Below are 57,671 nucleotides of genomic sequence, written 5' to 3'. Positions count from 1 at the left end.
GGATTTATAAAAATATACATAAATGATTTTAGTTAGGAGAAAAAATGAAATCAAAAGGAAAATTACTATTGTTTTCTTTAGGGTCGCTATCAATGATGGCATTACCTTTAGTTTCAATAGCTTGTGAAACAAACAAGCCTAAAGAAGACTATATGGGTGATGCTTGAGATTATACCCCAGTATATAGAAAACAAAAAGGTACACCTGCTAATCCGGCAGGTACTGACAGAAAACCTTATCAAGACAAGAAATTTGTTTACACTTACAACTCTGTAAACAGGTTACAAGCATTTAATTATGATGCTTCAGTAGGATACGGAAACTTTGTTGCTGCTGGTACAAGTCATTTAATTTCACCTCAATTAATAAGAGTTGAAGCTTTAAATGCACCTTTAATCATGAATAGAAAAACAAATGAACACAGTAAATCTAAGAAACAATATGTTGTTAAACCAACATTTACAAGAATTAAATTGGAATTAGCTAAAGAAATTGTTTTAACACTTAAAGATGGAACAGTCAAAGTTTATAATAGTGATGATTACGATGGAAAAGACAATCGAGATCAACTACCACAAGGTGATTTAGAAGTTCCATATGGATTAACAAGAAAAGCATATAGTCAAATGACTGTTTCTACAGTGTCATCAAATTCTAAATCAGTTAATAGTGCTCAATTTTATGAAGATTTAAAGCAAACCAAAGACATGCAAGTTACCTTAAAGGATAATGTTTATTGATCTGATTTTAAAGGAAATAAAACAGAATATAAAGTTCAATTAAAAGACTTCTATTATTCATGATTAAGAACAGTAACTTTAGGAAAAGAAGAACGTCACAATCATGGTGGTAATGCTGAATTGGACAAATTGGTTAGAGATACATTATTAGAAAAATCATCTTTATACTTTGGAGATGATATTCATTACGGTAATGAGTATTTATATCAATTATTTGGAATTGACTCTTCACAATTCTACAATGAAAACACTTTAATTAAAGATGTTAGTGCTAATACTGAAAATGTTACTGGAAAGGCTTTAACTTTTTCATCAGTAGCCTCAGGTGAATCAAACTTTGTAAACTTCTTTAACAAATTAGTTTTAGGAAACACTGATATGTTGCCAGCCCCTTCTGCATATATTGATGCTATGAATGCCGCTGGTACCTACAAATTAAGAAATTATTTAGGTGAAACTTCTGCTAAAGCAAATGAAATTACAGAAAAAATTAATACATTAGAAAAAACTAGTGATGTTTATAAAGCAGGAGTTTATTGATATGGTATTTCAGCTGAAGAAAATTTATATGCTGGAGCTTATGTTCCTAAAACTGTTAGCGGTACAACTACAGAATTTGTGGCTAATAAAAATTACTTTGATACAGAGTGATTATCAAAAACCAATAAATTAGAATCAGTTGTATTTAAATACCAACAATCACCAAAAGATAATAATTCTTTCCAATCAGAAGAATGAAATAATTTTAAACTAGGTGTTTCATCAACAGTTCCATTTTCAAAATTAGAACAATCTCAAAAAGATGAAATTTTTAGAAAATACTTAGAAGATGAATTCGGAATTAATTATGTAAAAAGTAGAAACATTTCAGACCCTTCATACTTACCAGTTGCTACCCCATATGTAAGCCCTGATCCAACTGATACTGAAGGTTCTCAATACTTCTTTTCAGATGCATATTCCAAATTAATGTATGGTGCAACTAAAAAAGATTTAGCTGCCGGAAAAGGCTCAAGCGATTCATACATTAGTGGGTTAGGATTATCATTTAGAACAATTATCAATACTGCAATTAACTGAGATGAATATACTGATATTGCTTCATCAAGAACAAATAGAGCATGACTAAATGGTTTAGCAAGTGGTGGATCTATTGGAGGAAGTGATCAAAATACTAACCACAAAACAGTTGTGGATTACTATGATTTAGTAAACTCATTATCTGCAATTAATGTTGATGGAAACAAAATTGATTTCGGAGAAACTTTAGGAACAGAATTAAGTCCTTCTGAAAATAATGCAGCTCATAAATTCGATTCAAACATCCAATTAAGAATGAAATCAGCAGGATTTGATATTCTAAAAACTGAATTAGCAAAAGTCATTGCTAAATTCGATCAAGAAAACCCTGAATTAGCTGGACAAAAATTCGAATTGACTCACATATTCCCATATGTAAACTCAGATAAAAAACTTGAAGATGCAGCAGCTGCAGTTACTGAAACTGTTAAAGAATTAAGTAATGGAAGAGTTGTGTTTAATTTTGTAACCATTCAAAATGGTGAAGACCCAAGATTTAGTTTAGTAAGAAATAAAACTAAAGCAGGATGAGAGTTTGTTGGTTGAAGTTATGACTTTGACTCAATTGCATCAGGATATGATGGATTAAGTTGAGGTGGAATGTTAATACCACAACTATCAAATATTGCAACCAAAAAGCCAGCTTCAATTACTCAAAACTTCCCTAAAATAGCAGAAGTTGCAAATGCTCTTGCAAAATATGCTGAAACTAAATGAGAAGCAACAATTCCATTTGCTGATTTAGAAAAATTAGACAAAAAATATCTAAATGGTAGCTTATTGATAAGAGTAATGAACTATCAAATGGAAGAGATTGATGGTGTTTATAAACTAAAAAGAAGCTCTGAAGGTGCTGTTATGCCTAGAACAGATGAAAAATCATTTGATCCTTATGTATTTAGCGCCCAATTCTGATCAAAATTTGTTTCTGAACACACCAATGAGTATTTAACTCAATTAATTCAAGAATTTACTTCATATTTCAATGTTCAATATGAATGATTGCCTGGAATTTCAAAAACTGGAATTTCACCAACATTATTAAACCCTCATTACAATAGACCTCTTGATACAAACAATTCAATTTTATACTACTACCAAGACTTTACAATTAATGAAAATTTGAAATTTGAAAAATAAGATCTTAACTACTTAAGAAATGTTTAAATATATATTGCAAAGAATAGCATTTGCTATTCTTACATTATTTATTATCTCGATTTTGACATTTTGCTTAATAGCAGCTTTTGCTCCTGATCCAATTAATAAAATGGCTCAAGAGAGTTGATCTAAAATACATGACAAATCAATATATGATGGATTTGAACATTATTTAAAAATTAAGCAAGTCGAATATGGATTTAGATATGGTACAGAGAAAGAACCAGGAGAATTAATTCCAATTATTGTAAGATATTTTGATTATATTGGGAATTTCTTTAAAGGTAATTTCGGTCACATTATTAATGAACAATTTAATCCAAACCCAGTTGTTTATAAAACCATTCCTAAATTATTCTTTTATCCACTAAAATATTCAATTATGGTTACTGCTCCTTCATTTATAATAAGCAGTATTTGTGGAATATCTTTAGGGGTATTTGCGGGATATAATCGTGGAAAAGTGATGGACTCAGCAATTAACTTATTTGTTGTCTTCTTCATTGCTTTACCAAGTTTCATTATTGCTCCAATTGTTATTACTATCTTTGTTAAATTTGGGTTGCCTCCTAAAGTATTTACAACTGATGAACAGTCAATAAAAGAAGTTTTTAAATCTTTAATCCCACCTATTCTAGTTATTACTTTAGGATCCTTAGCCGGTTTTACAACTTATTCACGTAACCAAGTTGTAACCGTTTTAACTTCAAATTATGTTTTAATAGCAAAAACAAAAGGATTAAGCAGTATTCAAATTTTCTTTAAATATGTTTTTAGGAATATTTCAATTCCTATTTTCACAATGATTGTTTATTCATTTTTAGGTTTATTAACTGGAAGTATCATTGTTGAAAAATTCTGAAATATTCAAGGTACAAGTATAGTTATTGTATATGCCTTCCCTAATGGGGAAATTTACATTGAAATGTTCTCAATCTTGTTCTTCACTGCCTTATCTTTATTCCTTGAAATTTTTGTTGATATTTGCTATGCAATATTAGACCCAAAAATTTCATATGGTGATACAAGCAAGAAAAACTACCTATTATTCTTTAAGGCTTGACTGATTAGAAGAAAATTAGAAAAAGATTTATTTAAAAAACAACAAGAAACTCTTCATAAGGAAGAACCAACTGCAGTGGAAAGGAGTTAATTGATAATGCCATTAACTGACAATATTAAAGAATTTAATGAAAAATATAAAATCAGTTCAGAATTACAAGACAAATTCAATTTAATTCCTGAAACTGAAAAGAAAAATATCACAACCATTGCTGGAAAACCCAAAAACATTTACATAGAAATGACAAAAAGATTTTTTAAAAATCCTATTGTCACAATTGCATTTATAGTTTTTATTGTAATGATTTTATGTTCATTAATTATTCCGGCTCCAGGAATTAGAACTTATGATCCAAATACACCAATTTCAGGTTCAAATAAAATTTTCTTTTTGCCACCTTCTTATAGCCCAATATTTAAATCGACAGTAGATACAGTTAACGCTGATTATGTTTTTATAAAAGATTTAGAAACGCACAAAATTTTCAGCGATTATTTAAGGCCGTTTCTAAATAATGTTGTCATTGAAGAAAACGGGAATAACGTTTATTTAGAATATAATTCATATGACTTTTTATTCTATTCTGATGTTATTCAACGCTACAATGAATACATTAATTCTCATACAAGTGAAGTAAAAAACTGAACTCATCAACAACATATTGATCTATTAAGATCTCTAGAATCTCAAACCCCATATTTAAAAACCATTTTAGGAACAGATGCTAGAGGCGCAGACATTTGAATCACTACTTGATATGCAACTTGAAGAGCATTTAAAGTCGCTTTAATTGTTGCTGTCATTGAAACCATTATTGGTGTAGCCATTGGTGCTTATATTGGATTCCATGCTGGAAAATTAATGGATACTGTAATTATGCGTATTATTGAAATATTTACTTCTGTACCTGAACTTATTTGATTGTTAATTTTCGTTTCATTTTTAGGTTCGACAGATAAAACATTAATAATTGCTTTAATTTTAACTGGTTGAGCTGGGCCTGTTGCTGGAACAAGAATGTTCATTATTACTGTTAAAGATCAAGAATATATTTCAGCGGCTAAGGCAGTTGGTGCCTCAACTGGTAGACAAGTATTTGTTCATGCTTTACCTGCAATTATTGGTAAAATTGCTAACTCATTTGTTAAAAGAATTCCTGCAACCATTTTAAGTATTTCATCATTAGCATTCTTAGGATTTTTCAAAGAAAAAAATGATATTAACTTAGGTCAATTATTAATTGATGCCGTACCACAAGCTTCAAATAACGTTTGATTATTATTGCTACCCGCTTTAATCTTATTGTTATTATCAGTGTCATTACACTTTATTGCCGTGGGTATTCATGACTGTTTAGACCCTAAAGTTATGTCAAAAAGAAAGTAGGTTTTGATGTCTAATAAAGAATTAAAAAACAAAGAAGTCAAAAAACCTTCTAAAGAAATTATAAAAGAACCTAAACCTAAAAAAAGCACAAGAGCAATCTTAAGAGAAAAACTATTTAAATCAATTGAAGTAACACCTTTAAAAGGTGACAAAATTTTAGAAGTTAGAGATTTACATGTAAGTTTCCCAATTGGAAGAAAAAAACAAATTCACATTGTTAGAGGAATTGATTTAGACGTTCATAGAGGTCAAATCATTGGTCTAGTAGGTGAATCTGGTTCAGGCAAATCAGTTACTTCAAAATCATTAATTAATGTAAATGAAGGCGGAATTATTACTGCTAAACAAATGCAGATAAATAATTTAGAATTGACAAAAATTAAAAGAAATGGACATTGACAATATATTAGAGGAATGAAGGTTGGATATATTCCGCAAGATCCTCTAACAAGTCTTAACCCAACAAGAACTATTGGTAAACAATTACTTGATGCTATTAATAATAATGAGGAATGAAACAATAGAACTTTTACAGAGAAAAAAGAATATTTAATTTCCTTGTTAAAACGTTTTGGAATTAGACATGCTGAGAAAGTATTCAACACTTATCCTCACACATTATCTGGCGGAATGAAACAAAGGGTTGTTATTACCATGGTTGTGGCTTTAAGACCAGAAATTATTGTTGCTGATGAACCAACAACAGCATTAGATCCAACAGTTCAAGCATCAGTTTTAGCATTGTTTGAAGACATTAGACAAAAAATGGGAATTTCAATTATTCTAATTAGCCATAACATTTCTGTTATCGCTAAATTCTGTGATTACATTTACGTAATGTATGCTGGAAGAATTGTTGAAAAAGGATTAAAAGAAGAAATTTTTACAGAACCTGCCCATCCATATACTTGAGCTTTAATTAATGCTATTCCCGAAAACAAAGACGAGAAATTATACAACATTAAAGGAACACCACCAGATATGGCTAACTTGCCATTAGGTGATCCATTTGCTCCAAGAAATGAATATGCTTTGGAAATTGATTTTCAAAAAGAACCTCCTTTAATTCCAATTACCACAACCCATGCTGCAGCAACTTGATTATTACATCCAAGTGCTCCAAAAATTGAATTATCAAAAGATTTAATAAAACGTTTAGAAGCGTTTAAGAAAGCGTTTAATAATGAGTAAGAACAAATTTGATGACAAAAACGTAATTCTTTCAATTGAAAATTTAAAGAAATACTTCGTTAATCAAGGCTACATCAATAAAGCGGTTGATGGAGTGTCTTTTGATGTTCATCAAGGTGAAATTGTTGGATTAATTGGTGAATCTGGTTCAGGGAAAACTACTGTTGGTAGAACCATTTTAAGACTTTATGACGACTTTAATGGTTTTGTGAGATTAGATGGAAAAATTATTTCTGGAAAGAAAATAACAAATAAAAGAAGAAAATTTTTGAGAAAAAATGTTCAAATGATTTTTCAAGATCCACATGCTTCATTAAATGGTCAACAAAACATTTATTCAATTTTAAAAGAGCCATTACAAATTAATGGAATTATGGCTGACAAAATTCGTGATATTTTTAAAGATTGAAAAGAAGTTAAGAAGAACTTTAAATATACCTTCCAAATTAAAGCAATGAAATTGCAATTAGAAAATTTAGAAGAAATTAACACTTTAGCAAAACCCTTTTTCTATAAGTGAAATAAAATTTTTAACAATTTAGAATTTAATACGAACTTAAGTAATGAAGATAACTTTAATTCTTTCTTTGGTTATTTAGAAGAAAAACAACAAATGGAATCAATTATTATTGATAATATGTATTCAAATACTAATGAATTAATTCAATTCTATTATGATTTACAAAAAAGATATCGTGAAAAGAATATCTCACCATTTGAAGATGCCTATTATAAAAATAAACAACACTTGGAAAGAATGATTTCATATTTAAAATATTCAAAAGAACATGTTATTGCAGAAGAAAAAATTAAAGAACTAAAAGCTAAAAAGAAACAATTAATTGAAGAATTTAAAGAAGTTAAAAGATCAACTAAAAATGCTTTTATTAACTTCCATATTGAGTTTAATAATGAAGCACAATTAGCTAATATTGCTAAATTAGCTTCCACTGATTTAGATTATTATTTATATTCATTAAAAAATGAATATATGAATAAGAAATTAAAACAAACCTTAGATCAAGTTAAAAAAGATTGTCAATACTTGGAATTTGATGATTTTAAAGAAATGATTTTATCTTTAAAAACTGCAATTCATGAATTCTACATCAATAAGTTAGAAAAAATTGAATATCAAAAAAATTTAAAGACCCTTTTATCAGTTAAAATCAAAGAGTTTAGTTTTGATTTTAGTAAATACATTGAAAAATCTAAGGCAAATTTAATTAAACATGAAGAAAAACTTAAAGCATTAAATGCTGAAATCCAAGCAAACATTCAAATCACTAAAACGACAAGCATTAATCTAAATAATGAAGAAGACAAAAAGAATTTAGAAGAGGCTCAAAAACAATTAAAAGAAGCTGAAATTTCATACGAAGAAGCAAGAATTAATTTCCTCGCTACTTATAAAGAGGAAATTAAAGACTTGTATGAAAAAATCCAATCACAGCAAACACTTTATAAACAATTAGTAGATTTGCAAACTGAATGCAATAAAAAATTAGAAGAAACAAAAGAAAAATATTGATTATTCTTAAGAAGTCAAATTAAAGATAAGAAAACTGAAAAAGAAATTAATTCATTAATTTCAATTTACAAATCAGATTTATCAATTAAAGAAGATACTCTAAAATCATTTATAATCGAAAAAAGATACCTAAACCAAGACATAAAAAGAATTTATTTATTATTAGGTGTTGATAATAATTGAGTTGAAAGCAACTTAAAAAATGCTGAAAAATCTGGCGAAGATTCTAATAAACAAAAATGGGGAAAAAGATTCCACTTATTGGATTATAAAATTTTTGAACCATTTGCTAGATTTTTGATTTCTCAATTGCTTTATAAAACTACAATTTATAAAGCTTTAGAAGAAGTTGGGCTTCTAAAACAATTTGCTTACCGTTACCCTCATGAATTTAGTGGCGGACAATTACAAAGAATTGTTATTGCAAGAGCTTTGATTACTGAACCACAAGTAATTGTGGCTGATGAACCTATTGCTTCATTGGATATTTCCATTCAAGCTCAAGTAGTTAACTTAATCAAAGAATTATGTCGTACCAAAAACATCGGATTGATTTTCATTGCCCATGACTTAAGTATGATTGAATATATTGCTGATAATGTTCAAATAATGCACTTAGGTAAAATTGTTGAACACGGAAAAACTGAAGCAATTTATGATAAACCACTTCATCCATATACAATCAACTTATTTAAAGCAATTCCAAAAATTTCAAATGCTAATGTTAAATTCCAAGATGTTTCATTTGATTTAGACTATTTAGATGAACAACAATTCCCTAACATTCCAACAATGCAAAAAGTTGAAGAAGATCACTATATTTATGGAACTGATAAGCAAATTAAAGAATGAACTAAAAAATAATAATATTGAATATATATGCCATTATGGTATATAGCTTAATTCAAATTAAAGCGTAATATAAAAAACTGAGATTAGAATTAATCTTGGTTTTTTATTTACATCAACAAGACATTGTTCATTATTATTGAATATTGTGATTCTAAATAAAAACTGAACAAATTAATATGATGTCAATAAAATAAAAAAAGAGAATAACTCTTTTTTAAATATTTTAAATTTTTATTTCAGAATCTTTATAAGGATGTTTTTAAAAAACAATTGGTAAAAAAATCATTAAGTCTTTTGTTTTCTTATTAACATTTTCTTTACGTAATGAAAGATATTTAATCAGTCATTTAAACATAATTGCTAATGGAATTAAACATGCCACAACACATATTGCAATTACAACGTATGCAGGAAAAATGCTAATGTCATTACTATGTGATAGTTCGCCGATTCTAATTATTAATGCTCCTAGCAAAAAGTATAATCAAAATGTAAAAAATTCAATTCTATTATTTCTAATTTGAATATCGATATCAGTTTTATATGGTATTTTTTTATAGAATCTAACAAGATTAAAGGAATTAGTAATTATTGTTTTTAACACACACATTATTATTAAATATGGGAAATAAAACATTTCTAATTCATTAATGTGAGGATTTTGTTGAAATAAGAAAATTTGATGCAATGCACTAATTGAAATAAATAAAACTATTGCAATTCAAATTAATAAATGGGTTTTGAAGAAATATACATTTTTCTTATTTAATAAGATATCCAATTTTAAATAATTTTTATTATTTGTATCAATTGATAAAAAATAATTTTTGATAATGGGTTTAAAAATTGTATATGCAAATAACAAATAAATTGGATAAATTATAAAGCATAGTGATACTCCAATAAAGCGAATTAATGGTTTATTGTCCTCTTCTTTTATTCATGTTGTATAGTAATAATCAAAGTATATCAAGCAAAATAATATGGATGAATACATAATTATTTGTAAAAAAATATGAAAAATAAAACTTATTTTAGCTTTTTTGTTTTCTTTGCTAATTAATTTTAATACTGATGCAGTAGTTGTCGGGTTTAATAAAAAATTAAAATTCAAAATAACTCCTTAGTATTCAATTTAATCAGAAAATCAAATATCTACATCATTTCTTTTAATTAAATTGTGTTGCAACAGATATTCAACTAGTGAAATATATTCACCATTATATTTTCACAATCCGTCTTTTTTCTTATTAATTTTTGTTTTATTTTTACTAAATTATCTTTTGTATTTTTAATATATAAATTTGTTAAGAGCCGACCAACTATGATTTGTTCATCAATTATTTTATCAACAATGAAATCTCTACTTCAATATACAGTATTCATATTTTTAATAAATGAAATAAAATTCAAATTTGTTTTTGATAATTCAACATATTCTTTAATTGTAAAGTTATTGAAAATATTTAACCTATTTAAGTTTTCATCAATAAAGAAAAAAGTGTTGTATAAATTTTCTTTATTTGCTAGCAAATCAAATTCAAAGTTTGACATTATATTTCTTTGAAAATTTCAAAAGAAAAAATCGTTATCTTGGTGAATATTTACATAATTTCTTATTCGTGTAATGTCTTCAACTATAATATGTATTTTTGTTAGAAGTTCTTCTTTATTATATTTGTTATATGCATATAATCTACTGCACAATTGAGCAAATTTTGAAATTATAAAAAATTCATCTTTTAAAACGTTTATACCATTGTATGTTGCAATTTGATCATTTGCTATATTTTTGCCAAATAAGCATTCAATAATATAAGTTTTTGATTCAAAAGTTATTATATATTTCTTTTGTAATTGATTATTGATTATTTTATCTAACACAATAAAATTGGAAATAAATTTCATTCAACAATTATTTTTTTCTTGATAAGACATGTTTTCAATAAAACCTAAATCAATATCTATAGGTTCTCTCTCAATAATTCCCTTTTGTTTTAATAAAAAACTACCATGTAAAATTAATTTACATTTAATTTTTTGTATCTCCATTTTAATCTTATTTCAAATTCCCATTTTATTGAAGTATATTACTAATATTTTTTTCTTTAATTAAACAATAATTATTAAATAATTAAAAGCAAAAAAAATAAACCTTCTCTTCTTTTATAAATAGGAATCTAAAAAATTGAATTTATAAGTACAAATTGGGGGCGCAATATATTATTTATAGTTTAATTATTAACTTCTATTTAGATTAAATTATTATGAATGCAGATAAAATCACAAGAACACAAAAAATTGCTTCTACTGATGAATATAATTCTATTTCAGTAGATAAAAAGCAAGAATGATAACTTATTATTACCCCATAAAAATCAAAAACCAATAGAATTTCAAAATCTTGAAAAAGATGAATTAAATTGTTTATTTCGAATTTTAAAAAAATAATGATTAAATTAAACTTGTTTAAATATAACTAATAATTTTAAAAAAGAATAAGAAAGCACTAATAAAGGTATTTGAACCAATTAAATTATTGGTGTTATCTTTTGTATTCTCTTTTATTAGCAAATAAAAAGAAAAACCATATAAAATTAATGTATTAAAGAAAAAGAGGAATTAATGAAGGAAAAATTAACTTTTAAAGAATATTGAAACAATAGTTGGAACTTATTTAGCATTATTTATTTATGTGTTTCTATTGTTGGATATTTGGCTATATTATTTGGTGTCAAATATGGAGTTAACAAAAATTGAGTGGACACATTATCAGTGGTAGCGATTATTATGGTATCTGTTAATTTATTAGCATTGCTATTTAGATGAGGATTGGGAAAAGGAATTATTAAAGTCGCTAAATCTGGTAGTATGGGCCATAAATTAACTAAGATGGTTAATAAAGAATTTAAAAAACCTGATAATCGCAAAACAAAAGAACAACTATATATTGATATGCGAAGAAAATTAGATGATGAAGAGAAGCAAAAAGAAAAAACCAAATTATTAAAACCTAAAATGACTAATTTAGTATTCTATTTATTCTTGATATTGTCAGGAATTATTTTGATTTGTATTTTACCTTCGTTACTAAGCAAAAAATAAAGGGAGTAATTATGAAATTCTTAATTGGTAATTTAAAAATGAATTTGAGTTATTTTGAAACACAAAACTATTTAAATGAGACAGAAAATTTAATTAAAAAAGAAAATTTAAAAAACACAAAAATTGGGCAAGCAGTTAGCCATGATAGTATGTCTTTGATTTTAAATCATCAAAATCGTAATTTTTTATTTGGTGCTCAAAATATTTTTCATTTAGAAAGAGGAGCATATACTGGTGAAGTTTCAATTAGAACGGCTAAGGAATTAAATTTAGATTTTGTTTTAATAGGGCATTCTGAAAGAAGAATGATGTTTAATGAAACTGATGAACTAATTAATCAAAAGATTATTACTTTAGAAGGAACTAATGTAAGACCAGTTTTGTGTGTTGGCGAAGATTTAGCAACTTTTGAAGCTAAAAAAACCTATGAATTTATTGAAAATCAATTAAAAAAATGTTTAAAAAATATTACCGATTTTGGGAATTTAATTATTTCTTATGAGCCAATTTATTGTATTGGAAATGGAATTATTCCGGAAATTTGTCATATTGAACATGTGATCCAAAAAATTAAAGAAATGACTCATTTTAGTGTTCCTGTTTTATATGGAGGCTCTGTTTCTTTAAAAAATATTAAAGAATTAATTAAAATTGGAAATTGTGATGGTTTTCTTGTTGGAGGAGCTGCATTAAATCCAACAAATTTTATAGAAATGGCAAAAATTCTTGATACAAAATAGGGAATTCCCTATTTTTATTTATAAATAAGGCAGAAAAACCTTAAAAACATATATTTTTAACTTATAAGTTAAATTTCTAAATTAATATTCTTTTCATATATAATCTAAATCATGAATGGCACAAAAACAAGAGCTAAATCAGCAGCAATTTTATTATTAATTATTATTCCTTTTTTCTTTGTGATTTATTTCGCACAAACAAGTGGCAAAGTAATTGGAACAACTTTTTTTATGTTTTTTTCAACATATGCATGTTTCGAAATTATTAGACATAATCGATTACACATTGCAAGCAATATTATTATTGCGTTAAGTAGTATATTGATTTGACTTTTTCCCTTAGATATGTTTTTATCTAATACCAACATATATAATGATGCTACTGGTTGAGACAATCAATTATTAACAACATATATTTTTAATTATGTCTTTGGAATTGATAGTTTTAAACCAATTCAATTTTTAGGATATTCATTAGTCTTTATTACGATAACTGCCATTATGTTGGTTGAGTTTAGGAATTTTAAAAATGCAAAAGAATTTTTAAAATATTATTTTATAACCTTCTTTGTAGTTTTGTATATGCCAATAATTTCAAAACTCTTATTATTTAATAATATTGCCAATCTATTTTATTTATTTGCTATCTTTTTAATTCCAATGGTAATTGACACTACTGGTTATTTTATAGGCAAAAAATATGGCCATGTTTGATTTAAAAGAAAATTTGCACCTCATATAAGCCCTAAAAAAACTTGAGAAGGGGCAATTGCTTCTTATTTATTTGGTGTCTTATTTACCTTTTTATTATTCTGTTTAGCTGGGCTTATTAATTCAGAATCTAATTTTAGTTATTTTTCAAAACCGATCCAAATGGCAATTGCAACAATATTATTACCAGCTCTTTCCATTTTTGGAGATTTATTGTTCTCATTACTAAAACGTTTAATGCTAATTAAAGATTTTTCTGATTTAATTCCTGGTCATGGTGGTATTATGGATCGTTTTGATTCAATCTCATTAGTAGCTTTATTCGCTTCAGTATTTTTATTAATTCAAGTATAAGGTGGTCTGTATGTCTTTAAAATTTAATGAATCTCTTGTGAAGTTAGCTAATGAAATAAATTATGAATTAAATGATCAATGAATAGGCGTTTCTTTAGATCATGCTACTTTGGATCGTGCTAGCAAGTCTTGAAGTTTTGAATTTACTTTTGATTCATTATTGGATTTTAAAGAATTTATTACTTTTCGTAATGCTGTTGAAAAAAGATTTAAAAAAATCGAATTTAATGTTAATGTCGTTCATCACATTAGAAATAAGCAAATAATAATTGATTATTTGAATTTTCATTTTAAATTAAATAATCAATTACTATACAAAATGCGTAGTTTTATTAGTATGGATAATGTAGAATTAACTGAAAATGAGTTTATTTTACATGTTGATAATTATTCAGTTAGTCAACAGTTACATGAATTAAAAGATCAAATCAAAGCAAGTTTAGTGGCTATTGGGTTTGATTTTTATGAAGTTGTTATTAAATACCATGAAAAAAACACTCAATTAGAAAAATCAAAAAAGATTGATAATTGAACTAGCAATTTTGACTCTTTAAAAGAAGAATACAATAAACTTAAAAAACAAGAAAGCCCAGAAAGACCCAAATATTCCAAGAAGAATAATAAAGCAATTGCTTTGGATATTAAAGAAGTATTAAATTCATTTGAGCCTTATGTATCAACTAAAGGCGAAATTTATAAATTAGAATCAAAGACATTAAATGAAAAAACACTATTTACCCTTGCTATTTCTGATTATGTAGAAGCAATTACAATTAAGTGTTTTTCAGAAGATGAAAAAGCTTTACAAAACTTGAAAATCGGACAAACAATTATTGCTAATGGAAAATTGGTTGATGATACTTATGTTGGTTCAAAAGTTATTATTGCTAAACCAGAAGATATTATTATTACTGAAGATTTACAAAAATTAGAGAAAGATTATGCCGAAACTCCAAGAGTGGAATTAGCAGTTAGAACTAGAATCTCAACACAAGATGGTATTTGTGAACCAATTTCATATTTACAAGCAGCTGAACATTATGGATTTGAAGCAATTGCAATTACTGATTATGAAGGGGTACAATCATTTCCTGATTTTTATAACGTTACTAAAAAAAGTAAGAAAGTTAAACCAATTTATGGGGTAACTTTAAATGCAATTAATACTCATAACAACTTTTTCTTAGATTTCAATAACCAAGATTTCTTATTAAAGGAACAAACATATGTTGTATTCGATATTGAAACAACCGGTTTATCAGCAAGATTTAATGAAATCATTGAATTTGGAGCCGTTATTGTTCAAAATGGAATAATGATTAAAAAAGAACAATTCTTTTTAATCCCTAAACATCCTATTCCTGCTTCTATTACTAGATTGACTAAAATTGATGACGATTTAGTAAGACAAAACGGAATGGAATATGAAAAAGGGATTTTGAGAATTTATGAAATTTTAAAAGACAAAATCGCCGTTGCTCACAATGCCTCATTCGATATTACTGTCTGTCGAGAAAACTTTGTTAGATTAGGATTGGATATTTCTAGAATTATTGGTCTAGATACTTTAGCATTATCTCATTATTTATTCTCAGAATTTTCAAAATTTAAATTAGGAACAATTGCAAAGAAATTTAATGTTTATTATGACTCTGAAGTAGCCCATCGTGCTGATTATGATGCTGAAATTTTATCAAGCATTTGAATTCAAATGATAGCCAAATTGAAAAAAGAAAAAAACATTGAAACAGCCATGCAATTGCATAATGTTATTGCACCAGAAACGTATGATAAAAAAATGGCTTATGAAGTAAGACTACTTGCTAAAAATCAATTAGGTTTAAAGAAATTATTTAAGATTGTTTCAAAGGCGTTAACTAGTCAATATCATGGTCAAGCCAATATTTATATTAATGAATGAAAACATGATGATGATTTATTTTTTGGTTCTGGAACACATCGTTCATATTTATGAGATCGAGTTTTATTAGGTGATGAAAAATCAATCATTGAAGCTTTGGAACCATTTGATTATGTTGAATTGCCGCCCATAAGCACTTTCTCTTATTTATACAATGACGATTGAATTACAAGAGATCAAATTGAATGAGCTTATAAAGATTTAATTTCAAAAGCAAAGAAAATGAATAAAATTTGTGTTGCTGTTTCTGATGCTAGATATATTTATGAATATCAAAATTTAATTCATCGAATTTATATTAATGCTCGTCAATTAGGAAACACTTCACATTGATTAAAAAAATATTCTAACATTGCTTTACCAGCATTTAAATTGTTAACAACAACTGAAATGCTTCAAGAGTTCAATTTCTTAAATGATGGTGAACTTGTAAATGAGATAGTAATCAATAACCCTAAAAAAATGGCTAATAGTATTGCTTCTGATATTCAGGTTATTAAGGATAAATTATATGTACCTAATTTTGATGATTCAGCCAATAAATTAAAAGAAACCGTTTATGCTAATGCTAAAGCCAAATATGGTGAAAACATTGATCCTTTGATTTTGCAAAGAATTGAAAGAGAATTAAATCCAATTATTAAATATGGTTATTCAGTTATTTATTGAATTAGTAAAAAATTAGTTGAACGTTCAAATAAAGATGGTTATATGGTTGGAAGTAGGGGGTCAGTTGGTTCATCAATTGTTGCTAATTTATCAGGAATTTCTGAAGTGAATCCCTTGCCACCTCATTATTTATGTTTACAATGTAAAAAACTTGAATGAAACAAAAATCCAAATATTAGATCAGGATGAGATTTGCCAGATAAAAATTGTCCTAATTGCAATGTTAAAATGGAAAAAGACGGTCACAGCATACCATTTGAAACATTTTTAGGTTTTGAAGCTGATAAAGTTCCTGATATTGATTTAAATTTTAGTGGTGATTATCAACCTATTATTCATAATTATGTCCGAGAATTGTTTGGCGATTCCCACACTTTAAGAGCTGGAACTGTATCTACTGTTGCTGATAAAACTGCTTATGGTTTCTGTAAGAAATATGATGAAGAAATTCATTCAATTGATAGTGGAAAATCATGAAGTTCACAATTTATTGAATTTATTGCTTCTAAGACAGCAGGAATTAAAAGAACAACTGGACAACACCCTGGTGGAATTATTATCATTCCGAAAGAATTTGACGTTGAAGATTTTACTTCAATTAGTTATCCGGCAAATGATATTAATTCAGATTGAAAAACCACCCATTTTGATTTCCATTCAATTCATGACAATGTTTTGAAATTGGATTTATTAGGTCATGATGATCCAACCGTTGTAAAAATGTTAGAAGAAGTTACTAACACAAGTGTTCGTAATATTCCTAAAAGTGATGAAAAGGTTATTTCTTTATTTAGCTCCACTGAAGCTTTAGGAATTAAACCAGAGGATATTAACGGCGAAACCACAGGAGCTTATGGATTACCTGAATTCGGAACTTCTTTTGTTAGAAGGATGTTAAAAACAGCTAAGCCAAAAAGTTTTAATGATTTAATCTTAATGTCCGGTTTAAGCCATGGAACTGATGTTTGAAATGGTAATGCTGAAGAACTAATAAAAGAAGGTAAACAATTAACTGATTGTGTTTGTTGTCGTGATGATATTATGTTAAATTTATTGGAATGAAATTTAGAACCATTGCAAGCCTTTAGTATTATGGAAAAAGTAAGAAAAGGTAAGGGTTTAACTGAGGAAGAGGAAAAATTATTAAAAGAGCATAACATTCCTAATTGATACATTAATTCTTTAAAGAAAATTAAATACATGTTCCCTAAAGCACATGCTACTGCTTATGTTATGATGGCTTGAAGAATTGCTTGATATAAACTTTATTATCCTTTAGCATTTTATGCTTCTTATTATTCAAATCGTCCTGATGCAATTGATATTAGAGTAATGAGTTTAGGAAAACACATGGTGAGTTCAAAACTATATGAATTAAAATCAAGAGATGCTGGCAAAAAAGCCCCTTTAACTAAAAAAGAACAAGATTTGATTCCAATATTAGAAATTACTCAAGAATTATATGCTAGAGGTTTTAAAATTCAAAATGTTGATTTAAAAAGATCACACCAAAAATTATGGTTAGTAGACCAAAAAAATCAATCATTAATTCCACCATTTAATTGCGTTGATGGACTGGGAGAAACCGTTGCTAATACAATTGTTTCAGCAAGAAATGAATCGCCCTTCTTATCAATTGAAGATTTAATAGAAAGAACCAAATTAAATTCTAGAATTTTAGAAACTTTAAGAAATTTAGGAGTGCTAGATGAATTGTCTGAAACCAACCAAAATGAACTATTTTAAAGAAACTAAAAAACCAAAGATTGCCAAACTTCCTAAGCATTCTAAAAAGATTTTATATGCTGGTTTAGCAATTTTGTCAGTTGGTGTTCTTACTGCCGCAACAATTGTTTATATTAGTGATAAAAAATAACAAAAACACTATAAATTATTGAGTAATTATTTTTTAATCTTTTTATATTATTTTTATATTAAAATCTAAAAAGAAGATTTATATTAAATGAGAAAAGAAATTAAGAGAATTGCATTAGTTTCACTAATTTTTAGTATTATTTACTTTATTGTTCTTTGTATTTCTTTATTTGCGTTATTAGTTGTATTAATGTTAAAATCTAAAGATTCTACTAAAGAAGAAGTATTGATAATTGCAGGAATAAAAAAATTTTTAATATCAATTATTGTTTTATTTCCAATTGTAATTGCTGTTTTAAACATTTTATTAACAATTAAAATGCACAGAATAAGCGCACAAGCTTTATTAATTTTAGGAATATTTTTTATAATTCCTTCATTCTTTATCCTACCAAGAATCCTAAATAATCAAGAATTGATTAAGTTTTCCGCTTTAAAAGCTGAAGAGGATTTAAAAATTGCTTTATCTTCAGAAAAATAAAAGGAAGTGATTAATAAGTTGCTAAAACGAATGTTCAATTAATAAATAGATCACTAATCAATAAAAAAGAAAACCCTAACATGAATAATAGGTATATAAAAAACAATTATTTTTGAAAAACAAGTATTTTTACCAAATTAAAAAATGAAGAAAACACAATAATTAAAATTGCATTATTGTGAAGTGGCTTCATTTTTTTATTTAAATATTGTGTTGCAATTGCCACTTGATTTTAAGAATGAAAATAAATCATTTTCATTTTTCTTATTTACTTATTTAACAAATAAAAATAGATTTTTATTGAAAAATGCCTTTGGTTTCTTTTTAAAAGGGGCAAAAACAATTTTTTTTGTTAAAATTTATATGCTTTAATAAGGAGATATTATGTCAAACAACAAAAAATGAAAAAAAAGAAAAATCAATATTGAACGTTATGTAGCAAGTGATAAACCAGCTAGAAAAATTTTATCAGACAATTGAAAAATTGCTTTAACAGGATTATTTTTAATTGCAATTCCTTCATTATTAGTTTTCTTATTAGCTGGTAAAGATGGAATAGTATTTCATGCTACTAAACAATTAGATCGTTGAGCAGTAATGTTGCCAATTGCCTTGGGTGTTGGAATTGTGCAATTTGCAATTATTGCAGCTTTAATTTGGGGATTTAAAGTTTTAAAAATAGAATCTTTAAATTTCCTAATTGCGATTATTTTAGCAATGAATTCCTTTATTGTGTCTAGTGATGCTAGTGTTTGATTTTATAGAGTTTTACCAGCAGTCTTTTTAGCATTTGTTGCGATCCCTATTATTGCTATTAATAAAGCTGTAGCTAAAAGAAAAGTGAAAAAAGTTGAAACTCAAATTCAAGAAGAAGAACGTAGAACTAAATCCCTTTTAGATTAATTTCAAACAACTAAATCAACACTCTGGTTTAGTTGTTTATTTATGGAGGTTATTATGTATAAAAAAATCCAATTACAAGACAAAGATATTGAAGCACTTATAAATTTAGAAAACGAAAGACAAGATGAACATATTGAATTGATTGCTTCTGAAAACTATGTATCAGAACAAGTATTAAAAGCAGCTGGCTCATGTTTAACTAATAAATATGGTGAAGGTTATCCTAATAAAAGATATTATGGCGGCTGTGAATATGTCGATCAAATTGAAATATTAGCCCAAGAAAGAATTGCCAAATTATTTAATATGAAATATGCAAATGTTCAATCATATTCAGGCAGTGTTGCTAACGCTGCTGTTTATATGAGCCTATTAGAACCAGGTGATAAGGTTTTGGGCTTAGATTTAAATTCAGGAGGTCATTTATCTCATGGATTTAAAATTTCATTTAGTGGTAAATTCTATACCTCATATACATATTCAGTTAATGAACAAGGTCTTTTAGATTATGATGAAATTTTAAATATTGCTAAAGTTGTTAAACCAAAAATGATAATTTGTGGTTACTCAGCTTATTCACAAATTGTTGACTTTAAGAAATTTAAAGAAATCGCTGATGAAGTAGGGGCATTTTTATTTGCTGATGTTTCTCATATTTCAGGTTTAATTATTGCTGGTCTACATCCTTCACCAGCAGAATATGCTGATGTGGTAATGACAACCACACATAAAACCTTAAGAGGAACGAGAGGGGCAGTTATTCTTACTAATGATGAAGAATTATTTAAAAAGATTAATCGTTCTGTTTTTCCTGGTTATCAAGGAGGCCCTTTATTTCATCAAATTGCAGCTAAAGCAGTTAGTTTTTATGAGGCACTACAGCCCCAATTTATTGAATATCAAAAACAAATTGTAATTAATGCTAAAACATTTTGTCAAACCTTCATTAATAAAGGAGTTAAAGTTATTTCAGGTTTAACCCAAAATCATCTATTTTTAATTGATGTTAAAACCTCATATGGTATAACTGGAAAACAAGCTGAACAAACTTTAAATAAATTAAATATTACAGTTAATAAAAATATGATTCCTTTTGATACTGAATCAGCAATGGTAACAAGTGGAATTAGATTAGGTACTCCAGCAATGACCTCTAGAGGTTTTAAAGAAGATGAATTTATTATTTTAGCCAATTTAATTGATAAAGCTTTAAGAGATCCTGAAAATGAAGCGTTATTACAAGTTATTAAAAAAGAAATTGCTAAATTAACTCACGAATTTCCTATTAAAAAATCTTATCTATAAGAGGTGCTATGAATTTAGAAAATATTAAAGAAATTATAATTTCAAATATTGAAATGATTGCTGGGATTGCAGGTTTTAGATCAATTACAAATGATGATGACACTAAATTAGACTCTAGAAATATTGTTATTGAGGAATCATTAGAATTTCCCAAAATTTTAAATGTAAGTATTGGTCTAGTTTTAATAACAAATGTTTCAGCTAAACATATTGTTGAAGAAATCCATCAAATTATTACTTATGAATTATCAAAAAGTGAGTATGTTTTAGGCAAATTAGAAATCTATATTAAAGGAACAAAATAAAATGAACAAGATTAGTGGACAAGAATGAAAAATGGCTGTTATCTCGGCAGCCAATAATATCGAAAACAAAAAGAATGCTATTAATGCTTTAAATGTGTTTCCCGTTCCTGATGGAGATACTGGAACTAATATGGCTTCAACAATTATGAATGCACAAAAAGAGATTCAAAATGTAACTGAAACTAATTTAGATAAAGTGGCAAAATCAATTTCCCAACATATGTTATTAGGGGCAAGAGGAAATTCAGGGGTTATTTTAAGTCAAATTTTTAGAGGCTTTGCAAATGGTTTTAATGCAAAAACATCTGCAACTCCTATTGATATGGTTTTTGCTTTTGAAGAAGCCACTAAATCAGCATACAGCGCTGTTTTAAAACCAATTGAAGGAACAATATTAACAGTTATAAGAGAAGTTTCAGAAGGGTTAAAAAAATCAGTTAATGCCAATACTACTTTTGAACAATTATTTAAAAATGCTTTAGTTTTAGCTAGAACAAGTTGTGACAACACTCCTAAATTATTAAAAGTATTGCGTGAAGTAGGGGTAACTGATTCAGGTGGTGAAGGATTATTTGCAGTTATTGAAGGAATTTATCAATATTTTATTGGTGAACCAGTAACTATTTCTGAACAAGAACATTCAATAGATAAATTTATTTCGGATCAAGAAGTTTTTAATGGTGAATTTGGTTATTGTACTGAGTTTTTATTAGAATTAAATAAACCAGGAAAATTTGATAAGGAAAATTTAACAAGAAGATTAGAAAGAATTGGTAATTCGATGGTCGTTATTGTTGATGAAAGCATTTTAAAAGTGCATATTCATACAAAAAAACCTGGAGATGTTTTAAATACCGTTAATAGTCAAGGTCAATTTTTAAAAGTAAAGATTGATAATATGACTTTACAAGCTAATGATTCTAAGCAAAATTCAAACAATATTAGCAATAAGAAGAAGGAAAATGATTCTAACAATAAGCAAGCTAAACCTTTAAAAGGATGTGCTTTAATTTCATGTAACACTGGACAAGGAATGATCGGTTTAGTTAAAGCTAATAATGTAGATTATGTTATTGAAGGTGGCCAAACAAATAACCCTTCAATTAAAGAAATTGTAGAAGCAATTAAATCAATTGATGCAAGAACTATTTTTATATTACCAAATAACTCAAATATTACTCTTTCAGCTCAACAAGCCTCAACTATTGTTTCAAATAAGAAAGTAATTATATTGCCAACTAAATCTCAAGCACAATGTCTTCCAGTGTCATCCATGTTTAGTCCTGAAAATAGTGAAAAAGATAATCATATTCTAATGAAAGAAATTATTAAAACGCTTAAATATGGCGAAATTGCTCCTTCAATTAAAGATACTAAATTAAATGGAATCAAAATTAAAAATGGTGATTACATGGTAATTGCTAATAACAAATTAATTAGTACTGCTTCAAATGCTAATCAAGCAGCAATTAAATTATTAAGAGCATTGATTGACGAAGAATCGCAACAAGTTACCATTATTTATGGTCAAGATGCTTCAGAAGCTGATGCAAAAGAAATTCAAGCCTTCGTTGAAATGAACTACGATGTTGATGTTAAGATTTATGAAGGAAATCAAACTATTTATCCATTTTATATATCAGTTGAATAACAATGCAAAAAAATATTATTTTTGACCTTTTAAATAATGATGATGGTCAAATTCCAGCAATTAAAGCTTCCAAAGAATTTATTCAATTAAATCCGGATTATAGTTTGATTCTTGTGGGTGACGAGACAATAATAAAAAAAGAATTTGAAAATCACGTCCCTAAACAAATAAGAATTGTTCATCAACCTAATTTAGTTCAAAAAAGTGCTTCTTTAAGAGATGTTTTGCGTCAAGATAGTTCAATGTTAACTGCTTTTAATCTATTAAAAGAAGATAAAGCTAGTGCAATTTTGTCTAGTGGTGACAGCGGATCTTATGTTAGTTTAGCAACTTTAAAATTGCCAAGATTAAACAATGTAGCTAGACCAGCTTTTATGCCAATAGTTCCTACCATTACTAACAATAATATTTTATTATTAGATTGTGGGGCTAATATTGATGCTAAACCTGAATATTTTGTTGATTGAGCAAGAATTGCTTTATCTTATTTTCCTTTATTAACTAAAAATTCTTCAAAAAAAATTAAAATTGGTCTTTTAAATATCGGGACAGAAGATTATAAAGGAACAATTTTTTTAAAAGAAGCAAATAAATTATTAAAAGAATCATTTCCCTTTGAATATGTAGGTTTTATTGAACCAAATGATGCTATTAATAATAAAGTTGATATTGTTTTATCTGATGGGTTTCATGGCAACATCTTTTTAAAAACATTGGAAAGTTCATTTTTAGGGATTTCTGGTTTATTAAAAAAAATGATTTATAAAAATATTAAGACAAAAATTGGCGGTCTTTTATTGAAAAATGAATTAAAGAAATTTAAATGTAGATATGATTATCGTAATATTGGTGGTGCTTTTATAATTGGACTTAACAAAATTGTTGTTAAAGCACATGGAATAAGTGACACTAAAGCCTTTTTAGGTGCTTTAAATCAAATTAAAAATGCAATTGAACAAAATATTATTGATAATTTAAATAAAGAAGAGTAATATGGAAGAAAAAATTCAAAAAATTCAAAATTTATTAAGCAAATTAAATATTACAGTTACCTCTGAAAAAGAATTTAAATATTTCATTGAAGCATTTGTGCATAATTCTTTTGCAAACGAACACAAAGAATATCGTAATTATCAATATTTGGAGTTTTTAGGTGATGCTTTATTGCAATATTTAAGTACTAAAAAAATCTTTTTTGAACACCAAAACTTAAAAGAAGGGTCAGCTACTAAATTAAGAAGTGCTTTAGTAAATCGTGAGACTTTAGCAAATTTAGCCAATAAATTAGGATTAGTTGATTGCATGATTTTCACCAAAAAATCATTTATTAACGGGAAAAACGACAAGATTGATTCAGATTTATTTGAAAGTTTTTGTGCTGCTTTGTATATAACCAAAGGAATTGACTTTTTAATGGAATTTCTTAGCACATATTTATTCCCTTTAATTCCTTATTTTTTAAAAAATGAATTGCGTGATCCAAAAAGTGAATTTCAAGAATATGTGCAATCATATAAGATTTCCCAAATTCATTATTTAAATAAGGAAGTTAAAAACGGTTTTGAATCAATCTTGATGGTTGATGGCCAAATTTATGGCAAAGGATTTGGAGCAAGTAAAAAACAAGCTGAAAAAGAAGCGGCATCCAATGCTTTATCCAAACTAAAAAAGTAATACAAATTGTATAAATAGCTGTAGCAATGGCTATTTATTTTTATTCTAATCTTTATGTTTTATAATTAAGGTATATAAAGGAAAAATAAGGAGAGAAAATGAATTATATAAATAATAATGGAATTGTTTATGAAGAAACACAAATTAAGGCATTTGAACAATTTGATAAAATTAAGCAAGCATTTATTAAAAATGATATTAGTTATATAGAAAAAGCAGCTAAGGAATTTAATATTCCTTTAAGAGAAAAAATTGAATATAAAGATTTAATAGAAGCAAAAAATCTAATAATTAAGTATCAAGAGGACATAAATTTTATTAATAGAGTAAGTTTAAATATTAATTTTAGATCTAAAAGTAGTGATATTGAATATGAAAAATTATATACACCAATAACTTTTTCAGAAATTCGTGAATATGAAATTTTATTGTTTTGGACCCCTGGCAAAGAAGTTCCACATTGACGAGCCGAAGAAAATTATATTAACAGTTCAGAGTGAAAAAATCTTGAAGAATTTGTTAAATATAATTATGAATATTATTTAGATTTTGTTAAGAAAGAATTACCTGATATAAGTGATGTTGTGGATAATGTTATGAAAATTGGAGAAGGTTTTGATGACCCAACCGGAACTCCTCTTGACCTTGTTTTAGCAGGTATAAAAGTAGTACAATCCTTGGTGTGACTTGCTGATTTCATTGATACCTTTGTTAAAGATAAGGTAAAAGATATTACAAAAGTATTACCATATATCGTTCAGAATTTATATGCAATCAAACATAAAAAAAATTTTAGATTTTTAAGATCATTAGCACATGGAGGCTGATTGTTTGTTCAAAATAATACAAAAAATTTTGGCTATTATACATTAAATAAATTCTTTAACAATTATATTTGAGAAATAAAAAAATTAATGAGCACTGCTCATTACAGAGCTGAAATAGAAAGATTTAAAAGAGACAATCTATATGCTTAGACCTAATAATAAAATATATTTAAGTGCAATGCAAATATATAATTATGAATTTTCTTATAAAGAAAGAAAAAAAGAATCTAAATTTGCTTTTTCAATTTTGGGAATAAATTATTGATTCATGATTGCGATTTCAACAATTTTAATAAATTCACAAAAATGAGACAAAATATTGGTTAAAACACCTTATTTGCTTTGAGGAATTTATATACCTTCCTCCATTTTGTTATTAATCATTGGATTACTTTTAATATTAAGATTAATTTTCAGCAATCAAACAATGAGATGGAAGAATGTAAATTTTTTCAAATTCATTAAATTTTTTAGACTTTATTTAATTATTACAATGCATTATTGAGTTTTATCGGATTTGAATTTAGTCTTATGACCTGACAAAAAAAACACAAAAAATAAAAAATTTATATTGTTTTTTAAACATTTTTCTTTTATTTATATTGATGGAATTTATGAACTTTTTTCAGAGTATGAAAAAGAGAATCCAAATGGGAAGCTCAAATTTATTAATTTATTGGCATTTTTAAATAGGCAATATTTATTAAATAAAAATAAAACTTGGATTGAAATAATTTTGTTAAATCAATATTTTTTTTAAAAGAATGATTATTTTTAAAGAAACAACAAAAAAAGAATTTTCATTTACTTTTCTTAAGACATGAAAAAAAGAATTAGTTGAATTAAAAAAACAACAAATGTGTTTGAAAACATATTTGATTTATTCAATTGTAAGAGAATTTTTCTTACCAATCTTCTTAGTTATACTATTACTTTATTTTGATAATATACCTACTGAAAATAACTGATTTTTAATTGTAATTTTAGGCATTACTTATATAATAATTCATCTTATTCAAGTGTCACTAATAATAATTTTTCTTCTAAAAATTAAGGATAAGAAAGAGAGAGTAAAGAAATTAGTGTTTTTTTTTAATATCATTATTATATGAAATAGTTGTTTCAGCAATTTTATTTGGTTTATTTGTTTGAAATTGAACATCTGATGCAAAAAGTAATTCTTTAATTTTTATAATAATGGGAATTTCAATTTCAATTGTTTGAGGGTTATTCCTTACTATTTTATTTAATGCAAAAGTTATATCATATAATAATAAAATTTATAATGATTTAATTAAAAAACAATTTATAAGCTATGAATTTATTGATAAAAAGAATTTTCATAAAGAAGAATGCAATAATGAATAAGAAAGAAATAAAAGATATTGCTTATAAATTGAATTTATTGATCACAAAAAAGAAGCACCAACTATTTTGAGCATTGTTATTTTTAATGTTACTAAATCTAATAATGATTTTAGGATTTATTTTCTATAAACTTAATGTTTATTTATATATAAATTTGACTATTTCATTAATTGGTGCTTATTTATGTTCGTTGTTTTTAATATTAGCTAATATTGAATGCAATATATTTAATAATTATTTTAGGTCAATAAAAATGCTATATAAATTAAATTATTTTATTCTTAGCCTTCAAATTAAAAGGTTAATTAGAGCATCATTCTATTTTAAAACAAAGAATACATTCATAAATAAACATATATTGCAAGGCAGTTATGCAATTTTATATAATGATGGAATTTTTTGAAGAAAAAACAATGATTTTGATTTATTATTGAATTCACACAAAGAAAGATTAGAAATAAAGGACTTAAGAACTTCAAAGAATTTGGCTTGTATTCAGAATTGACATGATTCATATGTAAAATTTTGAATAGATGGATATTGATATGAAATACTTCCTCAAAAAATAGCTTCATCAAATTTTGTCATCAAAAAAGGAAAACAATTTTTAGTTAATGAATATTGACAAATAGCAATGAAAATGTTTCAGATTATGGAATATATAGTGATGCATAAAGATGTAAATAAATTAAGAAATTCTATCTGAGATTTGGCATGGCTTTATTATTGAAATAAGTCCAAACTAAAAAATAAGACAAAAATAAAGGAAGCCCTCTCAACACTATTATTGAGTAATTTTATTGTCTATTATCATTTTCCATATAGAAAAAGATTTATAACAAATATGAATATTTTGTTTAATGAATTGGGCAAACTATTAAATTTGGATTTTGAAAAAGAAACATTTAAGGAATTTAACCAAGAATTTTTTAATAAAAAAGAATTTAGTAAATTATTTGATGAAGAAACTATTAATCTTATGAATTCAATTGATATATTCTTAACCAATAGAGAAGAATATTTTTTGAAATTAGCTGAATTTAATGAAAGTATTTCATTTTTTAATATTGAGATAAACACAAATTTGAAACAAGATTTTTGACATAAATTTCCCAAGAATTTTATTAATATAGAAAGTCATTTAGATTTTAAAACAAATGATTTAAGATCATATTTATTAAATGAATTACATTCGATTTTAGAACAACAAATCTTAAATAAAATCTTCTCTAAATGTTAACCTAATTTATTTTTAAAATACAAAGAAATTTTATGTATTTATAAAAAGCAAAAATCATTAAGTTACTTTATTTTAAAAAAATTTGATGGTGTCAAATTTAAAGTGCTTAATAGTTATTTAGTACATAAAAAATTGGTTGTGAAAACACAAATTGTTTGAATAAACTTACTAAATTTAGGCTGTTTTTTTATAACTATTACTCAAATATCATTTTATCACGCTTATTAATTTTTTTTATAATTTTTAAATTTTTAAATCTACTGCTAAATCCTAAAATTTTTAGTTTTTTATTTTAAGAGGTTTTTTTATTAAAAAACCATAGTTATCGGGCGCGTGCGCACACTCACACATTACTATAAAGTACCGGAGAACAACGCACACAAAACCTTAAACAGGGTGCTATCTCCTTTTTCTTCATTACATTGTAATGAAAATATTAAAATTTAAAATAATTTTAAGCACAAAAAACTAAAATTTAAAGCATTAAAAAATAATTTAACTATTTAAAACTTATTAAAATAAAATATTATATTTATATAATAAATATAAAAAATTAATATTTTAATGGTATAAAAAATGGAATAATAAAATTTTAAACATTAAAAATTCACTTTTATATAAAGTGGATAATTGGTAATTGCATAGTCATTTAATATTAAATTTACTACATTATTTATGCTATAAATGCTTCAAGAATGCTTTGTTTTTCTTTTTATCAAGTGCGAAATAAATGGTTCAGCATTATTTCCATTATAGATTTCATTATCATCTTTTATTTCCAAAATACCCAATCTATTTCTATTTAAATATATTGAAAAATTATGTAATAATTTTGCCTTATTTTCACCTAAGTAATGAAAGATCAAATTATAATTTTGAGATATCAATTTGACAATTTCTTTGATTTTATAATCATGTAAATACTGATAAATTGTTTGTCTTAAATGTATTCCAGTGTCATTATAAAGTGAGATTAAATCCTTTTTAGTTTCAGTACTATTGTTAAATATAACTCTTAATTTAGCATATAAATGAAATCTGCATAAAATATTTTTAGCACCCAAGAGATTGGCCAATTTTTTTATTCATTTTGCACCATCGCCAAGAATTATAATTTTTAGGTTTTGCTTATAAAAATGATAAATAACATTATTAATTTCAGAAGCATAAATGCTTGTCTTAATTAAATACTTGCTATGATAAAAGAGGATTAAATGGTTTGTATTAATCATTTGTCCTTTTTTATTTCTCATTCAAAAATTAGCAACGCGACATTTTGTTTTTCTTACAGTATTTCTACCTTGTTTATATTTTAAATAAGTATCATCAACACTTATATATAACACATCACCATTCTTTAAATTATTATATTTTTTTAGATTTGAATAAGGAGCAGAAACTTTGTTTATGTTATTCTTAATGTAATTTAAAATAGTAGTTCTGCTAACTTTATATTTATTTTCTAATTGGCGATAACTAGCACCATTTAAATATTCAGAAGTAATTTGATTTATGTAATTAGCATCTATTTGTTTATTAAAATTATTATGTAATAAATAAAAATCATTAAATATATATGTTTTATATCTACCATTAATGAATTTCTTATATTTAGTAAGTTTTACATTTAAAACGCCTTGTCTTATCTTAATTTTTCTAATAACATAAGAATGAATTTTTCAACCATTATTTTTTCTTTTGTCTGAATTTCTATATTCTTCATCTAATTTTTCTATTTCTTTAATATAAGATTTAATTTCAAATTCATTATATTCATTAGAATAATTGTCTTCCATATTAAAATTTTAAGAAAAATTAAAGCAACATAATTTTTATAATAGATTAATTGTGTATAAAATAGCACACAACTATAAATATGATCCATTATCAAAAAGTTTATCTTAACAAAAAAATTGGAAAGTGCAAACGAATGCGGAAGAAATTTTGTTTTTTTGTTTTTTACAAATTTTTTATGATAAAATAATTACATATAAGAAGAGAGGCGCAACTCCGACTGTGATCACGGGTCAAGAGTTTATCTTGGCGACGTGACGGGAATGAAAAAGGGCGCAAGCAGGGTAATCCTGTTTTTTTATTTTATCTGGATTATAATTTATATATGATAAACGGAACTATATGAAAACAAAGAAACATTAATAAATCATATGCAACTATTGGAAGAAATAAATCTCACGAAATTTTTAAAACAAACATATTCAAAATAAATAGGCCATATATTATTTTTGTATCAAATGATAAGGTGTATTATTTAGCTGCAAAAAGTGTTAAGGAAGGAAATTACAAGGAAACCAAGAAAGATAAAACCAACATTCTTGTTCCTCAGGGAATATATGGTGATGGACATTTTTCAGCAATTAATACAAGAGCGATTAATGTTATGGAAAAAGAATTGTTTTTTAGTCTATTTGAAATTGATAAAACCAACAATGGTATCTTACTTAATCAAGGGGTTTATAATGCCATAATGAAACAAGTTTTAGAAAATATTAAGAATAAAGATTTTAATATTTTTGAAATTGAATCTATTTCATATTCTAAGGCAACTTGGTATAGTAAAACTGAGGCATTTCAAAGAAATTATCATTTTTTAGAACATAGTTTAGAAATCTTTAATTCATTGGATGAAAACCAAAAGATTTCTGCATATAACCAAGATAACTACTTTGATGTAGAATATCGTAAATGAATAAATAAGCAAACCAAACAAGAAAAAGAGATCGAAAAAACTCCTGAAAAGCAAAATGAGATGCCGAAGGAAAAAGACTTAGAATTAGAATTATAAAAAGCCACTTAAACTTTTTAAGTTTAAATTGTGGCTTCTTTTTTTATTTTATTTTCTTTTTACCATATCTTACATATAAGGCTCAACCACCAAAGGATATAGCACCAAGCCCTAATACAGATAGTGGGATTATTCAAATAAGAGATTTTTTACTTAGTTTAAATGTTTTTTTATCATTGACTTCAATTTCTTTTTCCTTATCAAAAGAAATTAACTTAGATTTAACATTAAATTCTGTTTTAGAACCATTTAATAAGTTTGAATCAGGTTTAGCAATAAGGGCAATTTTAATTCTTTCAATTTGTTTAAAAACTTTCTCATTATAAATAATTTCATTCTTAGTATTATAAAAGTATTTAAAAATCAGTTCAGAAGTATCGTCATTAAAAGAAGTATAAACACCATTATCAAAGATTGTTTCAAAAAAGACAACATTAATATCAAAATCAATATTTCTGTTTAAATTAAGGGCATTTAAGACCTCATTATCATTAATGTGTTGATTTACTTTATTTTCAAAAAGCAATCATAATTCTTCTTTGCTTTGATTTTTATTAATTTCTATTTCAAGTTCTGGTAGGTTAATAATTTTTAAATCAAGGGGTTTATTAGCACTTGGATGAGAATTTTTTATTTTAATTTCAAATTCTCCATCCAAATCAAATGAATAAGCAATAACTTTGATTGTTAATGGTCGATTAAAGAATAAGATTTCTAAAATTTCCGAATTTTCTAAATTAGGAATAATTTTGAAATCTAAGGAAAGATCATATATCTCAGTTTGAAAATTAGTATTAATTTGGTTTTGCAACTGCTTTTGAATTTCTTTCTTCATTGTTTCTAAAATTAATAGTTTTTGACCATATGAATGATAATTTACATCAATGTTTAAATTAATGTTATTTCATTCATAATCCAAAAGATTAAATTTAATTTCTTTTTTAGCCATAAAACTTAATTTTCCTGAAACATTTGAAGAAATACCTTTAATTGTTATTGCTAAACTTTTAGAACTATCTTTCTTTTTAAATGACTCATAAATGGTGTTTTGATTTAGATTTTCAAATTCATAGTCTTTAAATTCCTTTAAATCCATAAATCTAAACTTTTCTGCAACATAACTTTTAATTTCTTCTTCAACGTCCTTTACATTAGTGCTTCTTAATTTAAGATCTTCAATATGAAATTCGTTTAAATCAAAGGGTTCCCTCTTACCATAATAAGTATTAATAACTTTAACATGAGCAATACCTGAACCGCGATCTAACATATATGATTTAGGGGTTATTTCTAAGTTTAACTCTTTTTGAGTTAATAATCATTGTAAGTATTGATCATCTAATCCAACAATATCGACATTGCTATTTTCATTGTTTTCATAATAGAAAATGTTGTTTGTTAATGCTTTTAATTGGCGATTAATTTGTTTTTCAATTTCTTTTCTTAAAGATGAAACTAAATCATTTTCATCTTCTAAATTTTCAATTGATTGATTAAAAATAATATCTTTGAAATGTAGATCTTCAAAATGATAAAAATCTAAATTGATTATTGGAAATAAGATTTTATTTTTAGCATAATATGGAGATTTAGGAAGTATTACAAGTCAAAATGGATTTTGTGTATTAACATCATGAGTTTTATAATTAAGAATTTGATTGATTAGTTCATCAGTTAAATTAATTTTATAATGCTTATTTAAAACTAAATCAGGGTTATATGTTGTAATTTGTTCAACAATTTTGTTTTGAATAGTATTGATTAATTCATCTTTTTCATTAATATTATTTAAAACAATTTTTTTTGGTTCAAAATCATTAAAAATTTCATTCTCAGGATTTAAATAATTTAGTCTAAAAGTGAAAAAAGGATTAATTAAATTAGTATTAGCCTTATAAGTTTCCTTTAATTTTAATTCAATGTTAAATTCTTGATCATTTGCTAAATATAAAAGTGAATTTTCGACATCAATCTTATCTAAATCACTAACATTATTATTGATAAAGTTTGAAAAGCCATTTTGGCTTAATTCATCATGAATAAGTTTCATAAATGATTTATTAGTATTTGCTTGACTATAAATTCTTAGAAAACTTAATTCATTTCAATAGATAAAAATATTACTATGTTGAGTGGTTTCATCAATGAAATTAATTTTAAATTGATAATCAATATTATTAAGTTTAAAGCGTAGATCAGGGTTGGCTACATATAATTTAAATGATAATAAACCTTCATCACTAACATTCATTTCTCTGATACCTAATTCATTTATAAATTTACCATTTCCAAAGTCTCTAATAAAATCATTAGGGTTGGCATATGTTTGACTTAGAAATTCTCTTAATTCATTTGCATTATTAAATTTATTTTGTAATGATGAGATATTAAAAGAAGGCTCGATAATAATATTTTCTTCACCACTATATGCTAAGAAACTAATATATGCTTTTCAATATTCCATTAGTTCTTCATAGTTTAGTTTTTCAATTGTAGAATCATCTAAATTAATTCTTTTAATTAAGAAATTCTTAAAGAAGAAACCCTGTGTGGTTGTTCATAAATTATTAATATAATTCAAATCATTTTTAATTTCAGTAAATAATTTATTATTAACATTATGATCATTTCTTTCATCAATTAAAATTAATTTGTATGAAGAAATTCCATTTTCAGGAGCACTTACAAATAAATATAGCCCCGTTGTAGAAAAATATGAATAATCACTTACTTTATTGTCTAATAGTTCCAAATTTCATTTATTATCTTTTACTTGGTCTAATTTAAATAATAAATATTGTTGAGTCTTTCCAACAAGTTGTTTTATTGCTCCTTTACCTAAAACTGATGCCTCAGCAATAACTCCTTTATCATTAGCAGTTAATCGATTGTTTGAAAAATGTAATAAATTATAAGTAAAAGGAGGTAAAGAAGTTTCTTTGTGATAATTTCACATCTTTTCTTTTGGGTAAGCAATTCGATTTATTTTATATTTTTCAATAAATTTTTCGTAGTATTCATCAAAATCACTTTGATCTCATTTTAAGTTTAGTTGTGAAAAATCTAATCAAACTAATTCTTTCTTTGTTCCAGTGTTTTCATCAATTAGAGGGTCATATTTTGGATTGGGAATTAAGTTCCCCTTTTCATCGAAAATAGGATTATCATTTTCATCAGTTAAATACTTTGTAATTCTATCTTTCTGAGTTTTAATTTTTTCAGGATTTCAAGCATATCATTTATAATCTTGAGCATTTGCTTTACTATCAATAATGATTTTATAAGTGTATTTTTCTTTATATGAATCATCGGTGTTAATATTATCAAAAACACTTATTGTAATTGTGTATTCATTTTTCTTTACATTTTTAGGATTATCTTTATCACCTACATTAATTTCTTCTTGATCGTTAGGATTTTTTCTTTGATCATAAAGTGTGTAAGTAAATAATTGATTTAATACATCAATTTTGGTTCCATTAATTTCTAATACTTCATTTTCTTTTGTTAAGGCTAAAAAACTAACAGATACTGGGGCATGATAAATTCATGTCCCTAAATAAATTTCTTTACCAGTTTTTTTAATTTCACTATCATTTGGTTTTCTGGTTGGTTTATCCATTGTTAAAGCAGTTGGATTATTAAGACTTTGTTCACGAAAATCAACATATTTAGATGGTTTAATTACTAACCTATCAGTAATGTCTAAAATACCAAGTTTTTCATTAGGTTTTCATTTAATATTAATATTCTTAAAAATGTATTGTATTTTACCATTACTATCTTGAATGAAAACATTAAAGGCGTTGTTATTATCCTTATTGATTTCTCATTTTAAACTTCATCCATTGATTAAATTATTTGATTTAAAATTGTAATCAAATCATTTACTTAATTTTTCATAGTTTGACTCAAATGATTCATACTTAGACTCATTAATTTTGAAATTAGTTATATCTTCATTTTGATAATCAGTTTCTAAAATTAATTTATTATCACTTGTCTTTTGCTTATCAAATGCAGTCTTAAATCGCATTTTAAAAGTATCATAAGCACCACGTTCATCATATACATCTTTATATATTTCATAACTAATTTTGTAGTTAATTCAACTAACAGAAAATATTTTTGTATGTTCATAAGAACCACGACAATTTATACCTATACAATAAACTGGTTTTGTACTATTTGATTCACTTATTGTATAATCGGATGAAATTTTAACATTTCTTCATTGTTCTTTTTCGGCTTTGGAACCATATTTTCGCTTTCAGTTATAACTTGCAATTCTACTTTCGATTTTTTTTATCAATTTATTTTTAGCATCAGATAATTTAGCATCTGAAATCATAAAGTATGAACTTTTTCTGGTTTCAATAACTTTTTCTGAAAGATTTTCTCATAAAGAATCATCAATTGTTTCTGGTACTCATTCTTTATGTTTGGAATCAAATGGAATCTCTTCAAATTCTCTTAGTAGAGAAAAAGAAGAAATTGAGTTTTTTTGAAACTTTTTGATTTCTTCATTATTCTTCGCATTCTTCTCTTTTTCTTCTTTTTCTTCTTTTTCTTCTTCAACTTTTGCATTTTTATCTTTGTTAACAGCATATTGAATACCAGCCCCTATTAGTCCAAAAACACCAACAAGGCCACCACCAATAAAAATCTTTTTAAATATCTTCTTTTTATCCATAAATTTTTTGATCCTCATTAAAAAATACATCTTCTAAAAATTCATTATTAGTTTTATTAATTTCTTTTTGTTTTTCTTCCAAAACTTCAAATCGCTTTTCAATTTTTGTATACATATCTTTTTTTATTAAATTAAATATATTAGGTTCTGTTTCAATATCATTAGCTGATATAAGTTCAAATGCTTTATCACTGTTTATATCAATTACTCCAAATAAGGTGTTGATTATTAAATTCAACTTATAATTAATTACATCAATCATTAAATCTTGTTTAAGTAAATGCTTTTCTAATTTGGTATAAAAAGGCGAAAGTGCAGCAAAATTAGCCTTAGTTAATGCATATCTAATTTCATTTTTGAAACTTCTTATCGAACCAATTGCTTCACTTTCAGAAATGCCTTTTCTTATTAAATCATTAACTTCTTTTTGGATTGAAATTCCTCTTTGATCTAAATTTTCTTTCCACTTCCTAAAAGTTAAAATATCATTCAATTCAGTAAATCGAAAAAACCCTCTCACCTCACCATTCAAATTAATTTTAGGTCTTCCGCCAAGATTTTCTTTTCCACTAATTACTTTTAAAACTTCCTCTTTTGATTTCTTAGGTGAATTTTTTATAAAATCTACCAAGTTATTAATTATGTTTGGATTCATCTTCTTCCTTTCTCTTTAATAATCATCAGCATTTCATAATTTACCATCCCCCTTTTTAAAGATCTGTGATTTTTCAAAATCATTGTAATAAGTATCAACAATAAATCTTGTACTATTATCAACATTAAAAATTAATTCTCCAATTCCAGCAGTTGCTAAAAAAACTTTCTCAGATTTAGTTAATCCTCCTCTTGCTCTATACATTTCATCAACTAAATCAATATCCTTTTGATTTAACTTAAAAATGCCTGTATAAGCCAAGTTATCAAATAAGGCCTGTGATAATCCACTTACGTTTAGGTTTTGTCTAAAATCACTTAAATTTTGAGTGGTTAGAATTAAAGAACCATTATATTTACGAATAGTTTTAACAGTATCAAATAAGAATCTTAAAGAAGCCATATTAATTGGATCGATAAACTTATGCGCTTCATCAACAAAAAGAATGATTTTCTTGTTTTGTTCTTTATTAAAGAAATAGTTGTTAGTAATTCTATTTTGTACAAAGGAAAGAATTAAATATAAAGCGCCTTGTGTTGAACTATTTTGGTTCTTAACATCTAAGTTATAGGTATCTAATATATTTAAGTCATTATCTAAATTAATTGTGGTATAGCCATTATATAAGTGTTCATATTTACCATGATTTTCAAAATCATATTTTAAAGTTAGTTTTCATTCTTCTAATAATGGTCTTAATAATTGATCTTCAATATGATTATCAAATTTAAATTCATCTAAGAATTTTAAATAATCACTTATAGTCTTATAATCTTTATTTTTTAATTCATTAAATTTTGTTTTTGGATCATAGTAGCCTAAACTATCAAAGAAAGCAGATAAAGTTAAATCTAAAACTCTAAAATACCTTTCATTTAAATCTGGATAAAGTAAGTTAAAGAATTCTCTAATCTTTTTAATATTTTGATTAATGATAATTGTGTTCTTAAAACTCTCGTTTAAATCATCAGTAAATTGAATATCAATTTGTAAAGGATTTATCTTAGTATCATGTCCTCTGCCTAATTCAATTAGGTTTCCATTTAGTTTTTTGCATATATCTCCATATTCTCTTTGGGGATCAAAAACAATTACTTCATTTCCTGCCATATATTGATTTCAAATAAATTTTTCAGTTAAGGCAGATTTTCCTACCCCCGATAACCCTAATAAAGCCATTGAGAAAGAAGTTCTATCTTTTGTTTTCTTAAAAATATCAAAAATGATAGGTGAACCGGAGGAACCATTAAAACCTAATATAAAATTATTACTATCATTTAACTCATTATTTGTCCATAATCATCCATAAATGAAATTTCTTGAACTGATTTCTAAATTGTTTTTCAAGAAATCTTTAGTAATAAAATTAGTATTAGCATATGCTTCTTTTTGAAGGAAAATATTTGGATTGATTTGCATAGAAGCATTAGCAAAAACAGTTTTATTGATTTTTTCGACGTTTTTTAGTTCTTCTAAACTTTTTCCTTTATTAATCAATAGAACACTCATATTAAAGACATTCATTTTTTGAACATTAATTTGCTCAATTAAATCTTCAATTACCTGAATATCAAGTCTTTTTCTTGAATTACGATAACGAGAACGATCTCCCTCAGCATTAGTACTGATAATCATTGCAGTTTTGTCTAATAATTTTTGTTTTCTTTCATCATTTAAAGGTTCTAAATTAATCATTACTGTTGATGGTGTATCATTCAATAATGATGTTCATCCGTGATTAATTGAAAGACTATTAAATTCATTAAAACTTTGAAAACTCATAAAATAATTATCCACGCAACAATATGACTTTTTAAATTCCATTTTCTTTGGTTTTAGGAATTTGATTAATTCATTATCTTTTTCAATGAAGAATTCAACATTTTTAGGTTTTGCAAAACCATAAGTAAAGAAATGCTTAATACTTTGTGCAAAATTAACCTTTCTTTTTATAGTTTTGGTTGGTTTTGTCTTATTTAAAACATTTTCTCCTTTGGTATTAATAAAATGTTGAATATCGCTGATTGAGATATCTTTACCAAAAGACATTGCTATTAATTTCATAAATTCAATTTTGGAAATGTTTTCCAATTTCAATTTTGCATTTTGAAATAAACTAAATAGTTCTTCTTGACGTTCTTTTAAAAGATTTTCATCATTAGCATAAAACATTAAATAATAGAAATTAGTATTTTTAGCACTATCCAGATTGGTTAAATCATACAAATTATGCTGAAAATAATTTCTTACACTATCATTTTCCTTAATCCTTTGAGAACTAAGTATTAAATCCTCAGTATATTTAATATTCTTTTTTAAGTTCATTGCTTCTGTTGTTTTAATTAAGGTGATTTTAAAAGTTAATTGGTTAAAAATAGAAATTAATTGTTCCATATAAGCAATTCGATCTTCTTCATCTTCTGTAAAGATATTAAAACCTTTAATTCTAAACCCTGCTACATAAGAATTGCTATGACCATTTTCAACTTCTAAAACTTGGTTTTCTTTTAATTTGATATATGGGATTAATAATTCAGTATCAAACTTGGTTTTTTCACCATATTTACGAATCTGAATTCAGAACTTCAATGCTCTAAATAATAATAGGTAATATCTACAATTATGTTTTTTTGATTTAATTAAAATTCAAAAGGTGCTTAGAATAATTCCAATGCTAATCAATAACTTAAATCAAATACTTAATTTTTCGTTGATTGCAAAACCTAAAACAAAGGCTAATCCTAATATCACCATCATAATTAGAAAATCAAAAACTGTGAAATCTCTAAAAATAGTCATTCTTGTTGTATTTAATTTACGATTTTGATACATTATTTTTGTCCCCTTCTTATATCGGCTACTGCTTGGTTAAGATAAGTTTGATCAAAGTTCAATCTATTTAATAATTCTCTACTTCTATTAATATAATGATCACGTCTTGTTTTCATATCATTAATTTGTGATTTCATAAATGAGATTTTATTAACATCTTCTAAGGTTTTAGCATTTTTAGCTTCTAAATCAGCCAATTGTCTTTCATTAAATTTGATTTCTTTATCATAATTTGTAATGTTGTTGGCAAAACTCTTAGTCATATCTTCTGAATTTGTAAATGTTTTGAAGGTATCGTTTTCATTTCCGGTTCCTTCAACTCCTTTTGATAATGATTTTGCCTCATTAAAGGTTTCCTTTCTTGATCTTAAATCATCTTTGTTTGTTCCAGAAGAATTAAATGTTTTGACCATTTCAGTACTCATTCCACTTTGTTGCATTTTTGCATTATGAATGCCTTTTTTAATGCCTAATATTCCCTTACCAATTGTGCCCCCAATTGCCGACATTCCACCCTTAGCGGCGGTAGCACCTAATGTTGCACCACCAGAAGCAACTGCTGCAGTAGCAACTCCAACACCCATTGCTAATTGGGCTCCTTTTTTAAATGGTGCCATCATCATTTTAAAATCATCATTAGTAGTTGCTTCACCAATAAAAGCAACCACAACATTGGAAAGTGTCTTTACAGCAATGGCTGTTCCTGAATAAAGAACAATTTGAATCGTCATCCTGATTCATTCTTTATTAAAGCCAGATCTATTTTCAAAGAATTTATTTATTGCTCCTTCATTGGTATAACGATTAATTCCAGTTATAAAAATTAAATAGAATTGAAAAGCAGATAATTGGGTTAGAATTGCTAATGCTTTTTGCATAAACATTTCTTTTCATTTATGTAAATTTTTACCTCCATCAACAATTGATGAAGTGGCCACAAATGGTGAAATAATAAATAAGAAATAGAGTTGTAAAGTTTTAACTAAACTAGATACTAAAACTCCACCCAAGAAACTTAAACTCACTCAACCAACTATTGCATTTTTAATTAGTGAGAAAGCAATATCAATACTACTTGGACCTGAATCAGTAAAGTTTAAAGCAGCTTTATAGAATTCCAAAAATCCCGGTGCTAAAAACGCTCCTTTTTGAATTAAATTCTTTTGTAATTCAGGTCATTCAGAATTTAACTGTAAATAAATCTTTTTCACAACTGATAGGTTTATGTTATCATCAGTTAGTGTTATAGCTTTATTAATTAAATTTGTAATTAAAATCATAAATAAGTTAAGTATAAAAATAATCAAGGGAATAGCTACAATTCAACCTATAGCCGGTAAAATTTGTCTTAAAGATTCTTTAAAACTTTTTTGGTTTTCTTCTGTTCCTTTTTTAATATGAAATTTAATAGCAACTCCGATAATTGCGAAACATATTAATGGAACACAAATAATTACAATTCCTAAAAAGGCAATGGGTAATGAATGAATACTTAATTGCACTGAATCAAATGATCCATAAATCATATAATGGAGCATCTTGAAGCCCACCAAATCAATAAGGTAGAACAAACCATCTAAAATTGCAAATGGGAAACTAACTAATATTCCTCAAATTAAACCAAAGAACAAATATACAAATGGACCCAGAATAACCATTCCTAAGCCACTTGTAATAACACTTAAACCTTTCATAAATTCATCCGATTTAAATTAACTTCATCCAATGATGGCTGCCGCAGTTGCTAACAAGATTCCGAATAAGGCAAAAATTCCAACAGATATTCCTACTCCAATTCATGCTCATCTTATTTTTGCTTTTAATTTTTTAACTTCTTCTTCATCTTTACTTGCATTCATTTTAGCCCCAACTGCAGCTGAACATATGATTGCCCCGATAAAGGCAATTACAACTAAAATTGCACAGACAATACTTCCTCATTTTCCAACTAAATTAATTAGTTCTTTTCCTTGTGTCTTTACAGTTTCAATTACTCTTCCTGATTCATCCGACATTACAAGGCTATTTAATTTATTGGTTATTTTATCAAACATAATATAAAAATTCCTTTCATAATTTCTTTGTTTATTGTAATAAACAAAAATATCGTCTTATTTATATAAATAGACGTGATAGTTTTTTATATTTACTTATTTTTTAATAAAACACTCAAAAACAAAATTTTTTATTCAATATTATCATTGAATCTTAAATCAAAGGAAACTTCATTTTTCGCAAACTTTCTTAATGCTTCCATTGCTTTTGGGATATCAATATCTCTTTTTAAAGTATTAACTCATATCCCTGTATTTACATCTTGCTTACCAAAAAGGTATTTAGGATATCATATTGCTTCTTTTTCATATACTTTTCAAAATGGTGTTTCATTAACATTTGCATATACTCCGGAAGCAAGTCCTAATGGGATTAAAAACTCATTTAATAATTGTACAATTCGATTGAATCTTCATCCTGGTTCATATTCAAGTTCAGAACTTCCAATTTCAAAGAAATATCTCTCGATATTTTTAGGATTACCCATTTCAATTAAAAGGTGTTCATCTTTGTTCAAAAATTCAGTGGCACTTGTAATTACACTATTAATTAATCTCTTAGTTTCAGGGCCGATTTGTTCTTTGATTGAAAGATTATTATTAGTTAATTCCTTCATTAGATTTAACATTAAATCACAATACTTAGTTAAAAATGAACTAATCATACTACTTGAATTTAATAAATCGTTGTCTTTTTCATACATTGAAGTATAAAGTTTTCAAATTTCACCATTAAAGATTACTAGAACTGCTCAATCATTTTCAGTTCAATTAGGGTATAAAGTGTCATCCTCCAAAGTTCTACTAATAGTAAATTGATTTCATCTTAATCAATCCTCAATTTGAATATTTTTTGCTCCTCAAAGTTTTTTATATTCCTCAAAAGTTTGATCAAACTTACTGCTTTGCTTTCTATATGGCTTTTTATCCAGATAATGTCCATTTGAAGACATAATTTCAATTTTATCTGGAATATCTTTTACCTTGTTTTTAGCATCCATTAATCTCTGCTGTACTTCCTCAGTTGAAAAAGGTGTTTTATCTGCATTTCGGTATTTCCCTAAACCTAATACATATCCCAAACTTTTATCCATTCCAAATGGCTTTTCATCATTGTTATGATCTGGCATTTCTGATAACATTGAAGTTCATAATGAATAATGTTCTTCATTTGCTTTATCAGTATTCGGTTTAAAAGGGAAGTTTTCGCCACCAGGTCCTGGATTAGGTTTTGGCTCTGGTTTCGGTTTAGGTCTTTCATGATGATCATCATTTATTATCGGATTAAAACAACTCATAGTTATCAATGGAGCAGTACTTAGCATCACTCCTGATAGTATCCCTAAAATCATTTTTTTCTTCATATTTATTTAACCTCTTTCTTATAGCAATTTTGGCTTAAATTTTAAATATTTCAATTGAATAATGACGTAATCAGCATTATTATATTTGGTTTCATTTGTCTCTAATTCTTCAATTGCTTCTTTATACTTACGAAACACATTTTCAATTTTTAATGCGCGATTTTCAAAAATTCTTACAATTGCAAAATTCTTGTCATTTATTTCACTTAGTCTCATCTTTTCTCCCACATATGTGTGTATGAATGCCTAAATAATATGAATGCTATTGCATGAGCGCTCATTAATACAATTATTCATTCAAGCACCCAAGCAACATTCATATATATACGTATTATCCGCATACATATGCATAAGCATACCTACACTGCACCTATCTTAATTTTACTTCTCTTTAACTACTTTATTTTAATTATTTTGCATCATTGCTCAATAATTTGGTTTTCATCTTCAAAGAAATAATCTAATTTGCTACCATAAAGTGTTTCTAAATAGCCAATGATATCAGGTAATAATTGTTTCACCATGTAATAAGTCATCTTACATTCCTTAACAATTTTATAGTCCTTTATGCTATAAATTTTTTTGCCCAATAGGATTGTTAATAAAAACAATTTTTCAATTTCTGGTTTCTTTTTTAAGGAAATGTTTTTTAAAAGCAAATAATCATCAATTATTTTAAAATTCATTCTTAACTAAATTCCTAATTCAAGTTCTTTTACTAATTCTTTTTCTTTATCATTTTCTTTATAAAATGCTTCAACTTCTTTTTCACTATAACCCAAATTTTCTAAATCAATTTGCTTTTGTAAATCATATTTTTCTAATAACATTGCTATATGATTGATTTTCATTGCTCTAATATCTTGAGAAAATTCTTTGATGAAGTCAAATGCTAATTCATCTAATTCCCGATCTCAGACATATTCTTTAAAAGTCCAATCTTCTTTTAATAAAACCCAATCAGCATTTGCCATCGCTGAATTAGCAACAGTTTGATAAGCAATTGCTTTATCTGCATTATTTCAAATTTTTTCCGGGATTATCATTTCAAGATCTTCTTTGGTATATATTTCAAATTCGTTAAGTGCTTGACTATGATTATCAGCATAATAAAAATCTCTTAACACCTCATAAACATTAAATTTTCTTTCATTAAAGTTTGTGTTTCAATAATAATCAAATTCATCACCAAAAGTTTCATGCATACACTTTTTTAGGTCTTGAATTGAAATTGGTTTGGTTTCACCATAGTAAGGACTTAATTGATAAAATTCTCAACCCGGTCTTTTAAATTGCACACAGTAAGCAATATCAAGGTCATTTAATTCCTTAGCATTGAAATTAAATTGGGTGTCTAAATATTCATTTAGATCATCAATTCTATAATATCCTAAATCATTGGCATATTCTTTGAAATTAGAATCAATTACAGGTTTAATTTCATAAGAAAACTTTTCTACTTTTTCTCAGAAAGTCATTTCATCTCCTTTTGGTTGTTGCTTTCAATATCAATAATTGTCTGAAACAAACTTTTTAAGACATTTACTAGAATAGAATTTCCTGCTTGTCTTCATAGACAATTATTGTCTAATATCCCTTTTTTAATGAAGGGAATTAATTTATTAAAATCTTTGTTTGAAAAACCCATTACCAAATAAGCCTCTCTTGGTGTTATGAACCGATATGGCAATTTATTTTTAAAATGGTTCTTCATTTTTATATACCCTAAAAAAGGAATTCGATCCTGTTTTGTAGTTAGGGTATTAATTATGAATTTTCTTTGTCTATTTAATTCAATATCACTTAAATCAATTCCTTGATTTATCATTCTTAGTCTTGAAGGTGTGTTATTGATTAAGACACTTTTTGCTTCTTCGTTAAAATTATTTTTAATATCAAATATTGATAGTCATTCATCTTCTTTTAGATTTTCTGGAATTGGTTTTCCTTTTTGATTAACATAATTGCTAAATTCATTATCATCTTTAAAAGGAACATTAATTTCCTTTCTAATAGATAAGGCAAATACTCTTTCTCTTCGTTGTAATGAACTATGTTCTAAACCATTAAAGATACCTGTAAAAGTCCTATAACCTAATTCATCTAATTGATTTAATCATTCTTGATATTCGATTCCATATTTTTGAACTAATGATTTCACATTTTCAAGTATTAGATATTTTGGTTTATGACTTGTCTCTTTTAAGATTCTGGCTATTTCTCAAATTAAATGAGAAGTGAAAGAAACATCTTTAATTCCTTTATCTCTTCCCATATTAGCCAAGGAAAGACCCTGACATGGGAATGAATAGGTTAAGATATGAACTTCTAAGTCATCAATTGTTTTCCCACTTAAATTTCTAATATCACTTGTATTGTTATTCAGTATATCAGCAACAGTAAGAATTTCTTTTAACTGTTTTGATTTGAATTGTAAATTAGTAGAAGATTTTGAATCATTGGAATATACCTTATCATTTAAATATGAATTTACATCAGTAATGTTATTTACATCTAAAATTCTTCTTACATTATTAGGATGTAAATTGTGATGAATAGCAGCATAAGCAATAGTGGCTTTAATATCTCAATCAGAAACACCTACAACTTCAAAATTAATAGGACTGTTTTGATTTAATAAACTAATTGCTTTATGTTGCGCTCCAATCCCGGCAAAAGCCTCAAATATCTTTAACTTTCTTCTTTTTAAAGACATTTTATTACCTCCTGAAATAATGCTTCAAGAACTTCAACACTTATGGAATTTCCACATGTAAAAATCATTTTATTTTCAGGAAGTATTTCAGTTTGTTTGACTTTTAAAGCATCTTCCTTATCAAAACCCATGTATTGGTATACCTCAATAGCATTCATGTAGAATAATTTATTTCTCTTTTCATCATAAATTTTGATTCTACTATTAGCACCAGATGCTGTTAAAGTAGGACCAAATAAATCTGGTTTATAAATATATGATTCACTATTAAATGAAGTGTAATTTAATAATGTGGATTTTATTATTCCTTGATTGCTTGTTTTAAATTCCGCAAAACTATGATTTAGCAAATGAGAACAATTAATGTGGTTATCATTCATATCTATAATTCTTGATAATGAATTTTTATGTTTAAATGACTTTGGAAAATGAAATTCATTAGGATTTGACTTTAATAAAGAAACAAGAAATACTCTTTCTCGATTTTGTGAACTACCAAATTCACTTGCATTTAAAACAGATCATTTTGATTTGTATCCAAGTTCATCCAAAACATTTATTCAATTATTAAAATCTTTAAAAAATCTCTTAGAAGTTAATGCTTTTACATTTTCTAAAACTAAGCATTTTGGTAGGCTATTAATGCTTGTTTTTAGGATTCTTTCAATTTCATAAAGTAATCCACTTCGATTCCCCTTAATTATTCCTTTTTGCTTGCCTTGTTGTGATAAGTCCTGACATGGGAATGAATAGGTTAAGATATCAATATTATTAGGTAATTTGAAAAATTGATTAATATCAGTGAAACCTTCTCATTTAGAATTTAACTTATAAACTTTGTTTAAATATTCATTATCAACATAAGCATATAAATAAGGGAAAATCTTTTGTAATTTATTTAACTTAATATTAGAAAAATAATATTTATTAATAATAGTTTTACTATCATTACTAAAACAATATTTATTTAGTGTTTCAACCATTTGTTGTTTTTCTAGATTAGATGGTTTTAAAGTTCCATAGTGGATAATCATGTATGAAACTATCGCATCAATGTAAAACTCAATTGCTCCAACTGGAATAATTTCAATATCCAAATTCTTCTTTAGATTTTTTAATGCCTTTAATTGACTACCAATCCCAGCAAATGCTTCAAATAATCTAATTTCTTTCATTAAGTATTAACATCCAAATTAGAATCTTCCACATCTTCTGATTTTAATAATTTAGTATCTTCATTTTCAGTTGCCTCTTTTAAATACGTGGTATAAATATCTTCTAATTCTCTTTCGAATTGATCCTGTTCTTTCTTTTTATTTGCTTTTTCATATGCATCATTTAGTTTTAAAAAATATTTATTAAGTTTTATTTTTTCTAAAAGGGGTAGTTCTTCTAATTTTGATTTCTCAACTAATGCTTTGAATTCTGAATCACCCAAATCTCCAAAAATTTGTTCGCTATGTTTGTTATAGAAATTTCATAATTTTTTTTCTTTATTTCTATTAATTTTCATTAGATTTGTAGGGTTTGTCTTTTGTTTTTCCTTGTTTTCAGTTTCATCCGCTGATGTTTCAGCTTCCTTCTCCATATAAAAATCAAAAGTTTTAATAATTTTAGGTTTTATATGGTTGCTTAAATATGACAAGCCAGCTTTAACGTCGTATTTTAAATATTGATAAGCAAATTTAATTTTTAATCACAAGGATTTTTCTTGTTTTTGCAAAACTATAATCTCGTCCTTAGGAAGTTTTTGTAGTTCAGCAATCCCAATAGCCTCTCTTTCTTGTGTCGAAGATGTCTCACTGCTATTATTAACTGATGTAGTTGTGGAAGTTTTGGTATATTTTTCTTTCCCAATTAATTGAGATATTTCATTTAATGTTTCTCTATTGTTGATTCCACCTAAGAAAATTCAACTATTGAAAACGTCTTTAATTGTTTTTGATGATTTTTCGTATTTAATTTCCAATTGATTAATTGATTGTAAAACACAAGCAAAAAAAATTCCTCTTCCTCTTGCAACAGATAATTTTGTTTGCATTGATGATATGGCTGGAATATTTCCAAATTCATCCAATAAGAATAATAATTGCCGTTCTAATTTACCTAATTCATTCTTTTCAGCAAAACTTGTTGCTGCCATATATAAAGATTGAATAAAGTTGAAAATAATAACATGTCTAGACTCATCATTTTCAGGAACTTTAAGAAAAATAGCAAATGGTTTATTTTCTTTAAACAAATTGATAAATTCTATTTCGGATGTATTTATCACATCATTTAATTCCTTATCTTGAATAAAAGGGATAATCGCTTGAACTGCAATACCAATTTGACCTGATAATTGTTTTGTTGGTGAATTGCGATAACCAACTACAATATCACGAATTATAAATGCATCACTAACTAAATCTTTGCGATAAAATATCTTGTTAAATCAATTACCATTTTGAAAGTTTTGAATTTCTAAAAATACCAATAGATTATTAAAGGTAAAATCTTCTTTTGTAAATTCATTTGGATAATAATAACCATATAGCAACATAAATGCTAAACCAGAATATAAAAGTTGAATTGCTCCAAAATCCCAGAAATTATTTTCACTACTTAAATTTCACTCTTTTAAACTTCTTATTAATAAATCAATTTGTTTAAATGAGAAGTTGAAATTTATATGGTTTGGATCTTGAAAAGTTAAATCTCAAATGGTGCCTAACATTGCCCAACCCATAGAATTTCTTGGATTAATTAAATCTAATACTAAAACGTTATATCCTTTATTTGAAAGTGGTTTAGTGAAAATAGCGCTAAGTTCTCCTTTCAAGTCAGAAACCACCATATGGGGTTTAATTTCGTCTTTTAAGCACATATTGTAATAAATAGAGGGAATTATAACCTTTTGGGTTTTTCCGGACCCAGAACCGCCTAAAATTAAAGTTTGGTTTTGTCTTAAAACATATGCTTTGTTATTAGTAGCACTGATTACTCAACCTGGTTCACCTTTGTTTTTATTAGAAAAAGGATTTTTAACTAAATATTTTTGAACAAAGATATTTTTATCACCAATATTCTTCACTTGGTTATAAAGCCATACATCATTCTTATCATGATTTGCTTTATTAAACCGTGTTTTTAGCTTAGGAAGAGCAATAAAGATAAAGGCAAATATAATATCGATAATGATCAAAGCAATCAATATTATTCATCAGCACTCTTGAAAAGTATTACCTAAAAAGTTTCAAAATTGATTTTGAGAAATAATTGAATTAAGTTTAGAATAATGTTTTCAAAAGAAGCAAATAATCCCAATCACAAGAATTGAAATAAGATTAAATCCTAAAACAAAACAAAAGATTTTAAAAGTTTTTCATCCACTATTATTCAAATGATTTTCTCTATTTTTCATAAAGTCTTTCAAATTCTAAAAATTTATTTAGCGCCTCTCTTCTTTGTTTTAGAATAATCTTTTCAATTTCATTATTAAAGTGATTTTTATCAGAAAGGAAAGGAGTTTTAAATGGCTTTTTGGTTTTCATTCGCTTCTTTAATATTAAAATATTTCGATTTTTATTTTTTAATGATATATTTTCTGTTTTGCTCAATTGACCTTCTTTGATTTTTTTTATCATTGCGTTTCCTAAACCATTTCATAATTCTGATTCTTCTTTTTTAATCATTTCATATTTATGTTCTTTCATAAAGATTGAACCGTCTGAATCATTTAGAATAATTAATTTAGTATTAATAAAATCATTAAATAAGTTTTCTAATTCTGGATTAGTTCTAATATTCATTTCAATCATTTCATTTATAACTGCTTTGGCTTCTTTATTTAATGTTTTATAGTTCAAGGCATTTGGTTTTCTTAACTCATTAAATCTCATTGCTAAGTGTTCCAAATCCTTAATTTCTTGATCTTGTTTAAATAAATTTCTTAAATCAATTTTTAAATCTCTTAATTCTTTTACATGATTTTGATAAATTTCATATTTTTGTTCATCCAAAAGTTTTTGCTCAATAACAGCGGCAAATTTTTTAAATTCACTAATTTTGATAAAACCGTCTTTTTTAAAACTTAAATTGGACTTATTTGGATAGACCAAACTTCTTTGTTTTTCTCAAAAAGCTAAATGAATATGCGGATTTTTAGTATTTGCATGGATGGCAAAAATAACATTTAAATTATTTAAGGACAAATTATTGCGATGAAAGAAATAATCTAAATTTTGAACTAATAGTTTAGATATTTTTCTATGATCAAAAATTCGTTTAGTAATTCCAAATTCACCAAAACTTAAATGAGTGTCTCAAATGTATTGTTCTTCTTCCATTAAACCTAATTCTTTTTTAACAAAACTTTTTTCAACATTAATAAATTGCTTTTTGTCGTTTGAATATCAAAATAAACCACTATTAATGTTTGTTTCATTATTTAAAATATTAAATTTCTTTGTATGGCTATTAAATCAATTTAAAGCCTCTTTATCACTATCGAAAGTAGGCATTTCACCTTCGTAATTAAAGCAAGCCTCATCACGGGTTATATAATCAATAAAACCACCAGTTTTAAAATAAGTTAAATTTTTATTACCAATTTCTTTTAAATATGGATTAGTACTATAAGCATCAATTCCTCTACTAAAACCTATATTATTATTTGGTTTAAAAATAATTAAAGAAGACATAATCTAAAACTCTAATTGAAAATCATCTTTTGATATTCCTTTATCTATTTCTTCTTTTTCTTTTTCAGAAGAAAGTTCTTCAGCTAGTTTAAAGTATTTTTCATTTTTATACTCTTTATCTTGTTTAAGTTCAAATAAATCAACTTTATTAATTAATACTTCCACAAAACTTCGTCTTGTATTGTCTTTAATTGATGTATAAACATTCTTTTTAAGTTTTCCTTCAACTTTAATCATCGCCTTTTTGTGTTCCTTATGAAAATCAGAAATTTTTTCTGCTTCTTCGTTAAAAGCAACTAAGTCAAAGAATTGAATATCTTTTTTATCTTTATCCCTTATTGCTAAAACACATTTAATATATTGCGCTGAATTATTATCATGAAGTTCACCTACTTTATATAGGAATCCAGACATTTTGATTTTATTCATATTTCTCTCTTTCTCGCATGCATTCATTCATACGTATAAATAAATAAAATAAAAATTTATATTTACTATTCTTATATCTCAAATCTATTTTTTATACTTTTATTTATTCCCTTACTTTTTTAAGTGTTGTTTTTTGCTTAGTTATAGTAAAAGTGAATAATTATTTGTTATTTTTTTATATTCTTAAAGCAAATAACAATTTTTAGGCATAGCGAAAAATAAGTTTTCCAAACAAAACCCCCTTACTTTTATTTATTAAAATTTTGCTTGGTAGATTTGGATATGTCTAACTGAAACAAAACTTTTCTTAGCCCTATCGTATTTTCTCTCTATAAAAATGGTTAATTTTCTCAATTGGGTTAATAAAGATAAATTTAGTACTGTAATAAAATCATTTATTTTGTAATCATTTATCCCAAAACCCACATTACTTATAGTTAAATTAACTATTTTATTTTTCTTTTGCTTTCCAACAAAGAAATTGAAACGGTTTAATGCAATTAAGCCAGTAATTCCATTGTAAAGCGCTTGGAAAATTTGATTAATTGATTTAATTTTTAGAACATTACTTATTGAACCATTATTTTTAACCACAGTTTTAGTAATCATTCATTTATGTCCCTCACATGAGACAATGCCTAATTTTTTTAAATCTCTTAATCCGTGTTCTAAACGGAAATTAGAAATTCCAAAATGACTAAATTCACTTTTGAATAAAAAATTTCTTTTTGATAATTTTCTCATAATCAAAATTACTAATAAAACTAAAAAAGCATTTTGTCTTTTTTGTAATTTTTTCACTACTGAATATCTCAAATTAAATTTAATTAATCCTTCATATTTGAAAAATTGATTAGCATCTACCTTCAAATATTTTCTTTTAGAACATAAATCACTAAATAATTTTTCTTGTTCTCACTTATTTAGAAATTTGTGATATTCATTAGCATCATTCATTATTTCATATACTCTACTCATAAAATTTCCTTCCTTTTTTATTGAAACAAACCTTTTTTATGGTAAAATATATGTAGGTTTGTGAGGAACCTAAATTCAACAAATATCCCTGCTGACGGGGATTTTTATTTTTTTGTTTTTTAGTGTTCGATTTTCAATTTTGAGTAATAAAAAAACTACCACCCGAATGAGTAATAGTTTTTGTTGTGATAAATAACTTTTAAAACAGCGATAGAGCAAGCACCTTATTTTTGACACGGTCAAAAATTTTAGTTAATATTAAAGAGTTTTATAAAATCAAATTATGTTCAAAAAAATGGAATTTTCTCCTGATGAATAAGCCATTTTAAGTCATATCAACTATTAATAATTAAAATAGCATTTACATGGTTAATTTAGACATCAATAATTTTAAAATAAAACAAGTGAATGCTATCTATAATTTCAGATGAACTAAATTCAATAAATTTTATTGAAAACGAATATCTTTTTTAAAGAATCGTTTTTTTTTTTTTTTTTGTAAATTGAGTTAAAATTAATAATAAATAAACATTTTAAATAAAGGAAAACATTCATATGAGTGAAAACAAGAAAATGAAACGAAAAAAATTAGCAATTGGATTAGGAATTGCAGGATCAGTAGTAGTTGTTGCACCAATAATAACTATTAGTGCAATAAAGATTAATTTTAAAAATAAGAAAAATCAAATGATTGATTTAATTAAAAAATATCAAATTGAGTTTAACAATTTCTTAAATATTAATAAAGAATTAACTGATTCAATTTCTCAATTTCAAAATATTGGTTCAACAACAATTGATTTTATTAATAAATCTAATTCGAATTCAGAAATTCACAAAAAAATGACAATGTTAGAATCGCGTCGAGTTGCGATAGTAGAATTAATTGTTAAACATTTGCGTTCTTCTTTGAATCAAAAAATATCTAAAGCAGAAAAATTAATTGATAGTGAAAGTGAATTAGAAAAATATAAATCAGCATATATTACTTTTAAAAACACAATTGACAACATATTAAATAGCTTAGAATCAACTTCAACTTATTTAGATATTTCCAAAAAGATTGATTTATTTAATAAAGCTTTTGAATCTTTGATTTTAGATAAAGAAGAAATTGATTTTCAAATTGAAAAGAAAAATTTTGTTGAGAAAATGGAGAATGTCAAAAACACTTACTTGTGATTAATAGATGTAATTAAGGATACTGAAAAAATAGATTTGTTAAAGCCTCTAAAAACATTTATACAAAATGTAAACCTAGAAAATATCAAAAATAATTCAGCCTTATCTTCTTATAAAACAAAATTGAATGAAATTTTATTGAGTTATAGATACATATGAAGAACAAAAGATTCAAGAAATTCATAAGTTAAATGATTTATATTCTCATATTATCAATGAGGAGCTTCCATTATATTCTGACCCAAGCCTTTCAGATATCAAAGATGAATTTGAAACAATAATTAATAAAAAAGTGTCTTCAAACCTTTCTTATAATATAAGTAAAACAGAAGTTGAAAACAGAATTGCTGAATTGAGTGATGCTTCAAAAATAGCAAGTAGTAAAAGAAGCAATAGAATGGAAGATGTTTCAACGCTAAAATCAAGTATTAAAAATGTGACTTATGATCTTTCAAATTTTTCTTCAACGTTGAAAGATAATGTCTATTTAACTGAATTAGATTCTATAGTAACTGAAATAGTTGAAAATAGTAACAAAATTAATCTTGATAATATTTCATTTAATGAATTAAAAGAAACAAATAATTATCTACATGCAAAATTAGAATTGATATCATTAAAAGATCCGGTCGAAAAATTATATAAACTAAAATATGACATTGAAAACTCATTCACTTCTTTAGATCCAAGGGTTAAACAAATGTTTGGCAATTCATTAATCTTAAATATAAAAGAAATATCTCTACAAAATATAAACGAATTAATTTCTAAGTTTGAATTATGAAAAAATAACTCAATAGAAATTAATAAAATATTTGAAAAAATTAATGCAATTATGCAAAACCCTAATTATACTGATTTGAGCAATGAAGAACATAATGGTAAATATCTCGCAATTAAGAATGAATTAGATAGTATTTTAAATGATGTTATTTCTAAATTAAATATAAACATAAATGACATTAATGAATTTGATCATTTGAATGCAATAATTACTAAATCATTTGAAGATGCTATGAAAAATAAGGAATCAATTGATGCTTCATCATCTAATTAATTAGTTAAGAAAGGAATAAAAAAATGAAAAAGAGAAAATTATTATACAGCCTTTTAGCTATATCTACATTAGGATTAACAGCAGCGACATTTGCAACTTTAATTAGCAAGACATCCTTAAACACTGATGAAGAGAAAAAGATTTTAAATCAAATTTCAAATTATAAGTGATTAAATAATGAAGCAAACAAAATAAAGCATGATATTAGTAATTACGAAAGACCAAAAATTTATATTAATCAAAATTCATATAATTCTTTGTTATTAAACAAAGATGAAAAAATTAAATTTTATAAAAAATTGATAGCAGATAAGACTAATGCAAAAATAAATGAAATAATTAATAATTTCAAAATTAATAATGTGTATGATAACTTAACATTTAAGTATGCTAAATTTCTTCCAGATATAACATTTCCAAAAATTGATTATAATGATGACTTTTTGACAACATTAAAAAAATATGATGAAATCACTAACATTTTTAAAAAAATGAAACAATTAGAAGATGAAATTTCAATAAAATATCCTGAAGATTTAAATATTTTTAACAAATATTTAAGTATTTCTGATTATATTGATAATAATTTAGTCTCTGATACAACAAAAAAAATAAATGATGATTTCAAACAAAAATTGGCTGATTGAAAATCTTTAAATGTTGTTGAACGTTTTTCAAATTCAAATGCTTATAAAGATTTATTTAGTGATTTAGAAAAATATATTAATACAATTAAATCAGAATTGGGAGAACAAATAGATTTACAAGAAAATTTTGACACCCATAGTATTATTTCACATATAAAAACTGCCAATACATTTTTAGAAGACACTATTCAATCAAATAATTTAAATAGTAATTTAGATTTAAAACAACAAATTATTGATGCCATATCTGATTCAAAGAGAATTACTAATTCATTTACTAATTTAATTTCTACTTCTAAAAATATTGATGAAAAAGATTATAAAGTCAAATTGAAGAAAATTTATGATTCAGCAATTTTATTATTAAATAAAATAAACAAATTACGTTCAAATGTTGTTCTTTATGTAATGAAAAATTTAGGTTTTTCATATTTAGAAGACACAATGAATGATCAAATATTAGATGAATACTTACAAGAATATAAAAATAATTACAATGCTTTTGTAGGTTTATTTAATGCATTAAATTATAATGATACATCTTTAACAGACCTATTAAATACAACAGATAAGATATCTCAATACATTGAGTCATACAAGTCAACCAATGATATTTACTTCAATAGATATGATATTAGAAGAAGAAATTTAATAGCAAAATTGAATGCAGAATTTATTAACAAATCCAAATATTACGATGTAATTTCAACATATTTTATTTCTGACTTGAATTCTTTCATGTTTGGGTATGGAAGAGAAGAATTTAATGTTTATGAAAACAATTTGTATAAAAACGAAGAGTTAAAATGAACCTTTTTGAGTAAAATATTTAATAAATATTTAACAATAATTAATGAAATGCGGAATGAAGTTTATTATGAAAAATTAATGAATGAAGAAGAATTGTTAAATTTAAAGCGCCAATTTATTACTGAGCTTAATGAAGGAATAAAAACAAATATTTTAGCTAAATCAAATGAAATGGCAATTGAAATTAAAACAATAATTGAAAAAGCAATTGAAACAAATGATTTTAAAACTTTACAAAACGAAGATATTCTGTTTTTAAAAGAGCAATTAATTTTAATTAAAGAATGTATTGATAGAGATTTAATTTTAAATTCAATATTCTTTAACTTAGATTTTTTCACAAATGAAGATTTACTTAAAAGTAATTGAATATGGAATGAAGAAAATAAAATGTATCAATCTGGGTTTATAGGTTCATTTATTCCTAATTCCCAAAGCCCTATTAAATTTATTTCTAATAATGGTGAAAAGAAAACCATTGATATTTCAAGAGTTTGAAATCTTGTGAAAATTTTACAACAATAATTTAGATTCAATGTTTCTTAAACAAAAATAGCAAATTGTTATAATTTTGCTATTTTTTTGTCCTATAGTTTAGATTTGATATGGTAATGAAAATGTTAATAAAGGATAAAATTAAAATGTCCTATCTCCAATTATCTTAATTTTGATAAAAAATCTAAATAAAAATTCTAAAATTATAAATGCTATTTCTTATAATTAAAACGGCCATTTGAAATGTTAAAATTATTTTATTAAAAAAACAATAAGGAGATTATATGTCTTTAAAAGCAGGTATAGTTGGATTGCCTAATGTTGGTAAGTCGACCTTATTTTCAGCACTTACTTTAAATGAAGCTGAATCAGCTAATTATGCTTTTACAACAATTGAACCAAATATAGCAGTTGTCAATTTAAAAGATAAGAGATTATATGAATTGGCAAAAATCGTGAACACTAAAAAGATTGTACCAGCCACATTTCAATTTGTAGATATTGCAGGACTAGTGGAAGGAGCCTCCAAAGGTGAGGGCTTAGGAAATAAATTTTTAGCTAATATAAGAGAAGTAGATGCAATTGTACATGTAGTGCGATGTTTCGAAAATGAAGATGTTGTGCATGTAAGCAATAGAATTAATCCAATTGATGATATGAAGATTATTAATTTGGAATTAATTTTTGCTGATTTACAAACTATTGAAAATGTTATTAATCGAATTGGGAAAAAAGCCCAAAATACTAATGATAAAGAATTGAAATTCGAATATAGTGTTGTTTTAAAAATTAAAGAAGCCTTGCAAAATGAAATCATGGTTAAAAACATGGTTCTTCTTCCTGAAGAACAAGCTATTATCAAACCGTATCAATTATTAACAGCAAAGCCAACTATTTATGTAGCTAATTTGGATACTAATAATTTTAAAAATATTAATGAAGCAAAACATTTTCAAGTTCTAAAAGAATATTTAGAAAACCAAAATGAAATTATTATTCCAATTTGCATTAAATTGGAATATGAAGTAAGTCAATTTGATGAAGAAGAAAAATTAACTTTCTTAAATGGATATAATATTGAAGAATCGGGAATTGATAATATTATTAAAAAAAGTTTTTATTTATTAGATCAGGCAACTTATTTTACAGCCGGGGAAATAGAAGCTAGAGCATGAGTTTTTAAAAAAGGTCAAAATGCAGCGGAATGTGCTGGTATTATTCACACTGACTTTGAAAAGAAATTTGTTAAAGCTGAAGTTATTAAATATGAAGACTATATAGAATTTAATGGCGAAAAAGGTTGTCGTGAAAATGGAAAAATCAACTTGGAAGGGCGTAACTATTTAATGCAAGATGGCGATGTTTGTTATTTTAAGGTGGCAAAATAATTATGAACCAAAGACATTGTAAGTTAGCGATAGCAAATTTAATTCTTGGCATCATTTTTATTGGGTTATTTGCTTATTTCATAAGTATTTTTGCATTAAAAAAAGTCGAGCCAATTGATACCGAAATCCACTATTTACAAAAATATCAAGCCATATCTTTATTTTTAGGTATTTCATTATTAATTTTATTTGTAATAACCCGATCTATTCTTGCTATTTTCTTATTCAAACCATATTTATTTCTTGAATCAAGAGCAATTTATGGTTTTTCTATTTGTGCTATATTAAGTAATATTTGTCTAATTATCAGTAGTATTTTAATCATTATAAATTATTTTAAAAGTAAATAAAGAGTAAAAAGAGAATTAAGACTGCTATTAGGCAGTTTTATTATTTAATTATTTGTTGATACTAAAAAAGCAATAACTAATTTAAATGTAATTTGTTTTTCTTTAAAAAATTACCTTTAATTCAATAATTTTTGTTTTTGTTTGATATTCAAAGCGCCTTTTCCAAAAAAAAAAAAAAAAGATATAATTAGGCCTATTAACAAGGAAAGGAGGGTTGCTAATGAATAGTACATCAAGAAAACTATCAATAGCAAGCTTAGTTATAGGCCCAATATCATTTATATTATTTATTGTTGTTGCTGTCTTTGCTATTATGCTTTTGGCCGCAGGGTCTGCTAATGAAGCTTCTGCTGATGTAGCTTTTAATTTTGGTAGTTTAATTGGTATATTAGTTGTTGGG

At 25.6% G+C, this 57,671-nt stretch carries 45 protein-coding genes; 27 read left to right on the top strand and 18 right to left on the bottom strand.

The genetic code is table 4. From position 1 onward, the window contains the following. Positions 1–44 precede the first annotated feature (44 nt). The 5 genes from T401_RS06225 to T401_RS0100205 are packed head-to-tail and all read left to right on the top strand — an operon-like array spanning position 45 to position 9,016. Positions 45–2,960 carry an OppA family ABC transporter substrate-binding lipoprotein gene (locus tag T401_RS06225; protein WP_033178490.1) on the top strand — a complete coding sequence of 972 codons (2,916 nt, stop codon included), beginning with the start codon at positions 45–47 and terminating at the stop codon, positions 2,958–2,960. A 19-nt stretch (positions 2,961–2,979) separates the two neighbouring features. After that, positions 2,980–4,134 carry an ABC transporter permease gene (locus T401_RS06220; RefSeq protein ID WP_033178489.1) on the top strand — a complete coding sequence of 385 codons (1,155 nt, stop codon included), beginning with the start codon at positions 2,980–2,982 and terminating at the stop codon, positions 4,132–4,134. A gap of 6 nt (positions 4,135–4,140) precedes the next feature. Continuing rightward, on the top strand, positions 4,141–5,430 hold the full coding sequence (locus T401_RS0100215) for an ABC transporter permease (RefSeq protein ID WP_033178558.1): 1,290 nt from the start codon (positions 4,141–4,143) through the stop codon (positions 5,428–5,430). Positions 5,431–5,436: 6 nt separating this feature from the next. Then, positions 5,437–6,621 carry an ABC transporter ATP-binding protein gene (locus tag T401_RS0100210; RefSeq protein ID WP_033178488.1) on the top strand — a complete coding sequence of 395 codons (1,185 nt, stop codon included), beginning with the start codon at positions 5,437–5,439 and terminating at the stop codon, positions 6,619–6,621. After that, entirely contained in the window at positions 6,614–9,016 is a 2,403-nt protein-coding gene (locus T401_RS0100205; protein ID WP_033178487.1) for an ATP-binding cassette domain-containing protein, read from the top strand. Before T401_RS0100210 ends, T401_RS0100205 begins: the two co-directional genes overlap by 8 nt. Positions 9,017–9,263: 247 nt before the next feature. Here the strand turns inward: T401_RS0100205 and T401_RS06215 are convergent, their stop codons facing one another. Both T401_RS06215 and T401_RS06210 read right to left on the bottom strand, forming a co-directional pair. Continuing rightward, positions 9,264–10,118 carry a hypothetical protein gene (locus T401_RS06215; RefSeq protein ID WP_033178486.1) on the bottom strand — a complete coding sequence of 285 codons (855 nt, stop codon included), beginning with the start codon at positions 10,116–10,118 and terminating at the stop codon, positions 9,264–9,266. Positions 10,119–10,204: 86 nt separating this feature from the next. Then, positions 10,205–11,056, bottom strand: coding sequence for a hypothetical protein (locus T401_RS06210; RefSeq protein ID WP_145960552.1), 852 nt, complete (start codon positions 11,054–11,056; stop codon positions 10,205–10,207). Positions 11,057–11,629: 573 nt separating this feature from the next. Between T401_RS06210 and T401_RS06205 the strand changes: the two genes are divergently transcribed. From T401_RS06205 to T401_RS06185, 15 genes are all read left to right on the top strand, one after another. Continuing rightward, on the top strand, positions 11,630–12,109 hold the full coding sequence (locus tag T401_RS06205; protein ID WP_033178484.1) for a hypothetical protein: 480 nt from the start codon (positions 11,630–11,632) through the stop codon (positions 12,107–12,109). Positions 12,110–12,120: 11 nt separating this feature from the next. Continuing rightward, positions 12,121–12,849, top strand: coding sequence for a triose-phosphate isomerase (locus T401_RS0100185; RefSeq protein ID WP_033178483.1), 729 nt, complete (start codon positions 12,121–12,123; stop codon positions 12,847–12,849). A gap of 111 nt (positions 12,850–12,960) precedes the next feature. Next, entirely contained in the window at positions 12,961–13,914 is a 954-nt protein-coding gene (locus T401_RS0100180; protein WP_033178482.1) for a phosphatidate cytidylyltransferase, read from the top strand. A gap of 10 nt (positions 13,915–13,924) precedes the next feature. Continuing rightward, positions 13,925–18,250, top strand: a complete 4,326-nt coding sequence (locus tag T401_RS0100175; protein WP_033178481.1) for a PolC-type DNA polymerase III — start codon at positions 13,925–13,927, stop codon at positions 18,248–18,250. Continuing rightward, a complete protein-coding gene (locus T401_RS03440; protein ID WP_156935653.1) occupies positions 18,213–18,380 on the top strand; it encodes a hypothetical protein in 168 nt (55 codons plus the stop codon). Before T401_RS0100175 ends, T401_RS03440 begins: the two co-directional genes overlap by 38 nt. 87 nt (positions 18,381–18,467) lie before the next feature. After that, positions 18,468–18,860 carry a hypothetical protein gene (locus T401_RS0100170; protein WP_033178480.1) on the top strand — a complete coding sequence of 131 codons (393 nt, stop codon included), beginning with the start codon at positions 18,468–18,470 and terminating at the stop codon, positions 18,858–18,860. 384 nt (positions 18,861–19,244) lie between these two features. Continuing rightward, positions 19,245–19,763, top strand: a complete 519-nt coding sequence (locus T401_RS06200) for a hypothetical protein (protein WP_033178478.1) — start codon at positions 19,245–19,247, stop codon at positions 19,761–19,763. Positions 19,764–19,817: 54 nt separating this feature from the next. Next, the gene (gene glyA / locus T401_RS0100155; protein ID WP_033178477.1) at positions 19,818–21,068 is read left to right on the top strand and encodes a serine hydroxymethyltransferase; all 1,251 of its coding nucleotides are present in this window, start codon (positions 19,818–19,820) and stop codon (positions 21,066–21,068) included. An 8-nt stretch (positions 21,069–21,076) separates the two neighbouring features. Then, a complete protein-coding gene (locus T401_RS0100150) occupies positions 21,077–21,373 on the top strand; it encodes a hypothetical protein (RefSeq protein WP_033178476.1) in 297 nt (98 codons plus the stop codon). A gap of 1 nt (position 21,374) precedes the next feature. Next, entirely contained in the window at positions 21,375–23,024 is a 1,650-nt protein-coding gene (locus T401_RS0100145) for a DAK2 domain-containing protein (RefSeq protein WP_033178475.1), read from the top strand. 2 nt (positions 23,025–23,026) lie between these two features. Beyond that, a complete protein-coding gene (gene plsX / locus T401_RS0100140) occupies positions 23,027–24,016 on the top strand; it encodes a phosphate acyltransferase PlsX (protein ID WP_033178474.1) in 990 nt (329 codons plus the stop codon). A gap of 1 nt (position 24,017) precedes the next feature. Beyond that, positions 24,018–24,698, top strand: a complete 681-nt coding sequence (rnc, locus tag T401_RS0100135; protein ID WP_033178473.1) for a ribonuclease III — start codon at positions 24,018–24,020, stop codon at positions 24,696–24,698. Positions 24,699–24,796: 98 nt separating this feature from the next. Next, on the top strand, positions 24,797–25,675 hold the full coding sequence (locus tag T401_RS06195) for a hypothetical protein (RefSeq protein ID WP_033178472.1): 879 nt from the start codon (positions 24,797–24,799) through the stop codon (positions 25,673–25,675). Positions 25,676–26,722: 1,047 nt separating this feature from the next. Next, positions 26,723–26,893, top strand: coding sequence for a hypothetical protein (locus T401_RS06190; protein ID WP_156935652.1), 171 nt, complete (start codon positions 26,723–26,725; stop codon positions 26,891–26,893). After that, the gene (locus tag T401_RS06185; RefSeq protein ID WP_033178470.1) at positions 26,886–28,133 is read left to right on the top strand and encodes a hypothetical protein; all 1,248 of its coding nucleotides are present in this window, start codon (positions 26,886–26,888) and stop codon (positions 28,131–28,133) included. Before T401_RS06190 ends, T401_RS06185 begins: the two co-directional genes overlap by 8 nt. Positions 28,134–28,732: 599 nt before the next feature. On the opposite strand, the gene T401_RS06180 is transcribed toward T401_RS06185, so the two are convergent. After that, positions 28,733–29,929 (bottom strand): Mbov_0401 family ICE element transposase-like protein, encoded by a 1,197-nt coding sequence (locus T401_RS06180; RefSeq protein WP_033178469.1) that lies wholly within the window; start codon positions 29,927–29,929, stop codon positions 28,733–28,735. Between the two features lie 323 nt (positions 29,930–30,252). Here T401_RS06180 and T401_RS03320 point away from each other — a divergent pair, with 323 nt between their 5' ends. Further along, positions 30,253–30,936 carry an Mbov_0400 family ICE element protein gene (locus T401_RS03320; protein ID WP_052169623.1) on the top strand — a complete coding sequence of 228 codons (684 nt, stop codon included), beginning with the start codon at positions 30,253–30,255 and terminating at the stop codon, positions 30,934–30,936. 43 nt (positions 30,937–30,979) lie between these two features. On the opposite strand, the gene T401_RS06175 is transcribed toward T401_RS03320, so the two are convergent. The 15 genes from T401_RS06175 to T401_RS06135 all read right to left on the bottom strand — a co-directional run bounded on the left by T401_RS06175 (position 30,980) and on the right by T401_RS06135 (position 51,342). Further along, positions 30,980–35,629 carry an Mbov_0399 family ICE element protein gene (locus tag T401_RS06175; protein ID WP_145960551.1) on the bottom strand — a complete coding sequence of 1,550 codons (4,650 nt, stop codon included), beginning with the start codon at positions 35,627–35,629 and terminating at the stop codon, positions 30,980–30,982. Beyond that, a complete protein-coding gene (locus T401_RS0100100) occupies positions 35,622–36,284 on the bottom strand; it encodes an Mbov_0398 family ICE element protein (RefSeq protein WP_033178468.1) in 663 nt (220 codons plus the stop codon). Before T401_RS0100100 ends, T401_RS06175 begins: the two co-directional genes overlap by 8 nt. Positions 36,285–36,299: 15 nt before the next feature. Next, positions 36,300–39,116 (bottom strand): Mbov_0397 family ICE element conjugal transfer ATPase, encoded by a 2,817-nt coding sequence (locus T401_RS06170; RefSeq protein WP_033178467.1) that lies wholly within the window; start codon positions 39,114–39,116, stop codon positions 36,300–36,302. Then, positions 39,116–40,810, bottom strand: coding sequence for an Mbov_0396 family ICE element transmembrane protein (locus T401_RS06165; protein ID WP_033178466.1), 1,695 nt, complete (start codon positions 40,808–40,810; stop codon positions 39,116–39,118). Before T401_RS06165 ends, T401_RS06170 begins: the two co-directional genes overlap by 1 nt. Positions 40,811–40,828: 18 nt before the next feature. Then, complete coding sequence (locus T401_RS06160) at positions 40,829–41,170, bottom strand: Mbov_0395 family pilin-like conjugal transfer protein (RefSeq protein WP_033178465.1); 342 nt, start codon at positions 41,168–41,170, stop codon at positions 40,829–40,831. Positions 41,171–41,301: 131 nt separating this feature from the next. Next, on the bottom strand, positions 41,302–42,534 hold the full coding sequence (locus T401_RS06155; RefSeq protein ID WP_033178464.1) for a hypothetical protein: 1,233 nt from the start codon (positions 42,532–42,534) through the stop codon (positions 41,302–41,304). An 18-nt stretch (positions 42,535–42,552) separates the two neighbouring features. Further along, positions 42,553–42,750 (bottom strand): hypothetical protein, encoded by a 198-nt coding sequence (locus T401_RS0100075; protein ID WP_033178463.1) that lies wholly within the window; start codon positions 42,748–42,750, stop codon positions 42,553–42,555. Between the two features lie 179 nt (positions 42,751–42,929). Further along, on the bottom strand, positions 42,930–43,220 hold the full coding sequence (locus T401_RS0100070) for a hypothetical protein (protein ID WP_033178462.1): 291 nt from the start codon (positions 43,218–43,220) through the stop codon (positions 42,930–42,932). A 6-nt stretch (positions 43,221–43,226) separates the two neighbouring features. After that, positions 43,227–44,012 (bottom strand): hypothetical protein, encoded by a 786-nt coding sequence (locus tag T401_RS06150; RefSeq protein WP_033178461.1) that lies wholly within the window; start codon positions 44,010–44,012, stop codon positions 43,227–43,229. Beyond that, positions 43,991–45,250, bottom strand: a complete 1,260-nt coding sequence (gene dcm / locus T401_RS06145; RefSeq protein ID WP_033178460.1) for a DNA (cytosine-5-)-methyltransferase — start codon at positions 45,248–45,250, stop codon at positions 43,991–43,993. Before dcm ends, T401_RS06150 begins: the two co-directional genes overlap by 22 nt. Beyond that, positions 45,241–46,425: a DNA (cytosine-5-)-methyltransferase N-terminal subunit gene (gene dcm_N, locus T401_RS03395; RefSeq protein ID WP_112702616.1), complete on the bottom strand. Its 1,185-nt coding sequence runs from the start codon at positions 46,423–46,425 to the stop codon at positions 45,241–45,243. The genes dcm and dcm_N overlap by 10 nt, the downstream gene beginning before the upstream one ends. Then, positions 46,425–48,656 (bottom strand): type IV secretory system conjugative DNA transfer family protein, encoded by a 2,232-nt coding sequence (locus T401_RS0100050; protein WP_033178459.1) that lies wholly within the window; start codon positions 48,654–48,656, stop codon positions 46,425–46,427. Before T401_RS0100050 ends, dcm_N begins: the two co-directional genes overlap by 1 nt. Next, positions 48,646–49,935, bottom strand: a complete 1,290-nt coding sequence (mobL, locus tag T401_RS06140; protein ID WP_033178458.1) for a relaxase MobL — start codon at positions 49,933–49,935, stop codon at positions 48,646–48,648. The genes T401_RS0100050 and mobL overlap by 11 nt, the downstream gene beginning before the upstream one ends. A 3-nt stretch (positions 49,936–49,938) precedes the next feature. Then, positions 49,939–50,364, bottom strand: coding sequence for a single-stranded DNA-binding protein (locus tag T401_RS0100040; protein WP_033178457.1), 426 nt, complete (start codon positions 50,362–50,364; stop codon positions 49,939–49,941). A gap of 255 nt (positions 50,365–50,619) precedes the next feature. Beyond that, positions 50,620–51,342: a hypothetical protein gene (locus T401_RS06135; RefSeq protein ID WP_033178456.1), complete on the bottom strand. Its 723-nt coding sequence runs from the start codon at positions 51,340–51,342 to the stop codon at positions 50,620–50,622. A 555-nt stretch (positions 51,343–51,897) separates the two neighbouring features. Between T401_RS06135 and T401_RS0100030 the strand changes: the two genes are divergently transcribed. The 6 genes from T401_RS0100030 to T401_RS0100005 all read left to right on the top strand — a co-directional run. After that, positions 51,898–52,710 (top strand): hypothetical protein, encoded by an 813-nt coding sequence (locus T401_RS0100030; RefSeq protein WP_033178455.1) that lies wholly within the window; start codon positions 51,898–51,900, stop codon positions 52,708–52,710. Beyond that, complete coding sequence (locus tag T401_RS06130) at positions 52,652–53,581, top strand: hypothetical protein (protein ID WP_033178454.1); 930 nt, start codon at positions 52,652–52,654, stop codon at positions 53,579–53,581. Before T401_RS0100030 ends, T401_RS06130 begins: the two co-directional genes overlap by 59 nt. Before the next feature lie 23 nt (positions 53,582–53,604). Then, entirely contained in the window at positions 53,605–55,563 is a 1,959-nt protein-coding gene (locus tag T401_RS06125) for a hypothetical protein (protein ID WP_033178453.1), read from the top strand. 254 nt (positions 55,564–55,817) lie between these two features. After that, complete coding sequence (gene ychF, locus T401_RS0100015) at positions 55,818–56,921, top strand: redox-regulated ATPase YchF (protein ID WP_033178452.1); 1,104 nt, start codon at positions 55,818–55,820, stop codon at positions 56,919–56,921. 2 nt (positions 56,922–56,923) lie between these two features. Further along, positions 56,924–57,271: a hypothetical protein gene (locus T401_RS0100010; protein ID WP_033178451.1), complete on the top strand. Its 348-nt coding sequence runs from the start codon at positions 56,924–56,926 to the stop codon at positions 57,269–57,271. A 220-nt stretch (positions 57,272–57,491) separates the two neighbouring features. Further along, positions 57,492–57,671, top strand: a 180-nt coding sequence (locus T401_RS0100005; protein WP_033178450.1) for a hypothetical protein, incomplete at its 3' end; no start/stop codon positions are given.

Origin of the sequence: Mycoplasma anseris ATCC 49234, from assembly GCF_000702805.1 — a bacterium.
Lineage (GTDB): Bacteria > Bacillota_I > Bacilli_A > Mycoplasmatales > Metamycoplasmataceae > Metamycoplasma > Metamycoplasma anseris.
The sequence above is the reverse complement of the archived record's forward strand: the minus strand, read 5'-3'. Positions and strand labels throughout refer to the sequence as shown.